60 protein-coding genes, 3 pseudogenes and 1 riboswitch (1 of these 64 running past the window's edge) are annotated in these 57,671 nt (G+C 32.7%); of the genes and pseudogenes, 8 read left to right on the top strand and 55 right to left on the bottom strand.

Annotated elements, in window-relative coordinates; translation table 11 throughout:
• The 4 genes from EL082_RS03910 to EL082_RS03895 form a co-directional block, all read right to left on the bottom strand.
• Window positions 1-382: the 5' portion of a PH domain-containing protein gene (locus EL082_RS03910; RefSeq protein WP_002466763.1), read on the bottom strand. It extends 92 nt beyond the left edge of the window; only the first 382 of its 474 coding nucleotides appear in the window; the start codon lies at window positions 380-382; its stop codon lies beyond the left edge, outside the window.
• Between the two features lie 199 nt (window positions 383-581).
• Window positions 582-2,111, bottom strand: a complete 1,530-nt coding sequence (gene cshA, locus EL082_RS03905) for a degradosome RNA helicase CshA (protein ID WP_015364831.1) — start codon at window positions 2,109-2,111, stop codon at window positions 582-584.
• 297 nt (window positions 2,112-2,408) lie between these two features.
• Window positions 2,409-3,770 carry a UDP-N-acetylmuramoyl-tripeptide--D-alanyl-D-alanine ligase gene (locus EL082_RS03900; RefSeq protein WP_002466757.1) on the bottom strand — a complete coding sequence of 454 codons (1,362 nt, stop codon included), beginning with the start codon at window positions 3,768-3,770 and terminating at the stop codon, window positions 2,409-2,411.
• 15 nt (window positions 3,771-3,785) lie between these two features.
• The gene (locus EL082_RS03895; RefSeq protein ID WP_002466764.1) at window positions 3,786-4,856 is read right to left on the bottom strand and encodes a D-alanine--D-alanine ligase; all 1,071 of its coding nucleotides are present in this window, start codon (window positions 4,854-4,856) and stop codon (window positions 3,786-3,788) included.
• A gap of 357 nt (window positions 4,857-5,213) precedes the next feature.
• Here EL082_RS03895 and EL082_RS03890 point away from each other — a divergent pair, with 357 nt between their 5' ends.
• Window positions 5,214-6,404, top strand: a complete 1,191-nt coding sequence (locus tag EL082_RS03890) for an FtsW/RodA/SpoVE family cell cycle protein (protein WP_002466775.1) — start codon at window positions 5,214-5,216, stop codon at window positions 6,402-6,404.
• Between the two features lie 139 nt (window positions 6,405-6,543).
• Here EL082_RS03890 and EL082_RS03885 read toward each other — a convergent pair whose 3' ends face one another.
• From EL082_RS03885 to EL082_RS03875, 3 genes and pseudogenes are all read right to left on the bottom strand, one after another.
• Window positions 6,544-6,681, bottom strand: a complete 138-nt coding sequence (locus tag EL082_RS03885) for an Lmo0850 family protein (protein WP_002466770.1) — start codon at window positions 6,679-6,681, stop codon at window positions 6,544-6,546.
• Between the two features lie 138 nt (window positions 6,682-6,819).
• Window positions 6,820-7,041 carry a putative copper chaperone CsoZ gene (gene csoZ, locus EL082_RS03880; protein WP_232012202.1) on the bottom strand — a complete coding sequence of 74 codons (222 nt, stop codon included), beginning with the start codon at window positions 7,039-7,041 and terminating at the stop codon, window positions 6,820-6,822.
• Window positions 7,040-7,330: pseudogene (locus EL082_RS03875) on the bottom strand (metal-sensitive transcriptional regulator); the annotation flags it as partial. The pseudogene EL082_RS03875 and the gene csoZ, both read right to left, overlap by 2 nt.
• 188 nt (window positions 7,331-7,518) lie before the next feature.
• Here EL082_RS03875 and cls point away from each other — a divergent pair.
• Both cls and EL082_RS03865 read left to right on the top strand, forming a co-directional pair.
• On the top strand, window positions 7,519-9,003 hold the full coding sequence (gene cls / locus EL082_RS03870) for a cardiolipin synthase (protein ID WP_002466786.1): 1,485 nt from the start codon (window positions 7,519-7,521) through the stop codon (window positions 9,001-9,003).
• A gap of 127 nt (window positions 9,004-9,130) precedes the next feature.
• Window positions 9,131-9,775: an HD domain-containing protein gene (locus EL082_RS03865; protein ID WP_002466781.1), complete on the top strand. Its 645-nt coding sequence runs from the start codon at window positions 9,131-9,133 to the stop codon at window positions 9,773-9,775.
• 37 nt (window positions 9,776-9,812) lie between these two features.
• Here EL082_RS03865 and yidC read toward each other — a convergent pair whose 3' ends face one another.
• The 7 genes from yidC to EL082_RS03830 form a co-directional block, all read right to left on the bottom strand.
• The gene (gene yidC / locus EL082_RS03860) at window positions 9,813-10,682 is read right to left on the bottom strand and encodes a membrane protein insertase YidC (protein ID WP_002466746.1); all 870 of its coding nucleotides are present in this window, start codon (window positions 10,680-10,682) and stop codon (window positions 9,813-9,815) included.
• A gap of 88 nt (window positions 10,683-10,770) precedes the next feature.
• Window positions 10,771-11,412 (bottom strand): thiamine phosphate synthase, encoded by a 642-nt coding sequence (thiE, locus tag EL082_RS03855; protein ID WP_015364827.1) that lies wholly within the window; start codon window positions 11,410-11,412, stop codon window positions 10,771-10,773.
• Window positions 11,413-12,204: a hydroxyethylthiazole kinase gene (gene thiM, locus EL082_RS03850; RefSeq protein ID WP_049414640.1), complete on the bottom strand. Its 792-nt coding sequence runs from the start codon at window positions 12,202-12,204 to the stop codon at window positions 11,413-11,415.
• Complete coding sequence (gene thiD, locus EL082_RS03845; protein WP_002466789.1) at window positions 12,197-13,018, bottom strand: bifunctional hydroxymethylpyrimidine kinase/phosphomethylpyrimidine kinase; 822 nt, start codon at window positions 13,016-13,018, stop codon at window positions 12,197-12,199. The genes thiM and thiD overlap by 8 nt, the downstream gene beginning before the upstream one ends.
• Window positions 13,011-13,700, bottom strand: coding sequence for a thiaminase II (tenA, locus tag EL082_RS03840; protein ID WP_002466756.1), 690 nt, complete (start codon window positions 13,698-13,700; stop codon window positions 13,011-13,013). The genes thiD and tenA overlap by 8 nt, the downstream gene beginning before the upstream one ends.
• A gap of 77 nt (window positions 13,701-13,777) precedes the next feature.
• A riboswitch (TPP riboswitch) is annotated at window positions 13,778-13,879 on the bottom strand.
• 161 nt (window positions 13,880-14,040) lie between these two features.
• On the bottom strand, window positions 14,041-14,772 hold the full coding sequence (locus EL082_RS03835) for a transglycosylase family protein (RefSeq protein WP_015364826.1): 732 nt from the start codon (window positions 14,770-14,772) through the stop codon (window positions 14,041-14,043).
• Between the two features lie 408 nt (window positions 14,773-15,180).
• Complete coding sequence (locus EL082_RS03830; protein ID WP_002466750.1) at window positions 15,181-15,564, bottom strand: single-stranded DNA-binding protein; 384 nt, start codon at window positions 15,562-15,564, stop codon at window positions 15,181-15,183.
• A 187-nt stretch (window positions 15,565-15,751) separates the two neighbouring features.
• Here EL082_RS03830 and EL082_RS03825 point away from each other — a divergent pair, with 187 nt between their 5' ends.
• Complete coding sequence (locus EL082_RS03825) at window positions 15,752-16,192, top strand: YwpF-like family protein (RefSeq protein ID WP_002466783.1); 441 nt, start codon at window positions 15,752-15,754, stop codon at window positions 16,190-16,192.
• Between the two features lie 8 nt (window positions 16,193-16,200).
• Here EL082_RS03825 and EL082_RS03820 read toward each other — a convergent pair.
• The 28 genes and pseudogenes from EL082_RS03820 to fdaB all read right to left on the bottom strand — a co-directional run.
• Window positions 16,201-16,519, bottom strand: a pseudogene (locus EL082_RS03820) (transposase); the annotation flags it as partial.
• A gap of 282 nt (window positions 16,520-16,801) precedes the next feature.
• Complete coding sequence (gene fabZ / locus EL082_RS03815; protein ID WP_002451649.1) at window positions 16,802-17,242, bottom strand: 3-hydroxyacyl-ACP dehydratase FabZ; 441 nt, start codon at window positions 17,240-17,242, stop codon at window positions 16,802-16,804.
• Window positions 17,243-17,285: 43 nt separating this feature from the next.
• A complete protein-coding gene (murA, locus tag EL082_RS03810) occupies window positions 17,286-18,551 on the bottom strand; it encodes a UDP-N-acetylglucosamine 1-carboxyvinyltransferase (RefSeq protein ID WP_002466773.1) in 1,266 nt (421 codons plus the stop codon).
• A gap of 111 nt (window positions 18,552-18,662) precedes the next feature.
• Complete coding sequence (locus tag EL082_RS03805; protein ID WP_015364825.1) at window positions 18,663-18,896, bottom strand: DUF1146 family protein; 234 nt, start codon at window positions 18,894-18,896, stop codon at window positions 18,663-18,665.
• Between the two features lie 151 nt (window positions 18,897-19,047).
• The gene (locus EL082_RS03800; protein ID WP_002451652.1) at window positions 19,048-19,452 is read right to left on the bottom strand and encodes a F0F1 ATP synthase subunit epsilon; all 405 of its coding nucleotides are present in this window, start codon (window positions 19,450-19,452) and stop codon (window positions 19,048-19,050) included.
• Between the two features lie 19 nt (window positions 19,453-19,471).
• On the bottom strand, window positions 19,472-20,884 hold the full coding sequence (gene atpD, locus EL082_RS03795; RefSeq protein ID WP_049414643.1) for a F0F1 ATP synthase subunit beta: 1,413 nt from the start codon (window positions 20,882-20,884) through the stop codon (window positions 19,472-19,474).
• Between the two features lie 21 nt (window positions 20,885-20,905).
• Window positions 20,906-21,772: an ATP synthase F1 subunit gamma gene (gene atpG, locus EL082_RS03790; protein ID WP_002466776.1), complete on the bottom strand. Its 867-nt coding sequence runs from the start codon at window positions 21,770-21,772 to the stop codon at window positions 20,906-20,908.
• Window positions 21,773-21,802: 30 nt separating this feature from the next.
• Complete coding sequence (gene atpA, locus EL082_RS03785; RefSeq protein ID WP_002466761.1) at window positions 21,803-23,311, bottom strand: F0F1 ATP synthase subunit alpha; 1,509 nt, start codon at window positions 23,309-23,311, stop codon at window positions 21,803-21,805.
• A gap of 22 nt (window positions 23,312-23,333) precedes the next feature.
• Window positions 23,334-23,873, bottom strand: a complete 540-nt coding sequence (locus tag EL082_RS03780; protein ID WP_103286368.1) for a F0F1 ATP synthase subunit delta — start codon at window positions 23,871-23,873, stop codon at window positions 23,334-23,336.
• A complete protein-coding gene (locus EL082_RS03775; protein ID WP_002451657.1) occupies window positions 23,873-24,394 on the bottom strand; it encodes a F0F1 ATP synthase subunit B in 522 nt (173 codons plus the stop codon). The genes EL082_RS03780 and EL082_RS03775 overlap by 1 nt, the downstream gene beginning before the upstream one ends.
• 95 nt (window positions 24,395-24,489) lie before the next feature.
• Window positions 24,490-24,702, bottom strand: a complete 213-nt coding sequence (gene atpE / locus EL082_RS03770; protein WP_001048816.1) for a F0F1 ATP synthase subunit C — start codon at window positions 24,700-24,702, stop codon at window positions 24,490-24,492.
• 40 nt (window positions 24,703-24,742) lie between these two features.
• Window positions 24,743-25,471, bottom strand: coding sequence for a F0F1 ATP synthase subunit A (atpB, locus tag EL082_RS03765; protein WP_002466772.1), 729 nt, complete (start codon window positions 25,469-25,471; stop codon window positions 24,743-24,745).
• Between the two features lie 25 nt (window positions 25,472-25,496).
• Window positions 25,497-25,847, bottom strand: a complete 351-nt coding sequence (locus tag EL082_RS03760) for an ATP synthase subunit I (protein WP_002466745.1) — start codon at window positions 25,845-25,847, stop codon at window positions 25,497-25,499.
• A 161-nt stretch (window positions 25,848-26,008) separates the two neighbouring features.
• Window positions 26,009-27,130, bottom strand: a complete 1,122-nt coding sequence (wecB, locus tag EL082_RS03755; protein WP_037539794.1) for a non-hydrolyzing UDP-N-acetylglucosamine 2-epimerase — start codon at window positions 27,128-27,130, stop codon at window positions 26,009-26,011.
• Window positions 27,131-27,170: 40 nt separating this feature from the next.
• Window positions 27,171-27,800, bottom strand: coding sequence for a uracil phosphoribosyltransferase (upp, locus tag EL082_RS03750; RefSeq protein ID WP_002451661.1), 630 nt, complete (start codon window positions 27,798-27,800; stop codon window positions 27,171-27,173).
• Window positions 27,801-27,838: 38 nt separating this feature from the next.
• Window positions 27,839-29,077, bottom strand: coding sequence for a serine hydroxymethyltransferase (gene glyA / locus EL082_RS03745; protein WP_002466747.1), 1,239 nt, complete (start codon window positions 29,075-29,077; stop codon window positions 27,839-27,841).
• Between the two features lie 22 nt (window positions 29,078-29,099).
• Window positions 29,100-29,624: a TIGR01440 family protein gene (locus EL082_RS03740; protein WP_002466769.1), complete on the bottom strand. Its 525-nt coding sequence runs from the start codon at window positions 29,622-29,624 to the stop codon at window positions 29,100-29,102.
• 92 nt (window positions 29,625-29,716) lie between these two features.
• Window positions 29,717-30,157, bottom strand: a complete 441-nt coding sequence (locus EL082_RS03735) for a low molecular weight protein arginine phosphatase (protein ID WP_002466767.1) — start codon at window positions 30,155-30,157, stop codon at window positions 29,717-29,719.
• Window positions 30,154-31,197 carry an L-threonylcarbamoyladenylate synthase gene (locus EL082_RS03730; RefSeq protein WP_002466748.1) on the bottom strand — a complete coding sequence of 348 codons (1,044 nt, stop codon included), beginning with the start codon at window positions 31,195-31,197 and terminating at the stop codon, window positions 30,154-30,156. Before EL082_RS03730 ends, EL082_RS03735 begins: the two co-directional genes overlap by 4 nt.
• 166 nt (window positions 31,198-31,363) lie before the next feature.
• Complete coding sequence (prmC, locus tag EL082_RS03725; protein WP_015364823.1) at window positions 31,364-32,200, bottom strand: peptide chain release factor N(5)-glutamine methyltransferase; 837 nt, start codon at window positions 32,198-32,200, stop codon at window positions 31,364-31,366.
• Window positions 32,187-33,263, bottom strand: coding sequence for a peptide chain release factor 1 (gene prfA / locus EL082_RS03720; protein ID WP_015364822.1), 1,077 nt, complete (start codon window positions 33,261-33,263; stop codon window positions 32,187-32,189). Before prfA ends, prmC begins: the two co-directional genes overlap by 14 nt.
• Window positions 33,263-33,862, bottom strand: a complete 600-nt coding sequence (locus EL082_RS03715) for a thymidine kinase (RefSeq protein ID WP_002466778.1) — start codon at window positions 33,860-33,862, stop codon at window positions 33,263-33,265. The genes prfA and EL082_RS03715 overlap by 1 nt, the downstream gene beginning before the upstream one ends.
• A 255-nt stretch (window positions 33,863-34,117) precedes the next feature.
• Window positions 34,118-34,375, bottom strand: coding sequence for a type B 50S ribosomal protein L31 (locus tag EL082_RS03710; RefSeq protein WP_002451669.1), 258 nt, complete (start codon window positions 34,373-34,375; stop codon window positions 34,118-34,120).
• Window positions 34,376-34,486: 111 nt separating this feature from the next.
• Complete coding sequence (gene rho, locus EL082_RS03705) at window positions 34,487-35,803, bottom strand: transcription termination factor Rho (RefSeq protein ID WP_002466784.1); 1,317 nt, start codon at window positions 35,801-35,803, stop codon at window positions 34,487-34,489.
• Window positions 35,804-36,065: 262 nt separating this feature from the next.
• On the bottom strand, window positions 36,066-37,493 hold the full coding sequence (locus EL082_RS03700; RefSeq protein ID WP_002466777.1) for an aldehyde dehydrogenase family protein: 1,428 nt from the start codon (window positions 37,491-37,493) through the stop codon (window positions 36,066-36,068).
• A gap of 276 nt (window positions 37,494-37,769) precedes the next feature.
• Window positions 37,770-38,108 (bottom strand): winged helix-turn-helix transcriptional regulator, encoded by a 339-nt coding sequence (locus EL082_RS03695; protein ID WP_002466765.1) that lies wholly within the window; start codon window positions 38,106-38,108, stop codon window positions 37,770-37,772.
• 87 nt (window positions 38,109-38,195) lie between these two features.
• A complete protein-coding gene (locus tag EL082_RS03690; RefSeq protein WP_019236009.1) occupies window positions 38,196-39,455 on the bottom strand; it encodes a UDP-N-acetylglucosamine 1-carboxyvinyltransferase in 1,260 nt (419 codons plus the stop codon).
• A 313-nt stretch (window positions 39,456-39,768) separates the two neighbouring features.
• Window positions 39,769-40,629 carry a class IIb fructose-bisphosphate aldolase FdaB gene (gene fdaB / locus EL082_RS03685; protein ID WP_002466755.1) on the bottom strand — a complete coding sequence of 287 codons (861 nt, stop codon included), beginning with the start codon at window positions 40,627-40,629 and terminating at the stop codon, window positions 39,769-39,771.
• Window positions 40,630-40,847: 218 nt separating this feature from the next.
• Here fdaB and EL082_RS03680 point away from each other — a divergent pair, with 218 nt between their 5' ends.
• Window positions 40,848-41,369, top strand: a complete 522-nt coding sequence (locus tag EL082_RS03680) for a DUF2529 domain-containing protein (protein ID WP_002466744.1) — start codon at window positions 40,848-40,850, stop codon at window positions 41,367-41,369.
• Between the two features lie 53 nt (window positions 41,370-41,422).
• On the opposite strand, the gene EL082_RS03675 is transcribed toward EL082_RS03680, so the two are convergent.
• The 3 genes and pseudogenes from EL082_RS03675 to EL082_RS03665 form a co-directional block, all read right to left on the bottom strand.
• Window positions 41,423-43,030, bottom strand: a complete 1,608-nt coding sequence (locus tag EL082_RS03675) for a CTP synthase (RefSeq protein ID WP_015364819.1) — start codon at window positions 43,028-43,030, stop codon at window positions 41,423-41,425.
• Between the two features lie 330 nt (window positions 43,031-43,360).
• Window positions 43,361-43,890 (bottom strand): annotated as a pseudogene (rpoE, locus tag EL082_RS03670) (DNA-directed RNA polymerase subunit delta).
• A 113-nt stretch (window positions 43,891-44,003) separates the two neighbouring features.
• Window positions 44,004-44,864, bottom strand: coding sequence for a GNAT family N-acetyltransferase (locus tag EL082_RS03665; protein WP_002467231.1), 861 nt, complete (start codon window positions 44,862-44,864; stop codon window positions 44,004-44,006).
• A gap of 243 nt (window positions 44,865-45,107) precedes the next feature.
• Between EL082_RS03665 and coaW the strand changes: the two genes are divergently transcribed.
• Window positions 45,108-45,917 carry a type II pantothenate kinase gene (gene coaW, locus EL082_RS03660; protein ID WP_015364817.1) on the top strand — a complete coding sequence of 270 codons (810 nt, stop codon included), beginning with the start codon at window positions 45,108-45,110 and terminating at the stop codon, window positions 45,915-45,917.
• Between the two features lie 56 nt (window positions 45,918-45,973).
• On the opposite strand, the gene EL082_RS03655 is transcribed toward coaW, so the two are convergent.
• The 3 genes from EL082_RS03655 to EL082_RS03645 all read right to left on the bottom strand — a co-directional run bounded on the left by EL082_RS03655 (window position 45,974) and on the right by EL082_RS03645 (window position 49,196).
• A complete protein-coding gene (locus EL082_RS03655; RefSeq protein ID WP_002467223.1) occupies window positions 45,974-46,639 on the bottom strand; it encodes a DUF2750 domain-containing protein in 666 nt (221 codons plus the stop codon).
• Window positions 46,640-46,818: 179 nt separating this feature from the next.
• The gene (gene ldmS / locus EL082_RS03650) at window positions 46,819-48,012 is read right to left on the bottom strand and encodes an L-aspartate--L-methionine ligase LdmS (protein ID WP_002467222.1); all 1,194 of its coding nucleotides are present in this window, start codon (window positions 48,010-48,012) and stop codon (window positions 46,819-46,821) included.
• Window positions 48,009-49,196: a M20 family metallopeptidase gene (locus EL082_RS03645; protein ID WP_002467217.1), complete on the bottom strand. Its 1,188-nt coding sequence runs from the start codon at window positions 49,194-49,196 to the stop codon at window positions 48,009-48,011. The genes ldmS and EL082_RS03645 overlap by 4 nt, the downstream gene beginning before the upstream one ends.
• 246 nt (window positions 49,197-49,442) lie before the next feature.
• Between EL082_RS03645 and EL082_RS03640 the strand changes: the two genes are divergently transcribed.
• Window positions 49,443-49,913 carry an S-ribosylhomocysteine lyase gene (locus EL082_RS03640; RefSeq protein ID WP_002467219.1) on the top strand — a complete coding sequence of 157 codons (471 nt, stop codon included), beginning with the start codon at window positions 49,443-49,445 and terminating at the stop codon, window positions 49,911-49,913.
• A 343-nt stretch (window positions 49,914-50,256) separates the two neighbouring features.
• Here EL082_RS03640 and EL082_RS03635 read toward each other — a convergent pair whose 3' ends face one another.
• The 4 genes from EL082_RS03635 to deoC form a co-directional block, all read right to left on the bottom strand.
• A complete protein-coding gene (locus tag EL082_RS03635; RefSeq protein WP_002467236.1) occupies window positions 50,257-50,607 on the bottom strand; it encodes a DoxX family protein in 351 nt (116 codons plus the stop codon).
• On the bottom strand, window positions 50,604-51,794 hold the full coding sequence (gene deoB, locus EL082_RS03630; protein ID WP_015364816.1) for a phosphopentomutase: 1,191 nt from the start codon (window positions 51,792-51,794) through the stop codon (window positions 50,604-50,606). Before deoB ends, EL082_RS03635 begins: the two co-directional genes overlap by 4 nt.
• An 11-nt stretch (window positions 51,795-51,805) precedes the next feature.
• Window positions 51,806-53,107 (bottom strand): pyrimidine-nucleoside phosphorylase, encoded by a 1,302-nt coding sequence (locus EL082_RS03625; protein ID WP_049414657.1) that lies wholly within the window; start codon window positions 53,105-53,107, stop codon window positions 51,806-51,808.
• A gap of 63 nt (window positions 53,108-53,170) precedes the next feature.
• A complete protein-coding gene (gene deoC, locus EL082_RS03620; RefSeq protein WP_002467224.1) occupies window positions 53,171-53,833 on the bottom strand; it encodes a deoxyribose-phosphate aldolase in 663 nt (220 codons plus the stop codon).
• A gap of 165 nt (window positions 53,834-53,998) precedes the next feature.
• On the opposite strand from deoC, the gene deoD reads away from it, so the two are divergent.
• Window positions 53,999-54,709: a purine-nucleoside phosphorylase gene (deoD, locus tag EL082_RS03615; RefSeq protein ID WP_002467212.1), complete on the top strand. Its 711-nt coding sequence runs from the start codon at window positions 53,999-54,001 to the stop codon at window positions 54,707-54,709.
• A 160-nt stretch (window positions 54,710-54,869) separates the two neighbouring features.
• Here deoD and EL082_RS03610 read toward each other — a convergent pair whose 3' ends face one another.
• The 3 genes from EL082_RS03610 to EL082_RS03600 all read right to left on the bottom strand — a co-directional run bounded on the left by EL082_RS03610 (window position 54,870) and on the right by EL082_RS03600 (window position 57,487).
• On the bottom strand, window positions 54,870-55,316 hold the full coding sequence (locus EL082_RS03610) for a Dps family protein (RefSeq protein ID WP_002467230.1): 447 nt from the start codon (window positions 55,314-55,316) through the stop codon (window positions 54,870-54,872).
• A 203-nt stretch (window positions 55,317-55,519) separates the two neighbouring features.
• On the bottom strand, window positions 55,520-55,942 hold the full coding sequence (locus tag EL082_RS03605) for a thiol-disulfide oxidoreductase DCC family protein (protein ID WP_002467208.1): 423 nt from the start codon (window positions 55,940-55,942) through the stop codon (window positions 55,520-55,522).
• 168 nt (window positions 55,943-56,110) lie between these two features.
• Window positions 56,111-57,487: an EVE domain-containing protein gene (locus EL082_RS03600; protein WP_015364814.1), complete on the bottom strand. Its 1,377-nt coding sequence runs from the start codon at window positions 57,485-57,487 to the stop codon at window positions 56,111-56,113.
• Window positions 57,488-57,671 lie beyond the last annotated feature (184 nt).

Raw genomic sequence — 57,671 nt, 5'->3', positions numbered from 1 at the left:
AATGGCCAGCAGAAACAAATGAAATTTCATTAAGTTTAAACATTTTAGCTAGCGGATTGGTACTAATTTGTAAAAATTGAAGCCTTTCTACTTTAGTGATTTCTTGATGTTTGAAGAAAAAAGTAGACTTTACCTCTAAAATATTGTTATGAATTCGATAGTGTAAAAAGTAATAATTGATTAAAGGAACATAAAAGAACCTAATTAAACTTATCCCCCATAAAAGGATATATATGTATATGATAAAGTGCCACCAATTAAATTGATTCCATAAATAAAATAGAATAGTAAAAATAATAATTTCAAAAATCAAGTTAAGTCCCGAGGTTATAAAATAGTAAATCAAAGCATTTTTTGGACTTTTATGAAATGTATTATCCATTAATAAGCTCCTTTTCATTTTAGTCACATTATATCATAGACAATTTCCCTTCTAAATGCTCCTCATTACTTATTAACGCACTTTGAATCAATATTACTTTTGCGCGTTTTATAGACAAAATAAAAAAGCATACATTTAGACTGATCTAAATGCATGCTCTATCTTTAATACAAATATATATTGAGTATTGATAAATTAATTATTTTTGATGGTCAGCAAATGTGCGACCTTTCATAGTTTTGTTTGAACCTTGAGATGATTTATCTTTACGGTCAAATTTCTTGTTACCATTTTTCTTAGAAGCAAAACCTTTAGATGATCGTCTGTTTTTGTTATCAAACTTACCGCCACCGCGTTTATTATTGCCTCTTCTAGAGTTGTTGTTACCTTTTGAATTGCGACCTTTACGTGAAAGTGGTTTTTCAAAAGTTAATTGAACTTCAACTTCATCATTAGCTTCAACTAACTCTTGTAATAATGATGCAACTAACTCAACATCGTTATATTCTTCAAGTAATTCAGTTGAAATTCTTTGTAAACGAGGTTCATTGTCTTTAGACATCCAGTTTTGTACTTTTTCTTTAATATCGTCTTCACGTGCTTTCAACACTTCTTTACGATGTGGTGGTCTTAAAGCAGTCATTCTTCTATTATTAGCATCTTCGATTTGACGAATATAATCCATTTCGATTGGATTTACAAAAGTAACAGCGATACCTTCTTTACCAGCACGACCAGTACGTCCAATTCTGTGCGTATAACTTTCAGTATCTTGAGGAATATCAAAGTTATAAACATGACTTACGCCTGAGATATCTAAACCACGCGCTGCTACGTCTGTTGCTACAAGAATGTCAATTTGATCGTTTTTGAATTTTTTCAATACTTCTAAACGTTTAGCTTGCGTGATGTCACCATGTAACCCTTCAGCTTTATATCCTTTAGAAAGTAACGCGCTTGTTAATTCGTCTACACGACGTTTTGTTCGACCAAACACAATTGCTAGTTCTGGTTGATGTACGTCTAAGAAATTAGTGAAAGTGTCGAATTTTTCTAATTCTTTCACAATTGTATAGTATTCGTCGATTTGTGGATCGGACATTTCATTATTCATTGTTTTAATAATTTTTGGTGTTTTCATGAATTGTTGTACTAATGTTTGAATAGCTTTTGGCATTGTAGCTGAGAAAAGCATTGTTTGACGTTGTTCAGCTGGAATTTTATCCATGATAAATCTCATATCATCGATGAATCCCATGTTCATCATTTCATCCGCTTCGTCTAAGATAAGTGTATGAATGTCATTAGTTTTTAATGTGCGTCTATTTAAATGGTCAATTACACGTCCTGGTGTACCTACAACAATTTGTGGTCCTTTTTTCAAGGCTTTAATTTGGCGCTCTATAGGCATACCACCAAATACCGTAACAACTTGTACGTTTTGACCTTTACTAAATACTTTTAATTGCTCTGCAACTTGCATAGCTAATTCTCTAGTAGGCGCTAGAATTAACGATTGAACACCTTGTTCTCCAACAACCTTTTCAATTAAAGGTATACCAAACGCACCCGTTTTACCAGTACCTGTTTGAGCTTGTCCAAGGATGTCATGTCCTTCTAACGCATAAGGGATACTATCTTTTTGGATAGGAGTTGGCTCTTTAAACCCCATAGATTCAAGTGTTTGAACCGTTTTATCCGAAATCCCTAGTTCTTTAAAATTTTGCAAAATAATTCTCCTTTTACATGTTTATTTCTCAATATACTTTTTTGCATATATGTTCATTTATGTTTTATCAACTTCTTAATAGTACCACCTAACATTTATTATAGCAATAAAGCAGTTGGTATATCGTGATGAATCATGTCCTATAATTATGAAATTTTTCCTTTTAAACTGGTGTTTTATATAAATTGGAAGCGTTTCATAAATATATTTAATTTTTTAAATAAAAATAGTAAGACTACTATGTTATTCCCAAATATATGAGAAATTAACATGAGTCTTACTACAATGGCATAAGCATTATTTGATTAATGCATCGACTACTTCTTCTAATTTCATACCTCTTGAACCTTTGATTAATACTTTATCCTCTGGTTGAACGATCTGTGTAATATGAGATATAAGCTTATCTTTATCATTAAAATGATGTGCTTCATCAACATATTGCTTACCTGTATTGTAAATAAATGTTGCTTCACTACCAAATGTTATTAATTGATCGATTTGTTTATTCTGCAAATAAGATCCGACTTCTTCATGCATACTTTGACTATTGTCACCTAATTCAAGAACATCACCAAGTACAATAATCTTACGTCCATTCATGTTGCTTAGGGTATCTATGGCAGCTTTCATGCTTGTCGGACTTGCATTATAGGCATCATTAATTACAGTAACTTGTTGCTCAGTTTCATGACGTTCCATTCTCATTCCTGTTAATTTAACACGTTTAATATTGTGTTGAATTGTTTCATATGATAGTCCTAATTCTTGTCCTATTGCAATGGCTATAGCAGCATTTTTCATATTATGAATACCTAATATAGGTAATTCATATTGTTGCTGATGATTAATTGTAAATGCAATACCTTCTGTATCAATCTCTTCATTTACACTACAAACTAATGAATTACCTTGTTCTAAACCAATGCTAATACAATTAGCTTGTTGAATTTGTTCGACATGTGGTTTTAATAATGGCTCATCACCATCATAGATAAATGTACCATTTGGTTTTAAGCCAATTGTAATTTCTGACTTGGCTTGAGCAATGCCTTCACGAGAACCTAAATCTTGCATATGCGATTCACCAATATTAGTAATTACAGCAATGTCTGGTTCAGCAATCGTAGATAATAATTCAATTTCATGGAAACCTGACATTCCCATTTCTAAAATAGAAATATCAGTATCTTTATCTAAATCTAGTATAGTTAAAGGCATACCAATTTCATTATTATAGTTACCTTGTGTCTTTTTCACTTTAAACTCTGTGTTGAGTACACTTTCAATCATATCTTTGGTTGTTGTTTTACCATTAGAACCTGTAACAGCAATGACCTTAGGATTAACATATTTTAAATACGCTTTAGCTAAATCTTGCAATGCTTGTAACGTATCATCTACCCAAATGATAGGTCCTTCAATATTCTCGGACAGTGATACATCCTTTTGATAAAATGATGCACCTGCACCATCTTTGAGTGCTTGTTCAACGAAACGATGACCATCGACGTTTTCACCTTTAAAAGGTATAAATAACATATCTTTTTTTATCGCTCTGGAATCAATAGTGACACCTTGTATTGATCGATTAAGATATTGTTCGTCTATTTCACAATCAATCCATGCTTTAATTTGTTTTAATGTTACGTTAATCATTTCAAGCAACTCCGTTTAATCTATTTTATATTTGTTTTTCTTTTTATCTTCATGTCTTTCTTTAGCTAAATCAATTAATTTTGCAATTAAATCAGCATATGAAAGTCCCATGTTTTCCCAAAGACTTGGATACATACTAAATGATGTAAAACCTGGCATTGCATTCGTTTCGTTAATATAAATTTGATTATCTTCAGTAACAAAGAAGTCTGCACGTACTAAACCTGAACAGTCCGTCGCTTTAAATGCTTCTAATGCCATGTTTCTCAAAGTCATTTGTACGTCTTGGTCTAAATCTGCTGGGATTTGTAATTGTATTTTTCCATCTTTATATTTTGATTTATAATCATAGAATGCTACATCTTTAACGACTTCACCTGGCCATGTTGTTTCAGGATAATCATTGCCTAAAACTGCAACTTCTATTTCACGTGCGTTAACACCTTGTTCTATAACTAATTTACGGTCAAATTGGAACGCTTCTTTAATACCTGATTTTAATTCATCTTCATTATTACATTTACTAATACCTACACTTGAACCTAAGTTTGCAGGTTTAACAAAAACTGGGTAACTTAATTTATCATTAACTAATTTAAGAATGTTATTCTCATATTTTTCAAATTCACTTCTTAAAAAACTAATGTATGGTAACTGTGGTAACCCTCTATGTTCAAACAATTGTTTCATAACTAGTTTATCCATTGAACTAGATGCAGCTAAAACGCCATTCCCTACATAAGGAATGTCAAGTACTTCGAATAAACCTTGGATCGTACCATCTTCTCCATTTGGACCATGTAATAATGGGAATACAGCATCATATGATTGTCCTGAACTTCCCTTGCTTAATAATTGGGAAATTTCACCTGTTGGAATGTTATCAATTCTTAAATCCTCTGTTGATTCTATTTCATTAGTGATGTTATCTTGCTTCTTCCATTCACCATCATTTGTTATATAAATAATATCAACTTGATATTTATCTTTATCAATTGCATTTAATACGTTTTGAGCAGTTAAAATTGATACATCATGCTCTGCACTTTTTCCTCCGTAAACGATACAAATATTTTCTTTTGTCATTTCGTTTTCCTCCAATAAACGCTATGGCATAACGTCTTATCATTTTAAAATTTACTTTTAATCATATGTATTTTTAATATACAAAGTCTTCTCTGAAACTTAATATTATCATATTTGATAGGACTTTTGCATTTTATAATCTATTAATATAAAGGGCAAAGTTCTTTTACCAAACCTACTATTCAATCTAATACTCCCTTAGAAATAAAATGGTTATTGCAATTGAACTTGATATTCTAGCAAATTTCTATAAAGTCATGTAAAATCGTTATATAATTATGGATGAAAGATGAATGATTATCACTATTGATAATTCATTACCAAATATCTCATCACGTGTAGTAAAAGGAGTAAATTATGAAATATTCATCCCGTCAACAGCCTAACAAACATTGGCTACTTAAAGTAGACTGGATTTTAGTAGCAATCATTACATTGTTAGCTATATTAAGTGTTACATTAATTAGTTCTGCCATGGGTGGTGGACAATATAGCGCTAACTTTGGAATTAGACAAATATTGTACTATATACTAGGCGCAATAATGGCCATAATAATTATGTTTATTTCACCTAAAAAAATAAGAAATTATACATATTTGCTTTATGGAATTTTTTGCATATTATTATTAGGACTTTTAATATTGCCAGAAACACCTATCACACCAGTTATTAATGGTGCCAAAAGTTGGTATAGCTTTGGACCAATTAGTATCCAACCTTCTGAATTCATGAAAATTATACTTATATTAGCTTTGTCTAAAGTAGTAGCGCGACATAATCAATTTACATTTAACAAGTCATTTCAATCTGATTTGACATTATTTTTCAAAATCATAGGCGTTTCTATTATTCCAATGGCGTTAATTTTATTACAAAATGATTTAGGAACAACATTAGTTATTTGTGCAATCATTGCTGGAATTATGCTAGTGAGTGGAATTACATGGAGATTACTTGCTCCAATTTTTATTGCAGCAATCGTAATTGGTTCGTCAATTATACTTACTATTCTTTTCAAGCCATCTTTAATAGAAAACTTATTAGGTATAAAGATGTATCAAATGGGCCGAATCAATTCATGGTTGGATCCTTATTCATATAGTAGTGGAGATGGTTATCACTTAACTGAATCATTAAAGGCCATCGGTTCAGGTCAACTATTTGGTAAAGGTTATAATCATGGTGAGGTTTATATACCTGAAAACCATACCGATTTCATTTTCTCTGTTATTGGCGAAGAAATGGGGTTCATAGGATCAGTTATTCTCATTTTGTTATTTTTAATTCTAGTCTTTCATTTAATTAGATTAGCAAGTCGGATTAATGACCAATATAACAAAGTTTTTATTATAGGATATGTATCACTTATTGTTTTCCATGTTCTGCAAAATATCGGAATGACTGTTCAATTGTTACCAATTACTGGTATTCCTTTACCATTTATTAGTTATGGTGGTAGCTCATTATGGAGTTTGATGACTGGAATTGGTGTCATTTTATCTATTTATTATCATGAACCTAAAAAGTACGAAACTTTAAAAGACTAATTTGATATCATATAAAAATAGAGTCAACCCCTTCGTGGGCTGACTCTATTGCTTTACTAAAAAAGTCGCCGATTAAAATCGACGACTCATATTCAGAATTTAAGTGTACTTACTAACCAAAATCCTAAATCAAGTTCACTTATTTACATTCGTGACTGATTTGATTTGTTGTAGGTAACGTATTAATAATGTCTAAACGAGATTTAGTTTTTTTAATATTTACACCTAATGATGATAATAAATTGACCACATTTTGAATTTTCTCTGAATTCTTCACTAACAACACCTCGTTTGGTTGACTTCATAATAATCATACCCCAATTCAGCCTACTTTACTACATGATTTTTAAAATTTAATATAATCTTTACTTTTTATAACTTAAAAATATGTTCATTAAACTGAATTTGCATATGATCAATAGAGCACTTTATATCCAGCATCATAAATTTCTTTTTCAATACTATTTAAATTCGCAGGTGTCTCAAATTCAATTGTTATGTTTCCAGAATTGATATCAATATCAACTTGATATACACCTATCATTTCAGTTAAAAGATTTTTTATAGCTTCAGATTGTTCTTGTGTTTCTATTCCAGCAGTATATACAATTTTTTGTTGCACTTGATATCCCTCCATCTTTCATTAATTTTTGAAACGTAACGAGTAGTTCCTCCATTGCTTCTTCTTGATGACCTTGATTTACTTTATCTGCTATACAACTTTTCATATGTTGTTCTAATAATTTAGTAGCTACACTATTTAATGCAGAACGTGTAGCTCTAATTTGAGTTAACACATCATCGCAATAAACATCCTCTTCTATCATTCGATTAATAGCTCTAACTTGACCTTCAATTCGGTTTAATCTCGATTTTAAATTGACTTTAATTTGTTCAGAGTGATGTGCATGATCTTGTTCTGTCACTTGAGTCACCTCTTTATTGATTTCCTTATTATCCTACTTCTCTAACACCATTTAGTCAATGATAGAAAGACTTATTAATACAATCAGTATAATGATAAAAATATGACTTCATGGTACAATTATGTAGTTAAAAACTTTTGTTAAATCAATTAAATTTTAATACAAATAATATAATAAGGAGGTATTTTATGGTCGAAATATTCACAATGACTTTCGCTCATTCCAATCTAATTATCAATATTATTTTGATTGGTGCTTTTATTTTGAACTTAGCTTTCGCCTTTACTATTATTTTTATGGAAAGACGCAGTGCTAATTCAATATGGGCATGGTTATTAGTCCTTGTATTTTTACCTTTATTAGGTTTTATATTATATCTACTTTTTGGCCGTCAGATTCAAAGAGATCATATTTTCACATTGGATAAAGACGATAAAGTAGGCCTTGAAATGATTGTTGATGAACAACTTGAAGCCTTAAAAGATAAAAACTTTTCAAAAGGGAATCATCAAATTGTTAAATTTAAAGAAATGGTCCAAATGTTGTTATATAATAATGCAGCGTTTTTAACAACAGATAATGATTTAATGATATATACTGACGGTCATCAAAAATTTGATGATTTATTAGAAGATATAAAAAATGCTAAAGATTATATACATATTCAATATTATATCTTTCACAGTGATGAACTTGGCAAGACCATTTTGAAGGCTTTAGAAGATAAAGCTGAAGCTGGTATTGAAGTTAAAATGTTATATGATGACATGGGTTCAAGGGACTTAAGGAAAAAGGATTTGAAAGCATTTCGTAAAAAAGGTGGTCACGCTGAAGCCTTTTTCCCATCAAAACTACCCCTTATTAATTTACGAATGAATAATCGAAACCACCGTAAAATTGTTGTGATAGACGGTAAAATAGGATACGTGGGTGGATTTAATGTTGGTGACGAATATTTAGGTAAATCTAAAAAGTTTGGATATTGGCGTGATACGCACTTACGTGTTGAAGGAGATGCAGTGAACGCCCTTCAATTAAGATTTATCCTAGATTGGAATTCTCAATCTACTCGTGACAATATAACTTACGAAGAACGCTATTTCCCAGATGTCGACTCAGGTGGCACTATTGGAATACAAATAGCTTCTAGTGGTCCGGATGAAGAATGGGAGCAAATTAAATATGGCTATTTAAAGATGATTTCTTCTGCTAAAAAGTCGATTTATATCCAATCACCATATTTCATTCCTGATCAAGCATTTTTAGATTCTATCAAAATTGCTGCACTTGGTGGTGTAGAAGTCAATATTATGACTCCAAATATGCCTGATCATCCATTTGTTTATTGGGCAACATTAAAAAATGTCGCTTCTCTTTTAGAAGCAGGTGTCAATGTATATCAATACAATAATGGATTTTTACATTCCAAAACATTAATTATTGACGATGAAGTCGCAAGTGTTGGTACTGCCAATATGGACCATAGAAGTTTTACACTAAATTTTGAGGTTAATGCCTTTATATATGATGAAGGTATTGCTCGTTCTTTAAAACAAGCCTTCATAGAAGATATGAAAGTATCAGATCAATTAACTAAGGAAAAATATGCATCACGTAGTTTATGGATCAAATTTAAAGAAGGTATATCACAACTCTTATCTCCTATTTTATAATACTATGTATTCAACAAATAAGATTTAATCGATTGTAAAATAAAAATATATGTAATTAAAATAATATCAAACCTGAGACCAATACCTATTGTTGTCTCAGGTTTTCGTTTTGAAGGGATGAATAGAAATGAAAAATGAAGAACGCATTCAAATTGCTCTAAATTATATGAAAGAATTCCATAAAAATGACTACAGTGGTCATGATGTTGCACATGTTCAACGTGTACATGCATTAGCAAAGTATATTGCTAAGAAAGAAGGTTTTGAACATTCTTTTATTATTGAATTATCAAGTATTCTACATGATACCATTGATCCTAAATTAGTAAATGAACAACAAGCTAAAGACACCTTAATAGAATTTCTAAATAATATTGAATTATCTATAGATGATCAAAATCATGTTATACATATTATTGAGAATATGAGTTATAAGAATGGTTCTAACAACCATATTGAATTATCAACCGAAGGTCAAATTGTGAGAGATGCCGATCGTTTAGATGCCATTGGAGCTATTGGTATTGCTAGAACATTTCAATTTGCAGGTTATTTCAATGAACCAATGTGGACAGAAGCAAAGGTTCCTGATGATTTTAGCGATCATACTCTAACACAATTACCACCTTCCGCTATCAAACACTTTTATGAAAAATTATTTAAACTTAAAGATTTAATGCATACTAAAACTGCTAAGCATATTGCAACGCAACGACATGAATTTATGAAGACTTTTGTTTCCCAATTCTTAGATGAATGGCACTATATATAAGAAAAACCAGCAAATCAGTGATTTGCTGGTTCTTAAATTATTTTTTATTTTTCTTTGAAACGACTTGAGTATTTTTACCTTTTTTATTTGATGACTTGCCGTCTTGATCAAATTTTTCAAGTAATGGTTCAACTTCTTTTTTAGCAAGTTTAGAATAATACATATTAGCAAAGTGTGTTTGTACAACTAAGAATGCTGCACTGACTGACCAATATAAACCTAAAGCTGAAGCTGAACTTAATGAAATCCAAATAATCATGATTGGTGATACAATCATCATCATGTAACCCATTTGACGTTGTTCTTGTGGCATAGTTTTACTTGAAACATATGCTTGAATAAAGTAAAGCACACCTGCAATAATTGTAATCCAAATATCTGGTTTAGTTAAATTAAACCATAAAAAATGAGGGTGTACAGATAAGCCACTGACTAACTTGTCCTTAAGAACAAAGTATAATCCCATGATAATAGGCATTTGAATTAGCATTGGTAAACAACCTAGCATGCTCTTCATTGGATTCATATCATATTTTTTATAGACTTCCATTAATTCTTGGTTAGCCGCCATTTTCTCTTCTTGAGTGCGTGCACGTTTAACCTTTTCCTGAATACCATCTACTTCAGGTTTAGCAACTTTCATTTTTTCACGCATCATATGACTATTTTTATAGTTAGATAACATGAATGGAAGTAACACAAGACGAATAACAAATACTAAAATGATAATAGCTAAACCATAATCATTGTGTAAAACATCGTTACCCAACCACTGTAATAAGTGTTTCATTGGATCAACGAACGTATTATAGAAAAATCCACTACGAGCTCCAGGTTTTGAATAATCACAGCCTGCTAAAAAGACCATTAAACCTAAAAACAAAGGTAGCAACGCTTTTTTCTTCATTTTTCCACCTCTATTGTAATATTCACATAGGATTTATTCTATCATACTCATACTCTAGGATAAAACAAAAAGTGGAAAAAATTAAAGATTACTTGAAATATTTCTTGAATTCATTAACAGTGTTGTCAATATTGTTACTTCTACTTATTGCTGAAATCACTGAAATACCATCAGCCCCTGCATTAGCAATGAGTCCTACATTATCTTCAGTAATACCGCCAATGGCAACCATAGGAAATTTACCCATTTTTTGTCTTAATTGTTTAATCATATCAGGTCCTACAGGTGCATTAGCATCACTTTTAGATGGCGTTTCAAACATTGGTCCAACTCCGATGTAATCAACATTAGTGAGATCCGATTTTTCATACTCATACAAATTACCGACACTAAGACCAATAATCTTATCTTGAAAGTCATTTGAAAAGGCTCTAACCGCTTCATCATCTTGACCAACGTGAATACCATCAGCATTAATACGCTTAGCTAGAGACACATCATCATTAACAATAAATGGTACAGAATATGTGTTACATAGCGCTTGTAACTCTTTAGCTAATTTTTCTTTATTCAATCCAGATAAAGCCTTGTCGCCTTTTTCTCTAAATTGAAACATCGTTATGCCAGCTTCTAAAGCTTGTGTAAGGATGTCTTGAATAGTTTGATTTTCTGGTATATCTTGAGTGCCACATATAAAGTAAATTTTTAATTCTGAAGCTTTAAATGACATTTATTCAACCTCTTCTTTGCTAACAAATTTTTTATAGGTTTGATAATTCAATAAATACAATTGATCTAGCAATTCAGACAAAAATGAGCCAGGACCTTTAGCATGATCTGCTTCTTCAGCAACTTCTCCAGCTATATTATAAAAACTTACTGCTTCGACAAGTGTTTCTTGTTGAGGATGCTGATTTCTAAATAAGAAACTAGCAATAATTCCACCTAATAGGCAACCAGCACCTGTGATTTTAGCAGACATTGGTGAACCGTTCGAAAGTTTAGTCACTTTGTCATCTTGAACAACAATATCTTCTTTTCCTGTGATTACAATTGCAGTTTGATATTTTTGATAAGCCTTCTTAGCAATATCTATTGCATTTAGCGAACTATCTCCATCAGTACCCTTCATTGTTGTATTGTTATCAATGAGAGTCAAGATTTCTGAAGCGTTGCCTTTAATCACTGCAACTTTAACTCCATTTAAAAAGTTTTTACAAAAATCTTTTCTGTATTGTGAAGCTCCTACTGCGACAGGATCAAAAACAATTGGTGTACCAATTTGATTTGCAATTTTACCTATCTTAATTAAATCTGCTTCATTATTATGCGTAAGTGTACCAATATTAATAAGTAATCCACTCGCAACTTGATAAAAATCTTTAGCCTCTTCTGGTGCTTCACTCATTGCCGGACTTGCACCAATACTTAATAATCCATTTGCAGTAAAATTCTTAACTACATCGTTTGTATAACATACAATTAAAGGGTTCTCATTTCTTAGCTTTTCTAAATTATTCATCATCTAAACCTACTTTCTTAAGATACGCAAAATGATTGACTGGGCCACGACCTTTACCAATCTCAGGGGTATATTTAATACTCAACGAAATAAATTTTTTTGCTTTTTCAACTGCTTCATAAATACTACGACCTTTAGCTAGTTCGGCAGCAATGACAGCTGAAAACGTACAACCTGTACCGTGTGTATGTTTAGTATCAAATCGTTCATCTTCAAATGTGTAAACGCCATCTTTTGTAAATAAAAAATCTTTAGCATTATTTAAGTCAGCAGAATGTCCACCCTTAATGACTACACCCTTGCTTCCAATTTCATTGATAAATATATCTCCTGCTTTTCGAATATTTTCTTCAGTATCAATCTTTATTCCAGTGATTTCTTCCGCTTCTGGAATATTAGGCGTAACAACATCAGCTAGTGGCAATAATGTACTTTGCAACTTTTGTTTGGTTTGATCATCCATCAACGAATCCCCACTTTTGGCTAACATGACAGGATCAATCACGTATGGAATTGTAGGATAATCTTCTAAATAATTTTTGATTAATTGCATCGTCTCCTCTGTAGCAATCATTCCTGTTTTAATTGCATGAGGAAGTTCATCATTAAATACACTATCCAATTGCTCTTTAACCCATGATGTCTCTAAATTATGAATATGGTCTACCCCCATTGTATTCTGAGCAACAATACTTGTTATAGCTGCCATTCCATAAACACCACAAGAATGGAATGACTTCAAATCAGCCATTACACCAGCACCGCCAGTTGGATCAGTACCTGCAATAGTTAAAGCAATTTTAGGTTTATTCATCTTTGTCACCTCTAAAATTCCATTTTTCATCTACGTAGGCCATATTGAAAAAGTTTCTTTCATGAATAGTACTTTGTAAGAAATTCTCCTTAATCTCTTCTTTTTCTTCTGAAGTACAATTCTCTGTTAAACGATCCATTAATTCATCAAATAAATTTACTAATGCATCCATTTCTGTACTATAAAATTCAAACCAATTAGACGTAATTGAATCTTTATTAAGTTGATTGTCCTTTATCGCTCTTTTACCAATTACCGCATATACATATGGACATGGTGCCATTGCTGCAATCGTATATGCAGCATTTTCATGTGCATAGGCATTATAGTACATATGCTTAATATAATGATCACCACTTGGTGGCCATACCTTTTCTTTAACAATCTCATGATAAGGTTCATTGATAAATGAAGCTAAAATTTCATGTGCCTCTACTTCACCTTCTAATAAAAATTCAATCTGTTCAACTAAAAATTTAACATCATCCATATTAGGCACTTTAGGAATTAATAGTGCATATAGATTAGCAAATTCTTTTAAATAAGATGCATCTGCACGTAAATATTGTCTCACCGCTTGTTTAGATAATTCACCATGTAATAAATCTTGAATGAAACCATCATTATAGATATCTTCAATAATAGGTTCTGCTGCCATTCTTAAATCTTTAGAAAAACTCATAAAATTGCCTCCTTGAAATAAAAAAACTACTTTCCAAACGTGGAAAGTAGCAAAATTAAGGCACGACCTCATACCGTTAATATGTTACACTACTTTCCTCCGTTGGTACTAACCAAATCAGGTTTTAAGGGTCTGAATTAAATTCATCTCAGCCTTCATAGGCGCCCCTAGTAGTTCTTTTTTTAATCATTTTCAATTATTACAATAGCAAATGTAACATATAAATTCAATTATTAAAAAATGTATATCAATATATCTTTTGATATACATATAACTAAATCTAACTTTTCACAAATAAAAAACACCCTATCTAAAGATAGGATGTTTAGTGAAATCTATATTATGCAGTAACCCATTGGCTTGGGCCAGCTGTATCATATAATTTTTGTGCTGCAGCGTCTTGAACATGTTCAGGAGCGCTAGAAGCTGGTTGACCTTTGTACTCAGATGGAGCTACTGAATCCCATGTAGATTGTAAGAATTGATACTTACCTGAAGCACCTGTTGATGGGTTTGTAGCGTGGATGTCGCCACCTGATTCACGTTGTGCGATTTGTTTTAAGTGATCATTAACATTTACTGATGAACCACTTGAAGCTTCATTTGAGCTTGATTCATTGTTTGAAGTAGTAGCTTCTTGTTGTGGTTGTTGAGTTTGCTCTGTTTGTGGAGCAGAAACTTGCTCAGGTTGAGCAGAGTTTGATTGTTGTTGGTTGCTAACTTCTTCTGCTGAAGTTTGGTTAGTTGATGCTGAAGCTTGTTCACTTACATCTTGTTGTGGTTGAGCTTGAGTATTTGAAGCTTCACTTGATTGACCAGATTGGTGGAAATCCCATGAGAAGTTTGAACCATCTGATTCAAAATGATAAGTGAAACCATTATAATCGAATGTATAGTTATAAGCGCCTTCTTGGATAGGGCTTTCGTTTAATGATTGATCATTTGATTGTGCTTTTTGAGCTAATTCAGCTTCATTGATATTTGCTTCACTTGCGTGTGCGTCGTGTCCAGCGTTACCTGCTACAACGCCTAATCCTACTGCTAATGATGATGCGATAATTGTCTTTTTCATTATTAAAAAATCCTCCTAAAAGTGATTTGTTTTCTTTAACTAATTTACAAATACAACTTTAACATCTATAAATACACTGCAGGTTACAGCCAAATAAAAAAGGAAGCCTTTTTTTTACGTCCTAATTACATCGTAAATTGGTGTAAATTTAAATTATAAGTCTTTTGAAAACTGCCATGACAGTTTATAAAGGTTATATACTTGTGATATGTATGTAATACAAATGAAATCTATCAGATAATTCTGACGTAAAAGTGCCTATTTTTAAGTAATATATGGTACAAAAACGACCTTTTTATTTTATTAAATTTTAAAAAGGTCGCTTGAGTATAATTGAAAGATGATAATTTATATTAAGATAGGATAAAAGTATAAATAATTGGGAGTTGTTGAATAATTAATGGCTATCTAACCTATATGAAAGCATTCATTTTGTGCTTCATTAAATTCGTTAGAGAGGATATTGGATTCTTTTGTCTTAGAGGACATAAATTTAATTGTTTCTACATATACTTCAGTTACAAAATGTGTCTGATTATCTTTTTCATACTTACGAGATCGCATTTGACCTGTAATACCCACTAAAGAACCCTGTGATGTATACATTTCGATATTCGTAGCTGTTTTACCAAAAGCTTTACAATATAGGTAATCGCATGCGATTTCATTGTTCTGATCTTTATAATTTCTTTCCGTAGCAACGCAAAATGTTGCTACTTTACTACCTTCCTCCTTTTCAAAAATTTGGGCATCCTTTGTAAGTCTGCCAACTAAAACTATTTTATTTAACATGTGTCACCTCCTCTTAAGTAATATAATAATCACATCTATTAATACCGTCAAAATGCTAATTTTTCGAAATATATAGCTATTTCCCCTTCATTTTTGATATATTTAAAGAAAATAATCAATATTTAAATCGGTTGATTAAAAATAAATCACTTTTTGTAAATATATAAATAAATGGGATGTGGACTTAATGAAGACATTTAAAGCTGTACGTTTTCAAATTGTAAGCGAGAATGGCGGTGTAACTGAATATGAACTAGAAGACGGCGTGATTATCAATAAAGAAGGTAGTGGTACAGGATGGCTTTTAGAAATTGTCATTTCTAATGAACACTATCACACATTTAAGGAGTATAAAGACAATGAACAATTGTTAGATATACGTGTTGTCATAACAAGACCTGCCAACGATCCTGCATTATTTGATGCCACTGTAAAAAGTGTAACTCAGTTTGAAAAAACAATGTCTATAGTATTCGAATGCCATATTTATACTCTTAGACAAGTCTATGCAGAAAGTTTATTAGAAGAATTAGTTAATGATGGACTAACTGGTGAAGAATTAAAGAAAACATTCAATCGTATGATGCAATCTAAACCTAAACTTAAAGATGAAAAATTCGAAAGATAAATTCAAAAGGGGTTGACTCTAAAACGGTTAATGGTTTTATAAAAAGGTGTTTGATTTTGTGATAACCACATCATTCTAATGCTATCATTAAGAAGTTTCTCTATTTTACGACCAGAGAAAACAGGTTGCGTATAAGCATATAGAAGAATTTTTAACATCATTTTTGGATGATATGATGTAGCACCTCGATGGTGATTGAATTCATCGAATTCATTATCTGGGATTGTTTCAACAATTTCATTCACATATCGAGCAATCATTTGTAGGAATAAGAATTGAAGTTTCCATTGGTTGTGTAAGTTGAGACATGTTATAAACTTTATACATAAGGCACCTCGTTGATTTAGTTTATTGATATTTATTAAATTATACGAAAGGGCCTTATTTTTTAAAGTATTTTAATGTAAAATAACATGTTAATACGTAGTATTGTTGACGAGACTCCTGAGGGAGCAGTGCCAGTCGAAGACCGAGGCTGAGACGGCACCCTAGGAAAGCGAAGTCATACAATACGAAGTATTGAATATAAAAAGAAGCACAAAGATGATTTTCAATTTCAAATCATCTTTGTGCTATTATTTTTGTGATTTATGTCCCAGGCTCTTTGTTTTACTTAGCATCTTGAATTGCAAAAGTTAATTCACAACTACATGCTAGTTGACCATCTACTGTAGCTTTAGCAGTACCTTTTCCAATAGGTCCTTTTATTTTTGTAATTTCTACTTCTAGCATAAGTGTATCACCAGGTGTTACCTGTCTTTTAAAACGACACTTATCTATACCTGCAAAAAGCGCAATTTTACCTTTATTTTCTTCACTATTTAACATAGCTACTGCACCCGTTTGCGCCAACGCTTCTGTAATTAATACACCAGGCATTACAGCATAATCTGGAAAATGCCCTTGGAAGAATGGTTCGTTACCTGAAACTTGTTTTAATCCCACACAACGCTTACCTTCTTCGTATTCTACAACTCTATCTATCAGTAAAAATGGTTGTCTGTGTGGTATGATTTGTTTGATTTGATTATAATCGAAAATTGTTTCCATGATGTTTAACCCTCCATGTTTGACCAAAAGTTAATGCTTCAAATTAATCATTAATACGTTCGATATTAGCGCCTAATGATTTTAATTTGCCATGTAAATCTACATAACCTCTATCTAAATGTTTTAATTCAGTAACTTGAGTTGTACCTTCAGCAACTAAACCAGCTAAAATAAGTGCTGCTGCTGCTCTTAAATCAGTTGCTTTTACTTGTGCACCTTGTAAATCACTCTTACCTTCAATCTTAGCGCTTCTACCTTCAACATCAATATTTGCATTCATTCTACGGAATTCTGCAACATGCATAAATCTATTTTCAAAGACTGTTTCTGTAATAACTTTATGACCATTGGCTGTTAATAATAATGCCATCATTTGAGATTGCATATCTGTAGGGAACCCAGGGTGTGGTAATGTTTTTACATCTACAGGTTTTAAATCTCCTTCAGCAGATACACGAATGCCATCTTCTTGATAATCTAATTTAACGCCCATTTCTTCAAGTTTATAAACTAAGCTAGACATATGCTCTTTGATTGCACCACGAACAAATATATCTCCACGTGTTATCGCACCTGCAATAAGTAAAGTACCTGCTTCAATTCTATCTGGAATAATTGAATGCTCTACACCTGTTAAATATTCAACACCATGGATTGTAATAGTGTCTGTACCAGCACCTGTAATTTTTCCGCCCATTTCATTTATATAATTAGCTAAATCAACAATTTCAGGTTCTTTAGCAGCATTTTCTAATACTGTTTTTCCTGATGCTAATGATGCAGCCATAATTAAGTTTTGAGTCCCGCCAACGCTTGGGAAGTCTAAATGTATTGAAGCACCTTTTAAACCATCTTTTGCATTTGCATAAATATTTCCATTTTCTAAATGTATTTCAGCTCCTAATGCCTCAAAACCTTTGATATGTTGTTCAATAGGACGACTTCCAATCGCACAACCACCTGGTAATGCAACTATCGCATGTCCTAAACGTGCTAATAAAGGTCCCATAACTAAAATACTTGCACGCATTTTACTTACATATTCATATGGGGCCTCTTCATTTAATGTTTTAGTAGCATCTACTACCACTGCATTTTCATCTTTTTTATATGTAACATCTGCATTTAATGTTGATAATACATTATTAATTGTTTCTACGTCACTTAATGCAGGTACATTAACTAATTTGCTTGTACCTTTAGAAGCTAAGAGTGAAGCTGTTAACACAGGTAAAACTGCATTTTTAGCACCTTCTACTTTGACTTCTCCTTTTAATTGGTTACCACCATTAATTACTATTTTATCCATCTTAAATCCTCCACTTAAATCTCCTAGTTATTTACATTTCCCTACTATATAAAATTTATTATTCATTATTATATTATATCCGTTTTTCAATATGAAAAAACTAAAAACGCACTATTTCATTATATATTTTAATTGAGTGGAAAACTGTAATAAGTCAATTATGAAATTACTCACACTCGTTCCCAACATTATAGCTATAAATATCATACAAATTTGAACTTGTGTAGCATAACCTTTTTTAAAAAATTGATCGAGGCGAATTGAATTCAATGCCCAATAAGCTATGCAAATACATATCACATGTAATATCAAATGTATAATTGCAAACTGTCCAAGATAATCCATAGTTAACTCCTTAGAATTGATTACTGTATAACATTGTACATGAAAAAAGTTAATAATGATACTACAATTAACTGTAAACAAAGGAAGATTTATATGTATATTAAAAGGCTTGGAAACACCATATCTGGTTTATTTCCAAGCCTTTTATCATTTATTTAAGTTCAGCCACACGTAAACGGTTATTTGCTCGTTCTAACGCTCTTTTGGCTCTATTAATGTCACTATTATCATCATCATTATCTAAATGCGATTCTGCTCTTGATTTAGCTAATTTAGCTCTTTCAACATCAATTTCAGTAGCAGTTTCAGCTGTTTGGACAATAATTGATAGTTGATGTTGTCTAACTTCTACAAACCCATCACTAACTGCTATATATTCATTTCCATTATGAAAATTTACTTTGACATAGCCAGTCTTTAATGCAGAAACGGTTGGAATGTGTCCATTCATCACACCCATTTCGCCAGCTGTAGTTTGTAAAACAGCTAGTTCTACATCATCTCGTTCATAGACAGAACCATTAGGAGTGACAATATTTAGGCTTAATGTATTCATTATCCATACCTCCTAATTATTAGACTTCAACACCCATGTCTTTAGCTTTCGCAATTACATCTTGCATGCTACCTACTAAGCGGAATGCATCTTCCGGAATATGATCATATTTACCTTCTAAGATATCTTTAAAGTCCGCTACAGTTGTTTTAACAGGAACATAAGATCCTTTTTGACCAGTGAACTGTTCAGCCACGTGGAAGTTTTGTGATAAGAAGAATTGAATTCTACGTGCACGTTCTACAGTTTGTCTATCTTCTTCAGATAATTCATCCATACCAAGAATTGCAATGATATCTTGTAATTCTCTATATTTTTGTAATGTAGATTGAACTCCACGAGCTACTTCATAATGTTCTTGACCAACAATTGATGGTTCTAAAGCTCTAGAAGTTGATGCTAATGGATCAACAGCTGGATAAATACCCATTTCAGTTAACTTACGCTCTAAGTTTGTAGTTGAGTCTAAGTGAGCGAAGGCAGTTGCTGGCGCTGGGTCAGTGTAGTCATCGGCAGGTACGAAAACTGCTTGAATAGATGTTACAGAACCTTTATTTGTAGATGTAATTCGTTCTTGTAATTGACCCATTTCAGTTGCTAATGTTGGTTGGTAACCAACGGCTGAAGGCATACGACCAAGTAATGCAGAAACTTCAGAACCAGCTTGTGTAAATCTGAAAATATTATCGATGAATAAAAGTACGTCTTGTCCTTGTTCATCACGGAAGTATTCAGCCATAGTTAAACCAGATAAAGCTACACGCATACGTGCGCCAGGTGGTTCATTCATTTGTCCAAATACCATCGCTGTTTTCTTAATTACACCACTATCACTCATTTCATAGTATAAATCATTACCTTCACGAGTACGTTCACCTACACCCGCGAATACTGAAATACCACCATGTTCTTGTGCAATATTGTTAATTAATTCTTGGATTAAAACGGTTTTACCTACTCCGGCACCACCGAATAGTCCAACTTTACCACCTTTAATGTAAGGTGCTAATAAGTCTACTACTTTAATACCTGTTTCTAAGATTTCTACTTCAGTAGATAATTCATCGAAACCTGGTGATTGTCTATGGATTGGATCACGACGTACGGAATCATCAATTTTCTCTTCCAAGTCAATTGTTTCACCTAGTACATTAAACACTCTTCCAAGCGTTTCATCGCCTACAGGTACACTAATATCTTTACCTGTGTCTTTAACATCCATGCCTCTTTGAACACCATCAGTTGAATCCATTGCAATTGTACGTACAACATCATCACCTAATTGTAGTGCAACTTCTAATGTTAAGTTTAACGTTCCATCTTCTTTTGGAACTTCAATAATAAGGGCATTATTAATATCAGGGACTTCGTTATGTTCAAAGCGAACATCAATAACAGGACCCATAACTTGAGTTACACGGCCAATTCTCATGCTTTTTTCCTCCTTTTAATTTTATTCAAGTGCTGCTGAACCACCAACAATTTCAGTGATTTGTTGCGTGATAGCTGCTTGTCTAGCTCTATTGTATTCTAATGATAAGTCATCAATAAGTTCTGTAGCATTATCAGACGCATTTTTCATTGCTGTCATACGTGATGCATGTTCACTTGCTTTAGCGTCTAAAATCGTACCGTATATTAAGCTTTCTACATATTGCGGTAAGATAACACTTAAGATAGATTCTTTATCAGGTTCAAATTCATATGTAGACATATGACCATGACCTTGACTTGAATCTTCTTGAGATAATGGAAGAACCTTTTTAGTAGTAGGTTTATTTTCTAACACACTTACATAATGACTGTAATAAATATTTAACTCATCAATATTTTCTTCACTGTATAAATCAATTGCATGTTTTGCAAGAGCTTGAATAGATTTAAATGAAGGTTGGTCTGGTAAATCAACTAGTGAACTTTCGATTTCATAACCACGTGTTTTTAGGAAATCAACACCTTGTTGACCTAATACCACAATACTATATTCACTACTATCATTATGCTTTTGTTTGATGTCAGTTACTAATCTTTTAAGTACATTAGCACTGTACGCACCAGCTAAACCTTTGTCACTTGTGATAACAAGATAACCACTACGTTTTACATCTCTTTCTTTAAGCATAGGATGGCTAGAATTTTTGTTTGATCCAGCTACAGCTGTAATAGCATCTTGCATTTTATCCATATAAGGCTTGAATTGTTTAGTATTTTTCTCCGCTCTTCGTAATTTAGAGCTTGATACCATGTTCATCGCCTTAGTAATTTGCTTCATCTTTTTGGTTGATTTTATACGTGTATCTATTTCTTTTAAAGAACCCACTATCTCACCACCTTTAATTACTATTCTTTATTATTCAGATTTACTAAAGCTTTTTTTGAATTCCGTAATTGCAGTATCAAATTTATCAGCATCTGGTAAGCCACCAGTTTCTCTGATTTCTGATAATAAATCAGTTGCATTTGAAGCTGCCCAGTGGTTTAGTTCGTCTTCAAAACGAGTAATATCTTCAACTGGGATATCATCTAGATATCCTTTAGTTAATGCAAAGATAATTAATACTTGATTTTCAACAGGAAGTGGTTTGTTTTGATCTTGTTTCAAGATTTCAACTGTACGTTTACCACGCTCTAATTTTCTAGCTGTGAATTCATCTAGATCAGAACCAAATTGAGCAAATGATTCTAATTCTCTATAAGAAGCAAGGTCTAATCTTAAAGTACCTGCAACTTTCTTCATAGCTTTAATTTGTGCTGAACCACCAACACGTGATACGGATTGTCCAGCGTTAATTGCAGGTCTTACACCTGAGAAGAATAAATCAGATTGTAAGAAAATTTGACCATCAGTAATTGAGATAACGTTTGTTGGAACGTAAGCTGAAATGTCTCCAGCTTGAGTTTCAATAATAGGTAACGCAGTAATTGAGCCGCCACCTAAGTCATCATTCAATTTAGCTGCTCTTTCAAGTAATCTACTATGTAGATAGAAAACATCACCTGGATATGCTTCACGACCTGGAGGTCTACGTAATAATAATGATAGTTCACGGTAAGCTGATGCTTGTTTAGTTAAGTCATCATACACGATTAAAACGTGCTTACCATTAAACATGAACTCTTCACCCATAGTTACACCAGCGTATGGTGCAATGTATAGTAATGGAGCTGGTTCAGCTGCAGATGCTGAAACAACGATTGTGTAATCTAAAGCGCCAGCTTGTCTTAATTTTTCAACGTTCGCTCTTACTGTTGAGTCCTTTTGTCCAATCGCAACATAGATACAAATTGTATCTTCTGTTTTTTGGTTTAAAATTGTATCAATTGCGATAGTTGTTTTACCAGTTTGACGGTCACCGATGATTAACTCACGTTGACCACGACCAATAGGTACTAACGCGTCAATTGCTTTGATACCAGTTTGTAAAGGTTCATCAACTGATTTACGATCCATAACACCAGTTGCTTTCTTTTCCACTGGTCTAGTTTTAGTAGCATTGATAGGACCTTGTCCATCAATTGGTTGACCTAATGGATTTACTACACGACCAATAAGTTCTTCACCTACTGGTACTTCCATAATACGTCCTGTACGTTTAACTTCGTCCCCTTCACTAATATCAGTGTATGGTCCTAAGATAACTACACCAACATTAGATTCTTCAAGGTTTTGTGCTAAACCAAGCACGCCGTTTTGGAATTCTACTAGCTCACCAGCCATAACGTCATTTAGTCCGTGAATTAATGCGATACCATCACCAATTTGTAATACTGTACCAACATCTGTAACGGACATTTCTGACTCATAATTCTCAATTTGTGAGCGAAGTAATGCACTGATTTCTTCAGCTTTTATGGCCATCTATGTCACTCCTCTTTATTAATTAGTTAGCTCTTTTAAATTTACGTTGTAATTGAACAAGATCATTTTTGACACTGCAATCCATAACAGTCGTGCCGACCTTAACTCTAAAACCACCAATTAAGTCTTGATTAATTTTAGTATTTACAATTACTTTAGATAAGTTTGTTTGTTCTTTAACTAGTTCAACGATTTTAGAAATTTCATCATCGTTTAAATCATAAGTTGATTCTATTAATGCGAAATCTTGATTATTGTGTTGATTATACTGAGATTGAAAAGCTTTAAATACATCTTCAATGTATGAAATATGACGATTTTCAGCCAATACTTTTAACATATTAACGATATATTGATTAGCGCCACCATAAACATTTTCTACAAAACTTTGACGTTTTTGTAATGTTAATTTTGGATTACTATCAATAGCTTTTAAGTCTTTAATATAATCGAATGAGGGATGACTAATTACTTCCAATTCCTCATAAATATTATCTAATTGATTTGTATCTGCAGAAACATCGAATAATGCCTTTGCGTATTTATCAGCGACTTTTGCCATTATTTATCGCCTGCCTCTTTTAGATACTTTTCAACTAATTCTTTTTGATCTTGCTCTGAAATTTCTTTTCTAAGAACTTTAGAAGCAATAAGTACAGATAGTTCTGATACTTGATTATTAATATCTGCAATTGCACGTTCTTTTTGACTATTAATTTCACTTTGAGCTGTTTCAATCATGCCGTTAGCTCTTACATTAGCTTCATGAATGATTTCTTCATGTTGTTTTCGAGCTTGAACTTTCGCATCTTCTAGAATTCTTTGAACTTCATCTTGAGTTTCTTTAAGTGTCTGTTTATTTTCTTCTTCAAGTTTTTGTGCATTTAATTTAGCTTGTTCAGCATCGTCGATATCTTTGTTAATATCACGTTCACGTTTGTCCATTACTTCTTTTAATGGACCCCAAGCAAACTTTTTCAATAACGCTAATAGGATAATAAAAGTAACGATTTGTACAATTACAGTACCCCACTCAACGCCTGAAGCTGCACCAATAACGAACATATTAGCTGTTGCAGTCACGGGATCATGACACTCCTTTCGTCAAAATAATCATTAAGCTATAAAAAATAAAACGAACGGCGAGAGTCTAATAGACTTCGCCTTAAATAAATGTCTTATCCAGCAAATGTCATGAATGCAATTACAACACCGATGATAGGTAAAGCCTCAACTAAACCAACACCAATGAACATAATACCCATTAATTGACCACGAGCTTCTGGTTGACGTGCTACACCTTCTACTGTTCTAGATACGATAAGACCGTTACCGATACCTGCACCTAATGCTGATAAACCAATTGCGATTGCCGCTGCGATTAAATTCATAATAAATTTTCCTCCTAAGATTGTATATAATTTTTAAAATTTAGTGTCCATCTGCCACTTTATGTGACATGTAAACCATTGAAAGCATAATGAAGATATATGCTTGGATTGAACCTACAAAGATTGAGAATCCTTGCCAAACAATTAAACCTGGAATACCAATAATCCAACCCCAAGCTGGTTGATTTGTTACAAGTCCAGCTAATAGGCTAAGTAGTAACTCACCTGCAAAGATATTACCATATAAACGTAGTCCAAGTGTTAAGGTTGAAGTGAATTCTTCAAAGACGTTTATAATTGCAAGTGGCCAAAAAGGTTGAACGTATCCTTTAAAATAATTCTTCGTACCACGCATTTTAATTCCATAAAAATGTGTTAAAAGAATTACTGTAGTAGACAATGTCAATGTAACTGTTGCATCAGCTGTTGGTGATTTCCACCATAAATAGTGGTCTTTAGTTACAATTGAGAATGGTAAACCTAGCATATTTGCAATAAAGATGTATAAAATTAAAGTCACTGCTAAGAAGTGAAAATGTCCACCTTTTTTCCATGCCATATTACCTTCAATGATTCCTCTAACAAAGTCAAAAATCCATTCAATGAAGTTTTGTTTGCCAGTTGGTCGTTTCTTCAGATTACGTGTGCAAATAATAGCTAATAGAAAAACGATAACTGCAGTAATTAGCACCATCATTACACTTGCCATGTTAAAAACAAGGTCAAAGCCGAAAACATCCCAACTTACTATCGGATGTTTATGATCCATATTCTCACCTCTTTCGTATTGAATTTTACTCCCTATTAAGTAGAGGGCGACATATGATTACAATATAAGAAATCATTAGCCCTATTAACACCCCAATGATATTGATGTAATCTTTAAAGAAAAACCAAATTGAACACACAACTATAGCAACTAAATATCTCCACATGTTGCCTGTAGATATATGATTAGAATCTGCTTTCTGTGCGTGGAATAAATAACTCTCAAAGATGTATGTATTAATTAAAGATCCACATGTACCAATAATCAATCCAAGTAAAAATGGATGGGGTGAAAAGAGATACAATATACCTAATAATATCAATAAATAAAGATAATATTGTATATATTGTTTGAAAATGATGTAGAAACGACCCATTTGTTTGCCTCCGAGTGTCTTATACAATCATGTAAACCGTTCCACTCATACAATCTAAATGATAATATAGTGGCCACAACGGTGTCAATTCTATTCAAATTGTTGTTAAATTTTAAGGCAAAATTGTCACAAATTAGCCACATTTAAACGGAATACATTTTTTATTGATTAAAATCTTTTGGTTTTTCATTTGTTAAATTAAAATAATACTTAATATGATTCACTATTCTTTCTGAAGATTTACCATCTCCGTATGGATTTTTAGCATTGCACATACGTTGGTAGGCTTGTTGATCTTCTAATAAGTGTTTAGTTTCTTTATAAACATTATCTAATGAAGTACCAACTACTTTTAAAGTGCCCGCATCAACGCCTTCAGGTCTCTCAGTATTGTCTCTTAATACTAATACTGGTTTGTGTAATGAAGGTGCCTCTTCTTGGATACCACCAGAATCTGTAAGAATTAAATATGCTTGTTTAGCAAAATTATGAAAATCTAACACATCTAATGGTTCAATGAGTTCTATTCTTTCATGATTCCCTAAAATTTTCTGAGCGATACCTCTAACTGTAGGATTCATATGCACTGGATATACAACAACTAATGATTCATCTTCGTCAGCAAGTTTTCGGACAGCTTTAAAGATATTTTCCATTGGCTCTCCAAGGTTCTCTCTACGATGAGCAGTTAATAACAAAATTTTCTTGTTTTTGTGCTTTTCAAGTATCTCAGATTGATAATCCTCATTAACTGTATAATTCAAAGCGTCAATTGCAGTATTACCTGTCACTACAACCGAAGACTTTTTCTTACCTTCATCCAACAGATGCTTTTGAGCATTTGAGGTAGGTGCAAAATGAATATCAGATAGTACACCTACCATTTGTCTATTCATTTCCTCAGGATAAGGTGAATATTTGTCAAAACTTCTCAAACCTGCTTCTACATGACCAATCGGTACTTGATTATAAAATGCCGCTAAACTTCCTGAAAATGTAGTTGCTGTATCTCCATGAACTAATACCATATCAGGGTTAATACGTTTGATTATTGACTCTAACTCCATCATAGCTTTAGATGTAATTTCTGAAAGTGTTTGACCCTCTTTCATGATATTTAAGTCATAATCAGGTTGTATATCAAATGTGTTTAATACAGAATCTAACATTTCTCTATGTTGTGCTGTAACGACTACACATACTTCTAATTGGTTATCATTTTCTATTGCTTTGACTAGCGGCGCCATCTTGATAGCTTCCGGCCTAGTCCCAAAGATTGTCATAATTTTTTTCTTCAAACGTATCTATCTCCGTTTTCATTTTCTATTTAGTGCCGAATAATCTATCTCCCGCGTCACCTAAACCTGGTGTGATATAAGCTTTATCATTAAGTTTCTCATCTAAAGCAGCAATATAAATATCAACATCATCATGTGCTTCTTTCATTTTTTCTACACCTTCAGGCGCTGCAATTAAGCACATAAAACGAATATTTTTGGCACCTTTATTTTTTAATGACGTGATAGCCTCAATCGCCGAAGCTCCTGTTGCTAACATAGGATCAACAACAATAATTTCACGCTCATCAATATCTTGAGGCATTTTAGAGAAGTATTCTACCGCTTCAAGTGTTTCTGGATCTCTATAAAGTCCAATATGTCCTACTCTAGCTGCCGGAACTAAACTTAAAATACCTTCTGTCATACCTAATCCAGCTCTTAATATAGGTACAATTGCTAATTTTTTACCCGCTAAACGTTTAGCTGTCATTTTAGTTACAGGTGTTTCAATTTCGACATCTTGTAACTCTAGATCTCTTGTTACTTCGTAAGCCATAAGCATACCAACTTCATCAACAAGTTCTCTAAATTCCTTTGTGCCAGTATGAGCCTCGCGAATATAACTTAATTTGTGTTGAATTAATGGGTGATCAAATACATGTACTTTACTCATTTTTCATTTCCTCCAATATTTCTAAAAATTCCTTAATATTATTGATATAAAGGATATTTTTCAGTTAACGCTAAAACACGTGATTTTGCTTCATTTAACTTAGTTTCATCCTCATGATTTTTTAATGCTAAGCTAATGATTTTTGCAACCTCTTCAAATGCTGTTTCATCAAAACCACGTGTAGTGGCTGCTGGTGTTCCTAATCTAATACCACTTGTCACAAAAGGTTTCTCTTGATCAAATGGAATAGTATTTTTATTACAAGTGATACCAACTTTATCAAGTGTTTCTTCTGCTACTTTACCTGTGATATTCACAGAACCTTTAACATCAACAGCTATAAGATGATTATCAGTTCCACCTGATACAATTCTAAAACCTTCTTTAGATAATGCTTCTGCCAATGCTTTTGCATTTTTAATTACTTGATTTTGATATACTTTGAAATCATTGTGTAACGCTTCACCGAAAGCAACTGCTTTTGCAGCAATCACATGCTCAAGTGGTCCGCCTTGGATTCCTGGGAACATTGTTTTATCAATTGCCTTTTTGTATTCTTCTTTACAAAGAATCATCCCACCACGTGGTCCACGTAAAGTTTTATGTGTTGTTGTCGTAACAAAGTCAGCATATTCGACAGGATTTTGATGTAAACCTGCTGCTACTAACCCTGCAATGTGTGCCATATCAACCATTAATTTAGCGCCTACTTCATCAGCGATTTCTTTGAATTTTTTAAAATCAATTTGTCGTGAATAAGCAGATGCCCCTGCAACGATTAATTTAGGTTTATGTTCAATGGCTAACTTACGTACTTCATCATAATTAATAAGTTCTGTATCTTTATCTACGCCATATTCAACAAAATGATATGATTTACCACTAAAATTCACTGGAGATCCATGAGTTAAATGACCACCATGGCTTAAATTCATACCTAAAACTGTATCTCCATAGTCTAACGCTACTAAATATACAGCCATGTTTGCCTGAGATCCTGAATGTGGCTGCACATTTACATGCTCAGCACCGAATAATGCTTTGGCACGATCAATGGCAACTGATTCAGTTACATCAACAAACTCACAACCACCATAATAACGACGACCTGGATAGCCCTCTGCATATTTATTAGTTAGTACTGAACCTTGTGCTTCCATAACAGCTTCAGAAACAAAGTTTTCTGATGCAATTAACTCAATATTATTATTTTGTCGATTAAACTCTTGCTCAATGGCTTCAAAAATTACTTTATCTTGCTTTTCGATGTAAGACATATAAACCCCTTCTTTCAACTAATTAATTATATTTTGCACGTTCGCCACCAATTTTCTTAGGTCTAGATGTCGCAATGGTAACGATTGCTTCCCCAACTTGCTTTACACTTGTTCTAACCGGTACGCAAACATGTTGAATATGCATACCTATTAATGTTTGACCTATATCTATACCTTTAGGCACGGTGATATGTTCAACAACGATTGGGTCTTCCATATGTTGATATGCATAAGTTGCTAAACTGCCACCTGCATGAACATCTGGAACAACAGTAACTTCTTCCATTGTCAGTGGATTAAAATCGGATCTTTCAATGGTGATTGCTCTATTGATATGTTCACATCCTTGAAATGCAAACGAAACACCTGTTTGTAATTTAATTTCATTTAAATCATTAAATATCGATTCAGCTACTTCCATTGATCCTACTGAACCGATGTGTTCACCTAGCACTTCAGAAGTTGAACAACCAATCAAACATATTTCACCTTCATTAAAAAATGACATCGCTTTTAATTCTTCTAACAACATTGAAAAATCTTGCATTTAAAACCCACCCCCTTAAAATATAAAAAAGGAACATAGCAAACTTGCTATACTCCCTTATTATAACGTATTTAAAGCGTAACATATACTAATTATATATAATTCTCTTGCAGATCTTTTGGATTAATTTTACTAATTAAGTCATAAATTTGTTTATAAGTTTTCAAATAAATTTGTTTATCCCCACCATATGGATCATTAACTTCTGATGTGTCACCTACAAATTCACTTAAAGTAAATATATTTAAAGTTGTACCATATTGCGATTTTAAAATGTCTTTATGTGATTGTGACATGGTTAAAATCAGATTTGCTTCGATATCTTTTTCAGAAAACGACTGTGTTAATGATGGATGTGGTAATCCATGTTCTTGTATGATTTCTTGTGACAATTTTGAGACTGGTTGATGATCTAAAGCAAATATACCTCTTGATTCTACTGTAATATTTTCTTTATTAAATAAAGCTTTAGCTATACTTTCAGCCATTGGACTTCGGCAGGTATTGCCTGTACAAACAAACATCACTTTCATAAAGACGCCTCTTTCACAATTTTATTTCCAGCAGCTTTCAACATACGATTCATAATTGCCTCAGATTGATCACTTTCATCAAATCCATAAATATATGCTTGAATAATATCTACACGTTGATCGATTTCATGCAAAATGCTATATAGTAAATGATTCGCTTGTTTGATATCAGCTTCATTATCACATAATTTGATATATGTGGCTTCTTTAGGTAGAAAATGCGACAAACTATCAGGCACAACGAACGCTACCTGTTCCCATTTTTTGTTATCTAGAATTTTTTTATTTAATTCTTTTAAAATGGTTACTGGAGTATCTGGCGAATAATGCTTATATTTCATTCCAGGTGCGATAGGTTGAGAAGCTTCATTATAATTTGATGACTCTATGCAGTTAGGAATTACGTTTTCAAGCATCATCTTAGTTATTGAACCTGGACGTGCAATTCTAAAAGGGTATTGTGTACAATCCAATACTGTACTTTCCAAACCTTCTTCGCTCTGATCACCATTAATAATTCCGTCAATTCTACCATTCAAATCTTGGTATACATGTTCAAACGTTGTCGGAGATGGTCTACCACTAATATTTGCACTTGGTGCCGCAATTGGTTTATCAATCTGTTGTAAAACACCTCTACCAATGGGATGACTTGGCATTCGCACTGCAATCGAATTCAAACCACCAGTTACTTTCGGACATAGATACCCCGACTTTAGAGGTAATATAAATGAAATTGGTCCTGGCCAAAATGTTTCCATTAATTGTTGTACTCTGGGCTCTACTTTATCGATAAAATCATTCATCTGTGACATATCGTGAATATGAACAATTAATGGATTATCAGATGGTCTGCCTTTTGCTTCGTAAATTTGACTAACAGCTTCTTGATTAGTAGCGTCTGCACCTAACCCGTATACTGTTTCGGTTGGTAATGCAACTAAACCACCGTTTAATACTGTGTCTTTAATTTCCAATACGTCTGTACTTTGTTGAATATCATTTCTGTACGATCTTAAATCCCAAATTTTTGTCTCCACTTTTTATTTCCACCTCTCTTCCTTGACTTAACATAAAAAAGGCGGGATAGCTTTTCATCTTTCAATATACAATTGAAAGTAAGCCCATTCCCACCCCACAACTATGTTAAATACATTTAAGAATTTAATAATTAAAAGTAATCCATTTATTTAAATGAGCGTGACTTTACCATTTAATTTCTAAAATTCTATCTAGTTGGTTAATATCTTGATAAATTGAGACTCCCTTATCTGGATACATGTTATTGACCATGTCTTTTAAAGTCTGACCTTGATTATATCCAATTTCAAACACCACATGTGCACCTGGTAAGAGCACCTTTGGTAAATCATTTAGAATCGATTGATAAATAGCATAACCTTCACTTTTAGCAAATAATGCTTGATGTGGTTCATAGTCTACGACTGTTTTGGCCATATCTTTGACTTCTTTGACATCAATATATGGCGGATTAGATATTAAACCATTTAATTTAATATTTCGTTCAATCAAAGGTTTTAATGCATTACCTTGAATGAAATCAATGTTTTCTCCGTGTTGTTCTGCGTTTAATCGTGCCACATCTAATGCATCTTCATACAAATCGGTAGCTATTACGCTTAAAGTAGGCTTTAACTTTTTTAATGTAATGCCTAACACACCACTGCCTGTCCCTATATCTGCTATAGCATCGCCATCGTTACATAGATTTAAAAAATGTAGCATCACTTCTTCAGTTTCAGGTCTAGGAATGAGGCATCGATCAGATACTGTAAATCGGTATCCATAAAAAGATTGAAATCCCACAATATATTGGATAGGCTCCCCAGATAGCATTCTTTGTAAATTTAAACCGAGTTTGGCTTTGTCAGCGACTGACATTTCATCATTCATATGAATAAGGTAGTCCGTACGTGACCAATTAAATGTATCAAGTAATAACCACTCAGCTCGTGTTTGTTCATAGCCTTTCTCTTTTGCTAATGAAATCGCATTTGCTAAGTAATCCTTATAACTCACCATTGTTTAATTCTTTCAATTTGTCTGTTTGTTCAGATAATGTTAGAGCATCGATAATTTCATCTAAATTGCCTTCCATAATCTGACTAAGTTTTTGTAATGTTAAACCAATTCTATGATCAGTTACACGACTTTGAGGATAGTTATACGTTCTAATTCTCTCTGAACGATCACCTGTACCTACTGCTGATTTACGTTGTGATGCATATTTTTGTTGTTCTTCTTGCAATTTCATATCATAAAGTCTTGCTTTTAATACTTTCATCGCTTTTTCGCGGTTTTGTATTTGAGACTTTTCTGATGAAGTAGCAATGACACCTGTTGGTAAGTGGGTAATACGTACAGCTGAGTCGGTTGTATTAACGTGCTGACCACCTGCACCACTTGAACGATACGTATCAATTTTTAAGTCTTCATTTCTAATTTCAATTTCTACATCTTCGACTTCTGGTAAAACTGCTACTGTAGCTGTAGAGGTATGAATACGACCACCAGATTCAGTTTCAGGAACACGTTGAACACGATGTGCACCATTTTCAAATTTAAGTTTGCTGTAAGCACCATTACCTGATACTGAGAAACTGATTTCTTTATAGCCTCCGTGGTCACTTTCAGATGCTTCAACAATTTCTGTTTTAAAATGATGAGCTTCAGCATACTTAGAGTACATTCTCATTAAATCTCCTGCAAAAATTGCCGCTTCATCGCCACCAGCTGCCGCACGAATCTCAACGATAACATCTTTTTCATCATTAGGATCTTTAGGAATAAGCAATAATTTTAATTGTTCTTCCATTTCAGGAAGTTCATTTTTTAAACTTGAACTTTCTTCTTTTAACATTTCAATTTCTTCTTTATCAGAAGTTTCATTTAGCATTTCTTCAATATCTGCTAATTCTTCTTTTTTACTTTTATAGCTTCTATAAACATCTACAGTTTTTTGCAATTCTGCCTGTTCTTTTGAATATTTACGTAATTTATCTGAATCGTTTACGACATCTGGATCGCTTAACATTTCATTTAATTGTTCATATCTTTCCTCTACAATTTCTAATTGGTCAAACACTACATTTCCTCCTTCTCATTTTCACTTGGCGCTACAATATGATGCGCTCTACATCTTGGTTCATAACTTTCATTAGCACCTACTAAAATAATAGGATCATCTGCTTTAGCCGGTTGACCATCGATAAGTCTTTGTGTTCGACTTGAAGGCCCTCCACATACCGCACATACAGCTTGCAATTTTGTAACATGCTCACTTAAAGCCAATAATTTAGGCATTGGCTCAAACGGTTCGCCTTTAAAGTCCATATCTAATCCAGCCACAATGACACGATGACCTTGATCAGCAAGTTGTTGTATGATACTTACAATATTTTCATCAAAAAATTGAACTTCATCAATGCCGATAACATCTGCATGAGATAAGTCATGATTTAAAATTTCTCTAGCTGTTGAAATATTTATAGCTTCAATTGCATTGCCATTATGTGAAACTACCTTTTCTTTATGATAGCGATCATCAATTGCTGGTTTAAAAACAATAACTTTCTGTTTAGCATAAATCCCTCGTCTAAGTCGACGTATAAGTTCCTCTGATTTACCACTAAACATACTTCCGGTAATACATTCTATCCATCCGGAATGATAAGTTTCATACATTAAGCGTTCCACCCTTTTTCAAAACATAATCGCTTAATTATATCATATTTTAAAATATCATAAATGCTATTTTTGCAATCTATTCTATTATACAATAATAACTCGAAAAAGTTAGTTACAGTATTTTCCCTTAGCTAATCTCATTTCTAAATTACTTCCATCTATATTAATTATCAAGTTTATCTCTAAATAGACTATAATAAAAAAAACTGCCTACATAACCATTGACATGGTGTAGACAGTCTAAACTTAAAATTAGTTGTTGTTTGATTTGAGACCAAACTTTTTGTTGAAGCGTTCCACACGACCATCCGCAGCAGCGAATTTTTGACGTCCTGTATAGAAAGGATGTGAATCAGAAGAAATATCTAAACGAATAACTGGGTATTCATTACCATCTTCCCACTCCATAGTTTCTGATGATGTTTTAGTAGAACCACTTAAGAATTTAAAGTTTGTAGTAGTATCTAAAAAGATAACTTTATGATACTCAGGATGAATTCCTTGTTTCATTGTTTTCAGCTCCTTTGCCCTGAACCATCTGGAACAGAGTTATTTGTGAGTTTTTACCCAATACTTGGTAATTATAATAGTAATTAATGTAAAACGCAACCCTTTGAAAAATTAAATAATAGGTTTACCTGTTTTTGTGCTTTCTTCTGCCGATTTTTGTAGTTGTTCAAAGAAATCTTTATTATTTTTTGAACGTTTTAACTTACGAATAAATCTCTCGGTAAAATCAGTAGAATCCGTGAAGAGATTACGAAGTTGCCATAATGTATCTAATTCAGCCTTACTAATTAGCAATTCTTCTTTACGTGTAGAACTTCGGCCTATGTCTATAGCTGGGAAGATACGTCGTTCAGATAATTTACGATCTAAATGAAGCTCCATATTACCAGTACCTTTGAATTCTTCATAAATCATATCGTCCATTCTTGACCCTGTATCTACTAAGGCTGTAGCTAAAATAGTTAAACTGCCACCCGCTTCGATATTTCGAGCTGCACCGAAAAAGGCTTTTGGTTTATGAAGAGATGCTGGATCAAGACCACCAGAAAGTGTACGGCCGCTAGGTGGAATGACTAAGTTATATGCTCGAGCTAATCGAGTGATTGAGTCCATTAATATAATGACATCTTCGCCTATTTCCACAAGACGTTTAGCTCTCTCTAATAATAGTTCTGCAACTTTTACGTGATGTTGTGGTGGTTCATCAAAAGTTGAATGCACAACTTCAGCTGATTCTACTGAACGTTCAATATCAGTTACCTCTTCAGGTCTCTCACCAACTAACAAGACAAATAATTTAGCTTCTGGTTTATTGGTAATAATTGCATTAGCAATTTCTTTAAGTAATGAGGTTTTACCTGCCTTAGGTGGCGCTACAATGAGCCCACGTTGTCCTAAACCAATAGGTGTTACTAAATCCATGATACGTGTTGAATAATTTCTTGGTTCAGTTTCTAGTAAAATTCGTTCTTCTGGATACAAAGGTGTCAACGCTTGGAAGTGAGGACGTTTTTTTACTTCTTCAGCATTTTGATCGTTAACAAAGTCCACTTGTAGTAATCCATAATATTTCTCATTATCTTTCGGTTTACGAACTTTACCTGTTACTTTATCGCCTCTTTTTATTTCAAAACGGCGAATTTGACTTGCTGAAATATAGATGTCTTTTTCACCCTTAGAATAATTGACAGTTCTTAAGAAACCATAACCATCGGGTTGGATATCATCTAAAATACCCTCCATGTAATAATTGCCATCTTTCTCCATTTGAGCTTCCATGATAGCTAATACAAGTTCTTTCTTATTCAATTTACTATAATTAGTTAATTTTAAAGATTTAGCTTTCTGAGTGAGTTCTTTAGTAGTGTTATTTTTGTATAGTTCGTGGAAAGATTCATATTGAGGAGAAGTTCGTTCTCGTTCAGGCATAGACTTGCACCCATTTCCTTATTTTTTATGTTAAAAAGATTTTGAAAGAACAATGACGGATATTTAATAGCAATTGCTAAAAATGCAAATTAAAGTATTTCTCTCGTCTTTATTCTTCATTACCTTCTAAATACTAGAATAACTATAGCAAATTTTTAATTTAAATACAAAACGAATTTTGTATTTAACGTATTAAAAACAATGCACGTTACGCCATGACGTAACGTGCATTAATAAAAATTTAACAACAATATTGATTTAATTATTTAAAATAACCTGCAATTGATTTTACTTCTAAGAATTCTTCAATTCCGTAGTCGCCCCATTCACGACCTAATCCAGATTGTTTATAACCACCAAATGGTAAATCTGGTTTACGTCCAGCTTCATTAATTTCAACTGTTCCAGCTTCAATTGAACGTGCCACTTTGTGTAATGTGTCTTTATCATTACCAATGACATAACCAGCTAGACCATATTTCGTATCATTTGCTATTTTAATTGCTTCGTCTACATCATTATAAGTGATCACTGACATAACAGGACCAAAAATTTCTTCTTGAGCAATAGTCATATGATTATCAACGTTAATGAAAATAGTAGGACGAGCAAAATATCCTTTTTCTAGACCTTCAGGTTTACCAGGACCTCCGTAAAATAATTCTGCACCTTCTTCAATACCTTTATCAATATATGATTGAACTTGGTCAAATTGTTTCTTACTAATAATCGGTCCAACTTGTGTACCTTCTTCTCTAGGATCACCGACTTTAACAGAACTAAATTGTGCTTTCACAGCTTTTAAGAAGTCTTCTTTAATACTATTTGGTACTAATACACGTGTACCTGCAGTACATACTTGTCCAGTATTATTGACAACTTTACCTGTTGTTGCTTTAGCTGCCTCTTCAATATCAACATCATCTAAAACGATATAAGGTGATTTACCACCAAGTTCTAGTGACACTTTTTTGAAGTCTTTAGCTGCTTTTTCCATAATTTTTGAACCTGTAGGGCCTGAACCTGTAAATGACATCATTCTAACTTTAGGATGTTCACTTAACGGATTACCTACACCTTCACCGTCACCATTTACAAGGTTAAATACACCTTTAGGCACGCCTACTTTATCAAAGATTTCAGCTAATATAACAGCAGCAAATGGTGTTTCTTCTGATGGTTTTAATACAACAGTACTCCCTGCCGCAAATGCTGCAGCTAATTTAAGTGATGTTTGGTTAGTTGGGAAATTCCATGGTGTAACTAATCCTGCTACACCGATAGCTTCTTTAACAACTAAATCGTCACCACGTTGTTCTTCAAATTCAAAACTGTCTAAAGCATCTCTAGCTGCAGTGAAATGATTAAGTCCCATTTGATAATGGACTTTTTCAGAAATTGATAATGGCGCACCAAGTTCATCAGTGATTGCTTGTACGATATCTTCTTTTCTATTTTCATATTCCTTAACGATTTTATCTAATAAATCTCTTCTATATTCAACCGAACTATGACGGAAATCTAAATAAACATTATCTGCAGCTTCAACTGCTTTATTCACATCTTCTTCGTTACCTTTAGCCACTGAACCAATGACTTCTTCAGTTGCAGGGTTAATTACTTCTATTGTTTCACCACTAGCACTATCAACCCATTCACCATTAATATATTGTTTAGTGAAATGTCTCATTAAACTTCACTCCTTAGATTTGTTATACAACTATTCTAACCATATTGTTACAAAGTTAAACATATTTGCTCATCGATTCAATTGCGCTTAATCGTTTTTAATATAGAATTTATTACACCTAAATCAAATTAAATTAATCTGTAAAGTAAGTTAGAAAAAGAGTGAAGCAATCATTATATTGCCTCACTCTTATAATATATCCCTCTTTTTTAAATTAATAATAGGGATCTTGTCATGATCTAGAAATAAAAACAATTCTAAGTATAACTGCCTGAATTATTTTACAGTTTCTGCTTCTGATTCTAGATTAATGTTATTTTGTGCCCATTCTTCAATTGGTTTTAAAGATTCAGCCAATGAACTTCCTTTTTCTGTCAATTCATAAATAATGGTTACTGGACTAGTGGATACGATTCTTTTTTCAACCAATCCCCAGTCTCCTAATTCAGTCAGTTTAATACTTAGTGCACGAGGCGTGATTGTTTTCAAGTCTCTTTTCAAATCGGAAAAATGTGCAGATTGGTCTTCGCATCTAGATAAATAGTTGATGATTAAACCGTTCCAACTGCGTCCTAATATTTTAAAAGTTTCTTCTAAATAAGGACATACTTCCATAATACTCACCTCTCACTCAAATATCTTAATACTAATGCACTAAAATCTGTGCTTATAATTTTAAGTATATTTATTATACCACATTTTTTAAACTGTTTCAGTCCAAATTTCTGCACCAAGTGCTTTTAAATGTTCAACAATTTGAGTATACCCACGATAAATGTGTTTAACATTGTATATCGTTGTAACACCTTCCGCGATTAAACCAGCTACAATCAAGCATGCACCAGCTCTTAAATCACTTGCATAAACTTCTGCACCATTAAGTGTTGATGGTTTAATCGTTGCTGTGCCATTATCTTTATTAATATTAGCTCCCATTTGTTGCAGTTCTTCTACGTGCTTAAATCTTTCAGGATAAATTGTATCTGTAACAAACGATGGACCATTTGCCATAAATAATAGTGGTGTAATCGGTTGTTGAAGATCTGTTGCAAATCCGGGATATACAAGCGTTTTGATATCAACACTATGATACGGTTCGCTCTTTCTAATAATCGCTTTTTCATCGCTTAATTCAATATCGACACCTAATTCTTTTAATTTAGCTGTTAATGCTTCAACATGTCTTGGTACTATATTATTAATTACGACTTCTTCTCCAGCAGCAGCCGCCATACACATGTATGATCCCGCTTCAATACGGTCTGGTATCACTTGATATTCTGTACCATGTAATGTATCTACGCCAGTAATTTTAATTGTCGTTGTACCTGCACCTTTAATTTGTGCACCCATACTAATAAGGAAATTAGCCACATCTACGACTTCAGGTTCTTTTGCTGCATTTTCAATAACTGTTTGACCTTCAGCATGTACTGCAGCCAACATAATATTAATTGTAGCACCAACACTCACCATATCTAAAAAGATATTAGCTCCTTTTAATTGTTTAGCTTCAATTTTCATTGACGTGTCACTAGATTCATCGATTTCTGCCCCTAGTGCTTTAAATCCTTTAATATGTTGATCTATTGGACGTGGCCCTAACGGACAACCACCAGGAAGTCCAATAACACACTTTTTAAATCTCCCTAGCATTGCTCCCATCATATAATATGAGGCTCTTAAAGATTCAACTTTATTATTTGGTAGTGGTGCATTTTCAATTTGAGTTGTATCAACATCTAATTTAGTACCATCTAATTTTGTTTTAATATTTAAATCTTCTAATAAGCTAACAAGTGTTTCTACATCAGAGATTTGTGGCAACCCATCCAAATTTACATGTCCCTGGGCTAATAATGTAGCAGGAATAATTGCTACAGCACTATTTTTAGCACCACTAATATTCACTTCTCCTTTAAGTGTCTTTCCACCTCTAATTTTGATTACCTCTTGAGCCATATCTTTTTCTCCTTTGTTTCCTTCATTTGTTAAAAATTTACATTATTAGCATTATAAAATAATTTTACTTTGTTTGTAAAATAGTTCATGAATACATAGCTATTTCAACATTATTTTATATCATATCAGTTTGAAATTACGAATTTAAAGTCTGTATTCTCTACTTTAAATTGTGTTGATTTGTATATGCTAACAATTCCACATTTCTATTTAGTAAGCTTAAAACTTATGCAATTTTATAAATTTCGTAATCATTATAGCATAAAAATAAGCCATTAAACCTAGGTTTAATGGCTTATTAAAAGATATTTAATTATTTAGCACGGTTTGAAGTACCGAATTCTTTAATTTTACCTTTAACTGTTGCTTTAATTGCTTCACGAGCAGGTCCTAAATATTTACGTGGATCGTAAACTTCAGAATCATTGTTTAATACATCGCGAACAGCTTTAGCTGAAGCAATTTGGTTTTCAGTGTTAACATTAATTTTAGCAGTACCGTAAGGAATCGCTTTTTGAATGTCTTTAGTTGGGATACCAGTACCACCATGTAATACTAATGGTAAACCAGTTGAAGCACCAATTTCTTCCATTTCTTTGAAACCTAATTTAGGTTCACCTTTATAAGGACCATGTACTGAACCTAATGCAGGTGCTAAAGTATCGATACCAGTTTTTTCAACTAGTTCTTGACACTCTTTAGGATCTGCATAGATGACACCGTCAGCTACTACATCGTCTTCTTGACCACCAACTGTACCTAATTCAGCTTCTACTGAAACGCCTCTTTCATGAGCATATTCAACTACTTTAGAAGTAATTTCCACATTTTCTTCAAATGGACTATGAGAAGCGTCAATCATTACTGAAGTGAATCCAGCATCAATTGCTTCTTTACATTTTTCAAAGCTTGAACCATGGTCTAAATGGATTGCTACTGGTACTGTGATGTTTAAGTCATGCATTAATCCTTCAACCATTTTAACTACTGTATAGAATCCGCTCATGTAACGAGCAGCTCCTTCAGAAACACCTAAAATAACTGGTGCATTCTCTTCTTGAGAAGCTTCTAAAATAGCTTGAGTAAATTCTAAGTTATTTAAGTTGTATTGACCAACCGCATAACCATTTTCTTTTGCATCGATTAACATTTCTTTCATTGAAACTAAAGGCATTATAGTTCCTCCTTGAGTGCTTGAGCACGTATTTTTTCAAACTCATTATAACAAAATTACTACTTAAATGCATTCGAATAGATGATTTAAAATTTACAATTTTCACAATCCTTACCACTACTAGATTTGGAAACGTATCCAATTATAATTAGTTTTAATCATTGCATTCAATCATGGGTTTATTTACAATATTTTAATGAATAGAATGGAGGAAAATTATGTCAAAAATACTTAATACGCAATTAATTGGTATCTTCGATAGAATAGAAAAACAAGCATTAGATGTACAAATGGGTGCACAATGTTTAATTCAAGCTATTGGTGGAGAAGGCCATGTTTATGTTAAAGGATATGACGATTTAAAATTTTATGAAGACTTTATTTTAAATAGTCATGAAAAATTAAAATCGAGCTTACCACTATCAGATTTAAATAACTTTGAAGAACTAGATACAACAGATCGCGTATTTTTATTTTCACCTACATATAATGAAGACGTCGAATGTGACGTGAAACAATTAATTGAAACAGATGTCGACTTTGTACTTGTATGCAATCATCCTAAACGAGATGATTTCCCTGAACATTTAATGCATTTTATCAACTTGTCTACACCTAGACCGATCGTATACACTGAAGATTACGATAAGATAGTACAACCTCACCCTATTGCTTTTAACTATATTTATTATGATATTTATACACAAATGGTTGAAATGACACGTGATTTAGAATTATAAAATGATAAAGCCTATGGGTATGAACTAATTCATATCCATAGGCTTTATTAATATTATTTTTGTTGATGTTTTAAAGCTGCTTCAACAAATGCTTTAAAAATAGGTTGCGGTCTATTTGGTCTAGATAAAAACTCTGGATGGAATTGACATGCAATAAAGAAATCTTTTTCTGGAATCTCTACCATCTCAATTAATCTTCCATCTGGACTTGTTCCAGAGAATACCATTCCATTAGCTTCTAATTGCTCTCTATAATCATTGTTAAATTCATATCTATGACGATGTCTTTCTTCAATATTATTTTCATTATAAATAGAATGTGCTAAAGTACCATCTTTAATTGTACAAGGATATAATCCTAATCTTAAAGTACCACCTAAATCTTCAATATCTTTTTGTTCAGGTAATAAGTCAATAATTGGATGTGGTGTGCTAGGATCTAATTCAGCTGAATGTGCACCTTCTAAACCTAAAACATTACGTGCAAATTCCACTGTAGCTAATTGCATTCCTAAACAAATACCAAAGTACGGAACATTATTTTCACGTGCATATTTAATTGATGAAATTTTACCTTCGCTAGCACGGAAACCAAATCCACCTGGTACTAGAATACCATCTACATCAGATAGGTAACTTTCGACATTTTCATCTGTTACTAAACTTGAATCTATCCATTTAACAACAACATCTTTTTTGAATGGATAACCTGCATGTTTAAGTGATTCTACCACAGATAAATATGCGTCTTGTAGGCTTACATATTTACCAACTAAACCAATGGTAATCTTACCATCTAAACTATTTACAGTATCTAGTAAATGCTGCCATTCATCTAATTGCGTTTCATATTTAGCGTTTAATTGTAGACGTTTAATAACAATGTCGTCCATTTCTTGTTTACTCAATTGTAGTGGAATCTCATATAATGAATCAGCGTCACGACATTCGATAACACTTTCTTTATTAATATCGCAGAATAAAGCAATTTTATCTTTTAAGTCTTGTGTCATTTCATATTCAGTACGAACAACAATTAGGTCTGGTTGGATACCTAATCCACGTAATTCTTTAACGCTATGTTGCGTTGGTTTAGTTTTCATTTCGCCTGCTGCTTTGATATATGGTAATAGTGTACAGTGAACATACATTACATTTTCTCTACCTAAATCACTTCTAATTTGTCGAATTGCTTCTAAGAATGGTAAAGACTCAATATCCCCTGTTGTACCACCAATTTCAGTAATAACAACATCAGCATTAGTACTTTCTCCAGCTAATAACAAGCGCTCTTTAATTTCATTAGTGATGTGTGGAATTACTTGTACTGTTCCACCTAAATAATCACCACGACGCTCTTTTTTCAAGACGTGTGAGTATACTTTACCTGCAGTTACGTTTGAATACTTATTTAAATTGATATCGATAAAACGTTCATAGTGTCCTAAATCTAAATCCGTTTCAGCCCCATCATCAGTTACAAAAACTTCACCATGTTGATAAGGACTCATTGTTCCTGGATCGACATTTAAATATGGATCAAATTTCTGAATCGTAACTTCAAGACCTCTATCTTTTAATAATCTTCCTAAAGATGCAGCAGTAATCCCTTTACCTAATGATGAAACTACGCCACCTGTTACAAATATAAACTTTGTCATGATTTGACCTCCTGAATTTTATTAGAGTTTGCATATTATTTACTTAAAATCAAAAGCATTTACTATAAATTAAGTATGTATTTAATTAGAAAGGAACAATGTGTTTAATACATTCACATATGCTTTATGTCACAATGTATTTAGTCATTACTTTTAAATAATATTCATTCTACAACATTAAACATTACATTGGAATCTTATTTTATTAAAATAAAAAAACGCTCCCTCTCACATATTTGTAAGGGGAGCGTATAATATTTATACACGTGTCCTATTTAAAGGAGCCCAAATAAAATTCTATCATTTTTATACTAAAAGTCAATTAGAAATTTAGCTTTGATATTCTTCTTCCTCTTCTTCATCATCAAAGTCATCATCGTCATCTTCATCTTCTTCGTCAATAACGATATCAGTTTCATTAATTTCATCTTCGACTTGTTCATCTTCAGGATCATTTAATGTTTCTTGATCGTCTGTAACTGCTGGAATATCATCATCGTCATCCGCTTCATCTTCACCTAATAATTTAAGGTTTTTATCTTCTTCATCATCGTCATCAAGAATATCAAATTTTTGAATAGTTGGTGCAATTTTTTCTTCAATATCATCTACTGAATACCAATCACGAATCCCCCATTGGTTTTCGCCGATATTTAAGAAACGACCATCAGTATTTAAATCTGTATAGAATTGAACAACACGATTTTCAATTTCATCGTATTCGTAATTACCTAAGGCTTTGAATTCATCAATAATATCATATAAATTCATTGTTTCGCCTTTTTCATTTAGAAGTGTGTAAGCCATATCGATAAATGATTTTCATCTACCATTTCTTTTGTGTAATCTTTAATTTTCATTATAAAATACTTCCTTTCAAAGGATTTTTATCTTAAACTAGTAGGTCAAATTTCGTTAATTAATAGTAACAAAAATAAATTATAAATGACAATGGGCGTTTACGCAATCTCTGTTAATAATTTATATATTTTTCAAATAGAATGTAATCCTCTGCTTGTTCTACTTCTACAAAGTTACTATTAATACACAGTGGACTTAATTCGTTATTTTCTCCATACAATGTAATGGATAATACTTTAATATTATCAAAGTTTTTACGTATATAGGTCGGTAATTGTCTTAATGCACTTTCTGCTATACCTTCATTTCGATGCGTTTTATTAACTTCAATTCCAGAAATGCGCATTCTATCTTCAATCTGTTCAATACCTATAAAACCTACTTTTTCTCCATCTTTAAGTAAGTTAATTAAATGAATATTAGCTTCTTCTGAAGATTCGTTTTCAACGAGTTTCAATGAAGACACATGTTTAGAATCTAAATCTAGATAATACAACCTTTCTTTACCAATTGGTCCTTCTTCTTTTGTAGCTGTATGCATAAAACCTGCACGTTCATACACATTCCAAGCTGCTTGATTCTCAGCATCAACAACTAAAAACAAATGGTTAAAGTCTGGGAACAACGCTTGTACATATTGAGGTAAATACATCATCATTTTAGTACCGTAGCCATGTCCTTGATAACGTTCATTAACTGACAATGATCGTACATAAACGACATTTTCAGGTGTATCATAACCTTCATGTTGATAATATTGATGTAATACGAAGAACCCCACTACTTCTCCATCCTTATTCTTTGCAATATTAGCAACACGATTTTCGTCATTCAGCGCTTCTTCTAAAACCGTTTTAGGTAATGAAGAATATATTTGTTGTCTCTCACTTAATTCAAAATTTAATATATCTTCACGATATTGTTCTTCAAACACTTGAATCGTTATATCTTCAAATTGCTTTTTTATATTCATAAGTTAATCCCCTATCTTTAATTAATCACTTATTATATATTACTTTACCCTATTGTAATATGAATTCTCATAAAATTTAAAATATCTACCAAATTAAATGTATACAAAGTACTCTTTTAGAATTGTAATTGAATTGCATTGTTTGATGGTTTTATTTTTTTAAAATAAAATAAACTCTTGTATTTCCCTTAATTTATTATACTATTATGGGTGATGGATTTTTGATTTGAGGTGAATGCGGAAATGAAAATTGGAATCGATGCTGGTGGAACTTTAATTAAAATCGTTCAAGAATTCGAAGATAAACGTGAATATCACACCGAACTTACCATTAATATTGATAAAGTGATACAGTGGTTAAACCACATTGAATTCGAAAGTTTAAGTTTGACTGGTGGACAAGCAAGTATAATAGCTGAACAACTAACAAAACCCACTCAAAATTTTGTTGAGTTTGATGCTGCTTCAAAAGGACTAGGTATTTTACTTAAAGAACAAGGTCATGATATTAATCAATATATTTTTGCTAATGTAGGTACAGGTACTTCACTACATTATTTTGATGGTCATCAGCAACAACGTGTTGGAGGTATCGGTACTGGTGGCGGTATGATTCAGGGTCTTGGATACTTATTAAGTCAAATTTCAGATTATAAACAATTAACAGATTTGGCTCAAAAAGGCGACAGAGATACGATTGATTTAAAAGTCAAACATATTTATAAAGATTGCGAACCTCCTATTCCGGGTGATTTAACAGCAGCAAACTTTGGGAATGTATTACATCATATGAATGAAGACTTTTCAATAGAGAATAAACTAGCCTCTGTAGTGGGCGTTGTGGGAGAAGTCATTACAACAATGTCTATCACAGTTGCTCGTGAACATCAAACGGATAATGTTGTTTACATAGGTTCTTCATTCAACAATAATCCGTTATTACGTAAAGTAATTGAAGATTATACTGTATTAAGAGGATTCAATCCATTTTACATTGAACATGGAGCCTTTTCTGGGGCAATTGGTGCAATACATCTGAATGATCATAATTAAACAAAAAAAGGAGGTCGAGACAAATACTTAATGTCTCAACCTCTTTTTCTATTTTATTAAAAAGTTGTTTCGTTAGATAATTTTTGGGCTGATACTATTGTTCCGATAACACCTGGTTTTAAGTCTATTCCAACGCCTTTATCATCATCACGTAATTTATCTAACCATTCGCCAAAAACACTGGCTTCAATTTCAATTAAATCACATTCTTCAAAGTCTTCGTCTTTTACTTTTTGAGCTCTTTTTTTTAAGCTCCACACCGGCATAATTTGTGGTTTGTCTTCTCTTCCATCATCTATTAAAATAAAATTTTTTTCATTCTTATTAGTTAACCCATATACATGATCATATTTCGCTACATCTCTAACAAATTCTTTCACTCTGATTTTATCCAATTCTGACATCAATTCTCTAGTGACATCATAGATATTGACAAGTTCACCTTCATTATTGTTTGTCGTATTGATCATTACCTTATCCGTTTCATCAAATAATTCTTCTAAATCATATGCGACAAAGCGATCTAAATCTAATTGTATTACTTTATCGTAATTGATGTCGTTTTCATCTAAATATTGCTTCGCAGTGTCTGTATCTGTCCATACAGCTACATAGGACTGTTCATTTTTCATTAAACGTACTATTTTTTTATTTTTTGAAGCAAAATAAATATACTCATTTATTAACATTTCTTTGAAAAACGATTCCTCTTTGTAAGACATTTTACACCCTCGATTCATAGATATTCTTTTATTCCTTACTTAAAATATTAAAATACTCATTAATGTTAGTCAATAAGGTAAGAATGGTATACTTGACGCTCACTTTTTTCATTTTTCCTTTTTTAAAAAAACTCTTAAAACTTAAGCCTATCACTTAAATTTCAAGAGTTTTCACAATATTATTTAGCTTTTAATTCTTCTAAAAATGCTTTCTCCAATTTTTGAATCGATGCTTTGTCTTTACCATGCCAAATACATCCGAATCTAGAGCTCACCTTATTTTTACCATACCAATCACCATCATAATAAGATAAAGGATATAGAACACCTTTTTTCACATATTTTAAGATGGTATTGAAGAAATGATTATTATCTCCATCTGAAAAGTAACTATAGAATTTATGATATCCGTCTGTTAATTCGTCCGATAAGAGTAACATACTAGTTGAACCATTTTGTCTAAAGTTTAAATCTATAGCGTATACGTCATTGTTTTCATCTAACAACAAATCGAATCCCGCAACACCAAAGAAACCTAAGCTTACACCGATTGACATAATTTCTCGACCTGCATCTATGACATGTTGTGGCACATCATCTACATTTTCATTACCATTATAGAAACCATAATCATTTGTTAATTGTCGAGCAGTACCTAGATATTGAATACCGATGTCTTCAGAATAAGCAAATTGAACACAATAGTTTTGTACAGCTTCAATTTTTTGTTCAATAATTAATTGATCAGTTGCTTCCGTTGCTTCCTCGATGCGCTTTTGAGCTTCGGCAAGATCATGATCATTATAACAAATCATCACACCATATCCTCCTGCGGTTGGTAAATCATCCCCTGGTTTAATAACAAAAGGATATTGCCAATTCTTTATTGCATCTTTGAAAGACTCTATAGGAACAATCTCTCTCTTTGGAAGGTATTTACCATCTGTCCATTCCGGAATTCTCGCCTTGTTGTTAAGCGCTACAAACACATCTTTATTTAATGCATAGTATGACTTCTCTAGTACATCGTCATCATGAATATATTGGAAATATAATTTTTTATTATTTTCATATGCCAATTTTTTTATTAAAGATTCATAAGTTTGTTGATCTCTAAACTGATAAATATGAGGCGGAATTTGTTTACCCACCTCTTTAAATAATGTCTCTAATTTAGAAGTTACACTTGCTTCATGTACAATAACTGGAAACTGATTCGCAATTAACAGCTCTCGACCAGTTAAAAAATTAGATTGATGTTCATCAGGCTTTAGCCATGGATTAGATATATAGGAAGGCCTAGATGTATAAACAACATCATCATTATATAAATCGCTTAATGTTAATTTGGGACTATATACGTTTTCACTCATGATTTCACATGTCCTTTCATATGATGATGTTCTTCAACTATTTCATCGAATAATGTTTGGTTTTCAATTATTTCCAATCCCATTAAGGCCATAATTTTTGCGCCTTTGATGAGTGCTTGATCACCTTGTAAACTAGCTGCTGCTTCTCTAAATCGGTGGGTATGTCCTACTAAATTTCTTGATCCAATTTTAATGTGTGGGTGTATAGTTGGTACAACATGGCTTACATTACCTGTATCAGTTGAACCATATCCAAAGTCATCATCAATGACTGCTTCCCCCATTTCAATAGCATATTTTTCAAATAAATCGTCTAATTTTGGTGATTTGATTAACTCGTTCACACCATTCTGAATTGGACCAAATTCATAATCACAACCTGTTTGAATTGCCGCACCTCTTGCTATCTGTTTTACTTTTTCTGTTAAAACGTCTAATTCTTTTCTTGTTGTGGCTCTTGTGTAAAAGCGAGCATGTGTATAATCAGGTATAATATTCGCTGCTTTACCACCATCTAAAATAACCCCATGTACACGTTGACTCTTTTTAATATGTTGTCTTAATTGTGCTACACCATTAAAATATGAAATCATAGCATCCAATGCGTTTCGAGCTTCATCCGCATTTTCAGAAGCATGTGCGCTTTTTCCATAAAATTTAACATCTAATACATCTACAGCTAATGTATTTATTGTTTTGTAAGTTTCATTTCCTGGATGTACCATTAATGCAATATCAATCTCATCAATGATACCTGCTTTAACATATGATGCTTTAGCACTTCCATTTTCTCCGCCTTCTTCTGCTGGACATCCAAGTACCACAACTGAACCGCCAATATCGTCAATGACCTGCTTTAAAGCAATACCACCTAATGCGCTTGCCGTACCGATAATATTATGTCCGCATGCATGACCTAATCCCGGTAATGCATCATATTCTGCTAAAAAGCCAATGGTTGGACCTTCATTCTTTGATTCATATCTTGCAATAAATCCTGTGGCATGCCCAGCAATATCTGTTTCAATTTCAAATCCATTCGTCTTCAAACAATCAATTAATGTTCTTGAAGCGAAAATTTCTTCATTACCAAGTTCTGGTCTTTCATGTATTCGATGACTCATTTCTACATAATCATATTTATTGTTTTCAATATAATCTAATATATCTTGTTTCTTACTCATATTACCTAACTCCCATTCTACGACTGCACTATAATGACCACATCTATCAATTAATTATTACTTATTCTATCGGATTTAGATTTAAATGTCATTACATTTATAAATATTTACACAATTTTCTCACTATTCAAACTTGTAAATTTAACATAAGATACTGTTACCTCGAAATTGTAAAAACAAAACAGTATTGTTACAATTTAGTTATTAATAATATAGTTGTTTCGTATATTTGAGGAGGAAAATATAATGCCTAAAATGAACGTAGAAAGTTTTAATTTAGATCATACAAAAGTAGTTGCACCATTTATTCGATTAGCAGGTACAATGGAAGGATTAAATGGTGACAAAATTAACAAATATGATATTCGTTTTAAACAACCTAACAAAGAACATATGGAAATGCCTGGTTTACATTCACTAGAGCATTTAATGGCAGAAAACATCAGAAACCATACAGATAAAGTAGTAGACTTAAGCCCAATGGGTTGTCAAACAGGATTTTATGTATCTTTTATTAACCATGATGATTATGAAGATGTATTAGATATTGTTGAAAAAACTCTATATGATGTTTTAAATGCAACAGAAGTCCCTGCATGTAATGAAGTACAATGTGGTTGGGCTGCTAGTCATTCACTTGAAGGCGCTAAAGAAATCGCACAAGCGTTCTTAGATAAGCGTAATCAATGGCACGATGTTTTTGGCAATGCTCAATAAAACAATATTTGTATAAAAATAAGAACTTATGACATAAATATCAATATAAAAGCACAACGATGATTTGAAATTTCAAATCATCATTGTGCTTTATTTATATTTAATACTACATATTGACTGACATCGCTTTGACCAACTTGCATTACTTGTAGAAACTGATTTAATCAGTTTCTTTGTATTGGGTCCCTACCTAGGGTGCCGTCTTAGCCTCGGTCTTCGACTGGCACTGCTCCCTCAGGCGTCTCGTCAACAATACTCCTTATTAACATGTCATTTTACTTTAAAATACTTTTAAAAATGCCAGAATGTTAGTAATGAAGCTAACATCCTGGCTTATTTAATTTTATAATTTTTTTACAAGACTAATAAGTACAAATTGTAATGGTAAACGTAACCATAATGCCCATGCTGGCACTTCTTTATCACCAAGTGGTAGTTTTTTTCTAGCCATATAAACATTGGCAGGTAAAACTGCTAATAAGAATAGATTTATTCCTTTTTTCAACCAGCTTGCTGGGCGTTTAATAAGTAATGCGATACCAAAGAATATTTCAAAAACACCAGTTACAAGTACTGCTGTTTTTTGTAAAGGTAAATAATCAGGCACTATATTTCTGAACTGTCTTTCTCTCGTAAAATGTAATACACCTGCTGTTCCAAAACTAATACCTAATAACCATCTTAGAAATTTCATTCGTGTTCCACTCCCATTTCTTTTAAATAACTTTTTCCAAATTCGGGCATTTCTACGTTGAAATTATCTGCAATTGTTGCACCTAATGAACTAAATGTTGTATCTCCAGGTAATTCATGATACTTTTTGATTTTCGGACTAAACATTAGTACAGGTATATACTCTCTAGTATGGTCTGTACCTTCAGCTGTTGGATCATTACCATGATCTGCTGTAATAATTACTAAATCATCTTCATTTAAGTTGTCGATAAGCTCGGGCAATCGATTATCAAAGTCCTTGATTGCTTGTGCATATCCTGGCTTATCACGACGATGACCGTATAGTGCATCAAAATCAACTAAATTAAGAAAACTTAATCCATTGAAATCTTTTTTTACAACATTAATTAATTGATCCATGCCATCCATATTGCTTTTAGTTCGGATAGCTTCAGTTACACCTTCACCATCATAGATGTCATTAATTTTTCCGATTGCAATAACATCATAACCGTTATCTTTTAATGCATTCATAACTGTTTTACCAAACGGCTTTAATGCATAGTCGTGACGATTAGATGTGCGTGTAAAGTTACCAGGTTCACCAACATATGGTCGAGCAATAATCCTGCCAATTAAATACTTAGGATCTTTAGTTAACTCTCTCACTTTCTCACATATATCATATAGTTCTTCTAAAGGGATCACATCTTCATGTGCCGCAATTTGAAGTACTGGGTCAGCACTTGTATATACAATCAAATCACCAGTTTTCATTTGATGTTCGCCCCACTCGTCAATAATCTGAGTACCAGACGCAGGACGATTAGCAACGACCTTTCTACCTGTCATATTTTCAATTTCATGAACTAATTCATCAGGAAAACCATCAGGGTATACTTTAAATGGTTGCATAATATTTAATCCCATTATTTCCCAGTGCCCTGTCATTGTATCTTTACCTACTGAAGCTTCACTTAATTTTGTATAAAAAGCTTGAGGTTCCTCAACACTTGAGATAACTGGTAATTGATCGATATTTCCTAATCCTAATCTTTCTAAATGAGGTAATGACTGATCAAAACCTTCAAGTGTATGCTTTAAAGTATGTGAACCTTCATCATTAAATGCTGCCGCATCAGGTCCTTCGCCAATACCAACTGAGTCCATCACAATTAGATGCACACGTTTAAATGGTGTAGTCATATTTACATCTCCTACTCGGTAATTATTTTGTGTATTAATGTTGGTGTGTAACCTTCACTATCAATTTTAATACTTTCGTTTAATTTATCAAATATATCATTTACATTTTCTTTATTACTATGGATGGTTAGGATAGACTCACCAGCATTTACTTTATCGCCGACTTTTTTATTTAAAACGATACCCACACTTAAATCGATGATATCTTCTTTAGTTTGTCTACCTGCACCTAACATCATTGATGCAACCCCAATTTCATTAGCCACCATTTCTGATATAAAACCATCCTTTTGAGCAGTATATTCAATTTTGTATTTCGCATCTTCAAGACTGTCAGGACGTTCTATTATGCTTACATCGCCGCCTTGATTACTAATAAAAGTTTTAAATTTATCTAAAGCTTTACCAGATTGAATTGCTGCTTCTAATAATTCACGTGCATCTTTTAAATTATCTGCTTTTTTAGCAAGTACAACCATTTGTGAACCTAATGTAAGTACCAATACTGTTAAATCATCTGGACCATGTCCTTGTAGTGTTTCAATTGCTTCTTTTAGCTCTAAGCCATTACCAATCGCGTTACCTAAAGGTTGACTCATATCAGAAATAATCGCCATTGTATTTCTTCCAACGTTATTACCAATACTTACCATCGCATGCGCTAAAGCTTCGGCATCTTCCAGTGTCTTCATGAATGCACCACTACCTGTTTTTACATCTAGAACAATTGCGTCAGCTCCAGCTGCAATTTTTTTACTCATGATTGAAGATGCGATTAAAGGAATAGAATTGACAGTTCCAGTAACATCTCTTAATGCATATAACTTTTTATCTGCCGGTGTTAGGTTACCAGATTGTCCCATAACTGCGACCTGGTTCTCATTGACTAACTTAATAAATTCATCTTCAGTTAATTCAACATGAAAACCTTTCGCAGACTCTAATTTATCAATTGTGCCACCTGTATGGCCTAATCCACGACCACTCATTTTAGCTACTGGAACACCTACTGAAGCCACTAATGGTGCTAGTACTAATGTTGTTGTATCACCAACACCACCTGTAGAATGTTTATCTACTTTAATCCCTTCAATATCAGATAAATCGATGACATCTCCAGAATTAACCATTGCCATTGTTAAGTGAGCACGCTCTTCTTCATTCATATCTTGAAAGAAGATTGCCATAGCTAAACTTGACGCTTGATAATCTGGTATATCTCCATTGGTATAGCCTTTGATGAAGAAGTCGATTTCTTCCTTGTTTAATGATTTCCCGTCACGTTTCTTTTCAATAATATCTATCATTCTCATAAAAACAGCCCCTTTTTAGATGATTGTTTCTTGATTTGCGCTTCTTTACTTTAATGAGATGAATTAATAACTTGAATCTGATTCTAACCCTTGAATAATTTGTACACCTGCACTCGCGCCAATACGTGTCGCACCTGCTTCTAACATGCGATTAAAATCTTCTAAATTACGTACACCGCCTGAAGCTTTGACTTCTAATGCATCACCGACTGTATCTTTCATTAATTTAACGTCTTCAGCTGTAGCACCTCCACCAGCAAATCCTGTAGAAGTTTTAACAAAATGTGCACCCGCTTCTTTTGCAAGCTCGCATGCTTTTACCTTTTCTTCATCTGTTAATAAGACAGTTTCTATGATGACTTTAACCGTCTTACCATTCGCTGCAGTCACTACGCTCTCTATATCTTCTTTGACATCGTTAAAGCGCTTATCTTTTAATGCACCAATATTAATCACCATATCAATTTCTTTAGCACCATTTTCAATGGCATTTTTCGTTTCAAATGCTTTTACTTCTTTAGTCGATGCACCGAGTGGAAAACCGATGACAGTACATACTAATACGTCTGTTCCTTTTAATTGTTCTGCTGAATACTCCACGTGTGTTGGATTAACACAAATCGATTTAAAACCGTATTCCTTAGCTTCACTGATTATTTTATCGATTTGTTCACGTGTTGATTCAGGTTTTAACTGTGTGTGGTCTATATATTTTGCATAATTCATTAAAAGGTCCTCCTCACTTATTTAAAATGCTATTTTCGTCCAACTCATGCGGTGAACGAATGCATTCGTTAAACATACCCTTCAACTATATAGTACAAAAATTAGCAATAAATTTAAACAAATGTTATCTTAAACATAATCATGTAATTAAGGAGAAGATAACAAATGACAAAAGGCACACCTCATATTCAACCTAATGGAGTTAAAATCGCTAAAACAGTATTAATGCCAGGTGATCCACTACGTGCAAAATACATTGCTGATAACTTCTTAGAAAATGTTGAACAATTCAATGAAGTTCGTAATATGTTTGGATATACAGGAACATATAAAGGTAAAGAGATTTCAGTTATGGGTTCTGGTATGGGTATACCTAGTATAGGTATTTATTCGTATGAGCTTTATAATTTCTTTGATGTAGACACAATCATCCGCGTGGGTTCATGTGGTGCATTACAAGAACATGTAAATTTATATGATGTCATCATCGCACAAGCTGCATCTACTAACTCAAATTATGTTGATCAATATCAAATTCCTGGTCATTTTGCACCTATCGCTGACTTTGATTTAGTGACAAAAGCAAAACTTGCTGCTGATAATATCGGCGCAGTATCTCATGTTGGTAACGTTTTATCATCAGATACTTTTTACAATGCAGATGAAACGTTTAATGATGCATGGAAGAAAATGGGGATTTTAGGCATTGAGATGGAATCAGCTGGGTTATATTTAAATGCCATTCATGCTGGTAAAAAAGCATTAGGCGTTTTCACAGTAAGCGATCATATCTTACGAGATGAAGCAACAACTGCAGAAGAACGTCAAACATCATTTACACAAATGATGGAAATTGCATTAGAAATAGCTGAATAAAAATAAGACCAAGCACTTTTAATAGATGTGCTTGGTCCTTTTATTAAGATTTTACTAAATAACAAGAAACAATGGCGTTGTTATTTAGTAAAATCTTTTTTGAAAAGCTAAGAGGAACTTTCTTAATCAAAGTCCCTCTTAGCTTAATTTTATAGTCGTCTTATTTACCTAAATAAGATTGTAACATCCAATTATGTTTATCTACTGACGTTTGCATACCGATAAACATATCTTCAGATACATCATCGCCAGCGTCACCTGCTACCTTAATAGCATTTTCTAATTGTTTTGAAATGTTTGTGAAATCTTTAGATAATTCTTCAACCATTTGTTCAGCAGCGTAACCTTTGCCAGCTTCTTCAACGATTGACATATCTAGACTTTCTTTCAATGTTCCAACAGGATTACCACCAACTGCTAGAATACGTTCTGCTAAATCATCTACATATTGTGCAGCCTCATTGTATAACTCTTCAAATTTCACATGTAATGAGAAGAAATTAGGTCCTTTTACATACCAATGGAAGTTATGCAATTTAGTATAAGCAACTGTCCAGTTAGCAACTTGTTGGTTTAATTCTTTTACTACTTCATTATGATTTGTCATATTAATATACGCTCCTTTAATTCATTGACTATACCTTTATTATATTAGAATCATTATAATCTGTAAAGTAAAATGATACTCTTGTTTAGAATTATTATAAACAAGTTCGAATTATGTTCACAAATGAATCACTTTATTCAAGATATAAAACTTTATCTATGATTATACTTTTTTAATTAGTAATTTCTTTTCTCAATTAAATACTATAATTGAGAATAAGTCAATTTGACATGCTCATTATCATCTAAAAAGAATGATTTCTCATAAGCATTAGGTTGATGCCAATGTGTGTGCCACATTTTATCTCTGTTATTAGCAAATAATTGATAACCAAAATTTCTAATTGGCTTAGGTACGACATATAATAATAAACCTAAAAATTTATACTGATTAGGCAGTGACGTTATAAGTGAAGCAATCGCTGTAGATTCATATTCAATATGGTCTCCATCTACTACAATTACACTATTTCTATCCTTCGCCTCGGGATGTTGATTAAACAACTGTTGACCGTACTCACCTTTTAATGTTGCAAATTCATATTTGTGTGATAAACCTTTTTGAATTAACCATATCGCATAGTTATAGCAATAAACACAATTGCCATCATAATAAATAATTGCCATAATAACCTCACTCCTTTTTATCTCATTTATTATTTTTCCTATTTCTCTTTTTATAAACAAAACATCGACTTTTTGATAAAAAAATAAGTTGATTTTATGAATGCGTTCATACATCACCTATTCAATCATAGGGTACTATATGATTAATTCATAAAATCAACTTAGGGGTTAGTCTTGGTTAACTTTTACTATTCTAGTATATTTTAAAAATTGTTGAGAATATTTTTGCTGAATTTCTTCTAATGAGTCATAAGTGACACCAATAATGTGCCAGTTAGGATTAAAATGATAAAATGAGTCTTTTTCTTTTGACCACTTAATCATATTACCTTCTTTGTTATATCTTGGTAATGTCACTTCATAACCTTCAAGCACATTGATATAAGTTTGGAATATGTCAGGATCTATTCTATTAAAGTTGTCTATTACAAGATAGCTTTTATCTTTTTTAGGCATATTCTGAGTGATAAAACCTTCACGATAGTATAACGCACCACTTTCGTTAGGTAGGTACTTACCATATAACATATCTTCGCTAAAATCTGGATGTCCAGATGTAATAATTGGATTAGCATTTGTCTTTTGTAATAAATCATTTGCAGCTTTTAAACCTTCTTCTTTTTTATCAACAACTAGTAAAATAAAAGGCTTAATTGTTGTTTCTTGTTGTTGCTCTTCTAGTAAATGTGATTTCTCCACTGTTTCAAATGGATTCTTAATACCGTTATTATCGCTCATTTCTAAAATAGCATCATATTGAACTTGTGACATACTTGCTATTGCTTGTTTAGCATTTTCTTGTAAGAAATATAAGTTTTTAAGCTTCGGATGCTTGTTCAAATGACCAAGTGATATTGGTGTAATATGTTTACCAAACATAATTTCAATAGCTGTACTATTGGTTCTGCCGGGAATAGGTGGCTTTTCATGGATATGTCTAGTTACTTCACCCACACCAATTACAGATTGATTTTGATATTTATTGTATATAATTACATTATCTCCAACTTCTAACTGTGTATAAAAGTGATAGCCATTACGTTTAATACCATTGTAGGTATGCGTGTATATTGTATAGCTTTTTCCCGGTTCAAAATCTTCTGTTTCTGACAGAAAGAAATAACGCGGAATTTTTGTTTCACCTTTACCAAGTTGAACGATAAGATCAAATTCTTCTTTTCTAATTTGATTAAATAGTGTTTCTTTCATATTACTCATTCTAAAATCTAATGCTTCACTACGTTTTAAATAATCCGTTGTTAAAGGATTTAACGTTTCATTAAATTTAAATTCAACTCTAATTTTGTTTTGTGCACCTGCTTGAACACTTAGTATTTCTCCAAAACCTAGCAATCCTGTATCTGTTTGTACTTGATAAAAGATGACTTGATCGCCGGCTTTTGCTTTTTTAAATGCTCTAAATCCTTGAGTAGGATTAAATTGTGCACCTGATTCAAATAATGTCGTTTGACCTACTAATGGTTCATTATGATTCCATCTATTATAACCACAATTTAACCAAAAGTAATTGATTTCTTCTGTCATCACGAATCTCCTCACCTTATTATATGTAAAATAAGTTATTTTAATTACCTTATTATATCTAACACACCAATACTACTACAACTATTTTTCTAATATTTTATTAAAAAGCAATCATTCAGGACTTAAATAATTAAAAATAGACTAATGCTAAAATCCGCATTAGTCTATATATAAATTATTTTTA

The sequence above is a fragment of the Staphylococcus warneri genome, assembly GCF_900636385.1.
GTDB lineage: Bacteria > Bacillota > Bacilli > Staphylococcales > Staphylococcaceae > Staphylococcus > Staphylococcus warneri.
This window is presented reverse-complemented; position numbering and strand designations above follow the sequence as displayed.

Bases quoted from the DNA above. Each gene is read 5' to 3' on its own strand.
- EL082_RS03900 (WP_002466757.1), bottom strand. From the start codon at position 3,770: ATGATTAACGTAACATTAAAACAAATTAAAGCATGGATTGATTGTGAA.
- EL082_RS03895 (WP_002466764.1), bottom strand. From the start codon at position 4,856: ATGACAAAAGAAAATATTTGTATCGTTTACGGAGGAAAAAGTGCAGAG.
- EL082_RS03890 (WP_002466775.1), top strand. From the start codon at position 5,214: ATGAAATATTCATCCCGTCAACAGCCTAACAAACATTGGCTACTTAAA.
- csoZ (WP_232012202.1), bottom strand. From the start codon at position 7,041: ATGGAGGGATATCAAGTGCAACAAAAAATTGTATATACTGCTGGAATA.
- cls (WP_002466786.1), top strand. From the start codon at position 7,519: ATGGTCGAAATATTCACAATGACTTTCGCTCATTCCAATCTAATTATC.
- EL082_RS03865 (WP_002466781.1), top strand. From the start codon at position 9,131: ATGAAAAATGAAGAACGCATTCAAATTGCTCTAAATTATATGAAAGAA.
- yidC (WP_002466746.1), bottom strand. From the start codon at position 10,682: ATGAAGAAAAAAGCGTTGCTACCTTTGTTTTTAGGTTTAATGGTCTTT.
- thiE (WP_015364827.1), bottom strand. From the start codon at position 11,412: ATGTCATTTAAAGCTTCAGAATTAAAAATTTACTTTATATGTGGCACT.
- thiM (WP_049414640.1), bottom strand. From the start codon at position 12,204: ATGAATAATTTAGAAAAGCTAAGAAATGAGAACCCTTTAATTGTATGT.
- thiD (WP_002466789.1), bottom strand. From the start codon at position 13,018: ATGAATAAACCTAAAATTGCTTTAACTATTGCAGGTACTGATCCAACT.
- tenA (WP_002466756.1), bottom strand. From the start codon at position 13,700: ATGAGTTTTTCTAAAGATTTAAGAATGGCAGCAGAACCTATTATTGAA.
- EL082_RS03835 (WP_015364826.1), bottom strand. From the start codon at position 14,772: ATGAAAAAGACAATTATCGCATCATCATTAGCAGTAGGATTAGGCGTT.
- EL082_RS03830 (WP_002466750.1), bottom strand. From the start codon at position 15,564: ATGTTAAATAAAATAGTTTTAGTTGGCAGACTTACAAAGGATGCCCAA.
- EL082_RS03825 (WP_002466783.1), top strand. From the start codon at position 15,752: ATGAAGACATTTAAAGCTGTACGTTTTCAAATTGTAAGCGAGAATGGC.
- fabZ (WP_002451649.1), bottom strand. From the start codon at position 17,242: ATGGAAACAATTTTCGATTATAATCAAATCAAACAAATCATACCACAC.
- murA (WP_002466773.1), bottom strand. From the start codon at position 18,551: ATGGATAAAATAGTAATTAATGGTGGTAACCAATTAAAAGGAGAAGTC.
- EL082_RS03805 (WP_015364825.1), bottom strand. From the start codon at position 18,896: ATGGATTATCTTGGACAGTTTGCAATTATACATTTGATATTACATGTG.
- EL082_RS03800 (WP_002451652.1), bottom strand. From the start codon at position 19,452: ATGAATACATTAAGCCTAAATATTGTCACTCCTAATGGTTCTGTCTAT.
- atpD (WP_049414643.1), bottom strand. From the start codon at position 20,884: ATGAGAATTGGCCGTGTAACTCAAGTTATGGGTCCTGTTATTGATGTT.
- atpA (WP_002466761.1), bottom strand. From the start codon at position 23,311: ATGGCCATAAAAGCTGAAGAAATCAGTGCATTACTTCGCTCACAAATT.
- EL082_RS03780 (WP_103286368.1), bottom strand. From the start codon at position 23,873: ATGGCAAAAGTCGCTGATAAATACGCAAAGGCATTATTCGATGTTTCT.
- atpE (WP_001048816.1), bottom strand. From the start codon at position 24,702: ATGAATTTAATCGCAGCGGCAATCGCAATTGGTTTATCAGCATTAGGT.
- atpB (WP_002466772.1), bottom strand. From the start codon at position 25,471: ATGGATCATAAACATCCGATAGTAAGTTGGGATGTTTTCGGCTTTGAC.
- EL082_RS03760 (WP_002466745.1), bottom strand. From the start codon at position 25,847: ATGGGTCGTTTCTACATCATTTTCAAACAATATATACAATATTATCTT.
- wecB (WP_037539794.1), bottom strand. From the start codon at position 27,130: ATGACAATCTTTGGGACTAGGCCGGAAGCTATCAAGATGGCGCCGCTA.
- upp (WP_002451661.1), bottom strand. From the start codon at position 27,800: ATGAGTAAAGTACATGTATTTGATCACCCATTAATTCAACACAAATTA.
- glyA (WP_002466747.1), bottom strand. From the start codon at position 29,077: ATGTCTTACATCGAAAAGCAAGATAAAGTAATTTTTGAAGCCATTGAG.
- EL082_RS03740 (WP_002466769.1), bottom strand. From the start codon at position 29,624: ATGCAAGATTTTTCAATGTTGTTAGAAGAATTAAAAGCGATGTCATTT.
- EL082_RS03735 (WP_002466767.1), bottom strand. From the start codon at position 30,157: ATGAAAGTGATGTTTGTTTGTACAGGCAATACCTGCCGAAGTCCAATG.
- prmC (WP_015364823.1), bottom strand. From the start codon at position 32,200: ATGGTGAGTTATAAGGATTACTTAGCAAATGCGATTTCATTAGCAAAA.
- EL082_RS03715 (WP_002466778.1), bottom strand. From the start codon at position 33,862: ATGTATGAAACTTATCATTCCGGATGGATAGAATGTATTACCGGAAGT.
- EL082_RS03710 (WP_002451669.1), bottom strand. From the start codon at position 34,375: ATGAAACAAGGAATTCATCCTGAGTATCATAAAGTTATCTTTTTAGAT.
- rho (WP_002466784.1), bottom strand. From the start codon at position 35,803: ATGCCTGAACGAGAACGAACTTCTCCTCAATATGAATCTTTCCACGAA.
- EL082_RS03700 (WP_002466777.1), bottom strand. From the start codon at position 37,493: ATGAGACATTTCACTAAACAATATATTAATGGTGAATGGGTTGATAGT.
- EL082_RS03695 (WP_002466765.1), bottom strand. From the start codon at position 38,108: ATGGAAGTATGTCCTTATTTAGAAGAAACTTTTAAAATATTAGGACGC.
- EL082_RS03690 (WP_019236009.1), bottom strand. From the start codon at position 39,455: ATGGCTCAAGAGGTAATCAAAATTAGAGGTGGAAAGACACTTAAAGGA.
- fdaB (WP_002466755.1), bottom strand. From the start codon at position 40,629: ATGCCTTTAGTTTCAATGAAAGAAATGTTAATCGATGCAAAAGAAAAT.
- EL082_RS03680 (WP_002466744.1), top strand. From the start codon at position 40,848: ATGTCAAAAATACTTAATACGCAATTAATTGGTATCTTCGATAGAATA.
- EL082_RS03675 (WP_015364819.1), bottom strand. From the start codon at position 43,030: ATGACAAAGTTTATATTTGTAACAGGTGGCGTAGTTTCATCATTAGGT.
- EL082_RS03665 (WP_002467231.1), bottom strand. From the start codon at position 44,864: ATGAATATAAAAAAGCAATTTGAAGATATAACGATTCAAGTGTTTGAA.
- coaW (WP_015364817.1), top strand. From the start codon at position 45,108: ATGAAAATTGGAATCGATGCTGGTGGAACTTTAATTAAAATCGTTCAA.
- EL082_RS03655 (WP_002467223.1), bottom strand. From the start codon at position 46,639: ATGTCTTACAAAGAGGAATCGTTTTTCAAAGAAATGTTAATAAATGAG.
- ldmS (WP_002467222.1), bottom strand. From the start codon at position 48,012: ATGAGTGAAAACGTATATAGTCCCAAATTAACATTAAGCGATTTATAT.
- EL082_RS03645 (WP_002467217.1), bottom strand. From the start codon at position 49,196: ATGAGTAAGAAACAAGATATATTAGATTATATTGAAAACAATAAATAT.
- EL082_RS03640 (WP_002467219.1), top strand. From the start codon at position 49,443: ATGCCTAAAATGAACGTAGAAAGTTTTAATTTAGATCATACAAAAGTA.
- EL082_RS03635 (WP_002467236.1), bottom strand. From the start codon at position 50,607: ATGAAATTTCTAAGATGGTTATTAGGTATTAGTTTTGGAACAGCAGGT.
- deoB (WP_015364816.1), bottom strand. From the start codon at position 51,794: ATGACTACACCATTTAAACGTGTGCATCTAATTGTGATGGACTCAGTT.
- EL082_RS03625 (WP_049414657.1), bottom strand. From the start codon at position 53,107: ATGAGAATGATAGATATTATTGAAAAGAAACGTGACGGGAAATCATTA.
- deoC (WP_002467224.1), bottom strand. From the start codon at position 53,833: ATGAATTATGCAAAATATATAGACCACACACAGTTAAAACCTGAATCA.
- deoD (WP_002467212.1), top strand. From the start codon at position 53,999: ATGACAAAAGGCACACCTCATATTCAACCTAATGGAGTTAAAATCGCT.
- EL082_RS03610 (WP_002467230.1), bottom strand. From the start codon at position 55,316: ATGACAAATCATAATGAAGTAGTAAAAGAATTAAACCAACAAGTTGCT.
- EL082_RS03605 (WP_002467208.1), bottom strand. From the start codon at position 55,942: ATGGCAATTATTTATTATGATGGCAATTGTGTTTATTGCTATAACTAT.
- EL082_RS03600 (WP_015364814.1), bottom strand. From the start codon at position 57,487: ATGACAGAAGAAATCAATTACTTTTGGTTAAATTGTGGTTATAATAGA.